We start from the raw sequence: 57,671 nt of genomic DNA, 5'->3' as shown, positions 1-57,671 counted from the left end.
CACCGCCAGCTCGGCAAATGGTTGCAACCCGGCGGACACGTCGAAGCGGCGGACGACTCGGTGCTGGACGCCGCCTACCGCGAGATTGCCGAAGAGACGGGCATCCGCAGCGAACAACTGACGCCGCTGACGTTTCCGGGCGAAACGGCGCTGCCGCTGGACATGGACTCGCACTACATCCCCGCTTGCGCTGCGAAAAACGAAGCGGAACACACGCACCACGACATGCGGTTCGTCTTCCTGTTCGACGGCGACGACGACCGGGTGATGATCGACCGGAACGAATCCGACGCTTTCCGCTGGGTCTCTCTCGACGAACTGGCCGCCATTCCCGACTTCCGCGACCTGGCGCCGCGAATCGAAACGCTGCTCGGCGAAGCGGATGCAAAATAACCGGCGACGGCCGAGAGAAAGACGATTTCATAACAAAAACGAAAGGAGGCGGTTCGCAAACCGCCTCCTTTCGTCTGATATCCGCACTACTCCGCTTCCCGTCGTTTCAAGAAAGGCATCTTCACGACCCGGGCCCGAACGGGCTTATTGCGGATCACCACGTCGATATCCGTACCCGGAGCGGCAAAAGCGCTCTGCACGTACCCCATGCCGATCCCTTTTTTCAGCGTCGGCGACATCGTTCCGGAAGTCACCGCCCCGATCGTCCGCCCGTCCGGAGCCGCAAGCGCGTAACCGTGCCGGGGAATCCCCCGTTCGGTCAGTTCGAAACCGACCAGACGCCGTTCCGTCCCCTCCTTTTTCTGGACTTCGAACAGCGGCCGGTCGATGAAGTCGTTGCCGTCGACCGGCTTCGTAATCCAGCCGAGACCGGCCTCGACCGGCGAAGTCGTATCGTCGATGTCGTTCCCGTAAAGGCAGAAACCCATCTCCAGGCGCAGCGTATCGCGGGCACCGAGACCGATATTCTGCAAACCGTACTCCGCGCCCGCACGCCACAAAGCATCCCACAACCGGGGAGCGTCCTTCGCCGCCACATAAATTTCACACCCTCCGGCGCCGGTATAGCCCGTCGCGGAAAGAATCGCATTCCCGATGCCGGCCACCTCGGTCTTTACGAACGTATAATATTCGAGATTCTCGACCCGTTCCGGACACAACCGCTGCACGATCCGCATCGCCAGCGGCCCCTGCACGGCAAGCTGCGCGATCTCGTCCGAAGCGTCGTAAAGCTCCCTCCCGGGCCGCATTTCGAATTTTTCGCCCTGTGCGACCAGGTGCGACCAGTCTTTGCCGACGTTCGACGCGTTGACCACCAACAGAAATGTCCCGGCGTCGATCCGGTAAATCAGAATGTCGTCCACGATTCCCCCGCGACCGTTCGGCAGACAGGAATACTGTACCTTCCCGTCACGCAGCGCGCGGATGTCGTTCGTCGTAACGTATTGCAGGAATTCCGCGGCGCGGGGCCCTTTGACCCAGATCTCCCCCATATGGCTCACATCGAAAACGCCCGCCCGTTCGCGGACGGCGCAGTGTTCGTCGTTGATCCCGGTAAATTCGATCGGCATGTGGTAGCCGGCGAATTCGGCCATCCGGGCGCCATTCTCAACATGATAGCGGGTAAAAGGAGTGGTTTTCATAGATCGGTTGCATTTTTTTTGCGAAAATACGCCAATTTATCCTAATTTTATACCGGATTTCTAAATTCGACGGAAAACGTATGCTGCTGAAAGTCGCGATCATCGTTCTGATCATCTACATCATCGTCGTGACCCGCTCGCGGATCCGGCTGCCGAACCCCGCGTTGCAGGCGACGGTCGACGTGTTGCAGGCCGCCACGCTGAAAGACGAGCACGTGATGCAGATGGCCCGCAAATACATCGACTACGCCGACGCGCAAAATGCGTTGCTGCCGGTAGACGATCCCTACGCCGAACGCCTCGATCGGCTGACGTCGCGCTACGTAGCCGTCAACGGCGTTCCGCTGAATTTCCGCGTCTACAAAACCGCGCAGATCAACGCCTTCGCAACGGCCGACGGCAGTATCCGCATTTTTTCCGGACTGATGGATCTGATGAACGACGACGAACTGATGGCGATCGTCGGCCACGAAATGGGACATATCCGCAACAGCGACACGCTGAGCGCGATGCGCAAGGCCTACCTGACTTCGGCGGCCCGGAATGCGCTGGGCGCTACGGGCGGCGTGATCGGTTCGCTGAGCGGTTCGCAGTGGGGATCGCTGGCCGAGAAGCTGGCCGGATCGCAATTCTCGCAGGGACAAGAGTACGCGGCCGACGATTTCAGTTTCGGTTTTTTGCAGCGCAACGGCTACGACCCGTATGCGATGGCCAGCGCCCTCGAAAAAATCCACCGCACCTCGCAGCGGAAAGACGGACAGGCCGACGCGATCCTGCAATTATTTTCGACGCACCCCGACAGCTTCAGCCGCGCCGCCCGGATGCGGGCAAAAGCCGATGCGGCAAAAGCCCTGCCTGCCGCCTGAGAATCGCCCCGAGCGAAAAAACATTTCATTAATTGGCTTTTTTATCGTACCTTTGCGGCGCAAAAAGAGGCCGGACAGCCTTATGCCGAACCCTTTCATTCCGAACGGTTTGCCGATTACAGACTACCGCCGCGAACGGGCGACCCCGGACGATCCGGCCAATTTCGACGATTGTTTTTAATTTTTTTTAATATAAATCGCTATGGCTTATAGAATGATTCTCAACGAGACCTCCTATTTCGGAGCAGGCTCGAGAAAAGTAATCGCAGAAGAGGTCGCAAAACGCGGCTACAAAAAAGCGTTGGTCGTAACCGACAAAGACCTGGTGAAATTCGGCGTGGCCGCACAGGTGACCGACGTACTGAAAGCCGCCGGCATTCCGTTCGAAATGTTCGACGAAGTGAAACCGAACCCGACCGTAAAGAACGTGAAAAACGGGATCGCGGCATTCAAAGCCGCCGGCGCCGACTTTATCGTAGCTATCGGGGGCGGTTCGTCGATGGACACTTCGAAAGCGGTCGGAATCATCATCAACAACCCGGAATTCGCGGACGTGACTTCGCTGGAAGGCGTCGCCAATACGAAAAAGAAATCGGTTCCGGTAATCGCGCTGCCCACCACCGCAGGCACCGCCGCCGAAGTGACGATCAACTACGTCATCACCGACGAAGAAAACGTGAAGAAAATGGTCTGCGTAGACCCGAACGACATCCCGACGCTGGCGATCATCGACCCCGAACTGATGCTGTCGATGCCGCGCGGACTGACCGCCGCGACCGGTATGGACGCGCTGACCCATGCGATCGAGGGACTGATCACGCTCGGCGCCTGGGAAATGAGCGACATGTTCGAGATCAAAGCGATCGAAATGATCGCCAAATGGCTGCCCAAAGCCGTCGAGAATCCGTCCGACATCGAAGCCCGCGACGGCATGGCTACCGCGCAGTACATCGCCGGCATGGCCTTCTCGAACGTCGGCCTCGGCCTGGTGCACGGCATGGCGCACCCGCTGGGAGCTTACTACGACATTCCGCACGGCGTGGCCAACGCGCTGCTGCTGCCGTTCGTGATGGAGTACAACAAGGAAGCCGCCAAAGCCAAATACCGCACGATCGCCGAAGCGATGGGCGTCGACACCTCCGCCATGGATGACGACCAGGCCGCACAAGCTGCCGTAGACGCAGTGAAAGCGCTGGCCGTCAAAGTACGCATCCCGCAGCACCTCAGCGAACTGGGCGTACCCGAAAGCGGTCTTCCGACGCTGGCTCAGGCTGCTTTCAACGACGTCTGCACGCCGGGCAACCCGCGCAAGGCCGTAGTCGAAGAGATCCTCGAAGTGTACAAAAAAGCGTTTTAGCTTTTTCACGGCATAATTAAACCCGAAAGCGCTCCGTTTCGTAAGAGACGGGGCGCTTTCATCTTGTTGCCGGCAAGCGCTATCCCGCCGGAAATTGTTATATTTGCAACGTGCAACGCAAACATGGAAAAGAAACCGATGGAACCGCAGCGTAAAGCCCTCGAAAAAGGCCCGGAAACGGGCCGCAAAGCGAAAAAAAACGTACCGCGCCGATTGATCAAACTGTTCGCCGTACTGACCGGTTCGCTGTTGCTGCTCATCGCGCTGTTGCTCGGAGCCGTAGCGCTGATCCTGACCCCGTCGCGGTTAACGCCGCTGGTGAACGAATACAGCAGTCGCTATCTGGACGCGCAGGTACGGTTCGACACCGTCACGCTGTCCGTATTCGAGAACTTCCCGAACGTCAGCGTCAAACTTTCCGGCGGCGAGATCATTTCGCACGCTTTCGCCGGATTGCCCGACTCGCTGAGAACCCGGATTCCGGCGGCGGCCGACACGCTGCTGAAATTCGACGAATTTTCGGTTTCGCTGAACCTGCCGCAACTGCTGGCCTCGCGCATTTCGATCCGCCGGATCGCCCTGACGCGGCCGAGAGTCTATGCCTACGTTTCCCCGTGGGGCAAAGCCAACTGGGAAATCTTCGCGGCGGACACGACGGCCGGCGACTCCACGGAGCAGGGCGGCGACCTATACCTGAACATCGCCGGCCTGGACATTCGCAACAGCGGACGAATCGTGTACGACAGCAAGCCCGACAAGCTGTACGCTACGGTCGACCTGGAGCACCTGCGGCTTAAAAACACGTTCCGCCACGACTACAAAATCGACCTGAGCTCCGTGAACAGCGTCCGGCTCGATACGCTGGACGCCTGCGGCAGCCTGCCGGTCGCCCTGAAAGGCGGTTTCACGTTCAATCCGAAACATCCCGAAACGATCGCGCTCGATAAACTGAACCTGCAACTGGGAGACATCCCGATAGGATTCGACGGCCGCATGTCGATCGCCCGGGACAGCATCGTTTCCGAACTGCAGTGCACGATCCGACCGCTGGCGCTCGAACGGGCGATCACCCTCGTTCCGCCGCAACTGATGCCGACGCTCCGGGCATTCGACACCAACCTCGCCTTCGACCTGCATACCCGGATCGACGGCAGCTACCGGTTCAGCGACGGACGCCTGCCACGGATCGACCTCGACGTCACGACCAACGACGGATACCTCTCCTACAAAAACGCGAAGGCGCGGATCGACCGGTTCGGGATCGACGCTTCGCTGCGCTACGATCCGCAACGGCCGGACTCGACCGGCGCGGTATTCCGCAAACTGGACATCGCCGGATCGGGCATCCGGCTGCACGGCAGCGGCTCGGTGTGGAACGCGATGCGCGATCCGGCCGTGCGGATGAAACTGACCGGAGCCGTCTACCTGGACACGCTGTCGATCCTGTTCCCGTCGAAACAGGACATCGCCGTACGCGGACGGCTCGGACTGAATACCGACGCTTCGTTCCGGATCAGTCAGCTTCAGATCGGAAAGATCGGCAAAACACGGGTAGAGGGCACCATTACGCTCGACAGCCTACTGGTCGATATCCCCCGCGATACGATTTTCATGATGGTCGGCGGCGGGATGATCCATTTCGGATCGGACCGCAACCGGCAAGACTCGCTGATCGGGAAAGATGCCGAGATGCTGCACACGACCGTCAAAGCCGACACGTTAAACCTCCGCATGAAACGGCAGTGGGTGCTGCTCGGATCGGCCGTATCGGCGTCGGCCCACAGCGCAGCATCGACGCTGAGCGGCGACACGACCGTCGTACATCCGCTGAACGGCCGCGTCGAGGCGCGTATGCTCGCGATGGCGGCATTCGACTCCACCTGGATTCGTCTGGACGGTATGCAAAGCAATTTCAGCATTGTTCCTTCTGAAAAAAATCCGGCGGTGCCGCTGCTTCAATTGGGATTCGACGCACGGGCGATGCAGGCGAAAAGCGCCGTCAACCGCTACGATCTGCAAAACGGGCATGTCGATTTCCGAGCGACGCTGGTTCCGAACCGAATGGACTCGACCCGGCGGCGGCAACTGCTCGATTCGCTGCAACAGGCCTATCCGTCCGTCGCGCGCGATTCGCTGTTCGCGTACCACCGTTCCCGAACGCAGATGCGAAGCCGTTCGCGCAAAGACGACTTTTCGGGCTCCGACCTCGATCTGTCGCTCGACAAAAGCGCGGCGGAGATGTTGCGCCGATGGGACGCCAGCGGATCGGTAAAAGCCGCTTCGGGACGGCTGCTGACCCCCTACTTTCCGCTGACCAACACGCTGCAAAACGTCGATATTGCCTTTACGACCGATGCCGTCAAATTGAAAAACACACAGATTCAATCCGGACAGTCGTCGCTCGAACTGACCGGCGAAATCTCGAACCTGCGCCGCGTACTACTCGGACGGGGACAGTTGAAGATCAAAATGAACATCGAATCGGATACGCTGAACTTCAACGAACTGATCCATGCCGCGACCGTCGGCGCACAATACGAAAACGCTTCGGAAACCTACCAGAGATCGGTCGCCGAAGCCGAGAACAGCGAACAATTGCAACAGGTGATCGCCGAACAAAGCGGCGTGGACGACACCACCGCAGCGAGTCCGCTGATCGTGATCCCGTCGAATGTCGATGCGCAGATCGACCTGTGCACGCACTACGGCATCTATACGAATCTGCGCCTGAACTCGCTGGCAGCCGAACTGATCGCCCGCGACCGCTGCCTCCAGATCAAAGACATGAAAGCCGAAACCGACGCCGGCAGCATGAACCTGACGGCACTGTACGCGACCCGCAGCCGGGACGACATCATCACCGGGTTCGACTTGGAACTGACCCGGATGAAAGTCGACCGGCTGATCAGCTTGATTCCGGAAGTCGACTCGATGCTGCCGATGCTGCGGTCGTTCGAAGGCGTCGTGGACTGCCAGATCGCGGCGACCGCGGCCGTCGACACGATGATGAACATCGACCTGTCGACGCTGAACGCCGCATGCAGCATCCACGGCGAGAACATGGTGCTGCTCGACGGCGAGACCTTTACCGAGATCGCCAAAATGATGCATTTCAAGAACAAGCAACGCAACTTGATCGACCGCATTTCGGTCAATATGTTGGTGCGCAACAACCAGATCGAGCTGTTCCCGTTCATCATCGAGATGGACCGCTACAAAGCCGCCGTCAGCGGCGTGCAGAAACTCGACATGAGTTTCAACTACCATATATCGGTGCTCAAATCACCGATCCCGTTCCGCCTCGGCATCAATATTTTCGGCACGCTCGACAAATTCAAATTCCGGCTGGGCCGGGCGCGCTACCGCAGCGAGAATATCCCGTCGTACGTCGGACTGATCGACACGACGCGCGTCAACCTGCGGCATACGATCACCGACATCTTCCACAAGGGGATCGAAGCCGCATCGCTCAGCGGGATGAAGATCACGCCGGCCGCCGATTCGCTGACCGTAAATACCGACAGCGAAGCGCTGTCGAAGGCGGACAGTCTCGAATTGCAACGCCAGGGCATCCTACCGGGAATCGACTCCTCGGAAAACGGAACCGACAGCACGGCTGTTCGACAAAAACCGGACACGGCCGTTTCGGAAACGACACCGCCGACGATAACTCCCGCCGAAACGAAAACGTCCGGACGGAAAGAACAGCGCGCCCTACTGAGACAACAAAAGCGGGAACGCAAAAAAGCGAAAACGAACAATTAAAAAAACAACGATATGGCAAAAATTTTCTGCTTACTCGCCTTGTGCTGCCTGGCAGGAGCGTGCGGCTCCGGAAACGAAAAAAAACAGACTACGGCATCCAAAAATTTCCAAATGATCGAAGTTCCCAGTATCCTGGACAACCCGGACGACCGGGCCGCATACATCGGCAAAAATTACTGGCGGAATTTCGATTTCACGGATACCTCGCTGATCGGCAAACCGGAAACAACGGAACAGGCTTTTGCCGATTACGTCCACATCATCGAACACATGAACGCCGAAACCGCCGCCGCATCAATCAAAACCACGCTGTCGAAAGCGGAAGCGGATACGGCAATGTACGCCCATTTTTTAGACCTATTCGAGAAATACCTCTATGATCCGAACTCCCCGATGCGCAACGAAACGCTCTATATCACCGTTCTACGGGTTGCTATCGGCTCTCCGAAAACGTCCGAAGCGGAAAAGACACGCATGCGTTACCGCCTCGACCTGGCTCAGCGGAACCGTCCGGAAATGCCTGCGACGGATTTCGCCTACACGCTGGCTTCAGGAAAGACCGGCACGCTGTACGACATCGACGCCGAATACCTGATCCTGTTCTTCAATAATCCCGGCTGCCATGCGTGCCAAGAGACGATCGACCAGATCAACGATTCGGAAACGGTTCGTAAAATGATCGGGGACAAACGGCTGAAAGTGCTGTCGATGTATCCGGATGAAGACATGAAAGCATGGAAAGAATACCTTCCGACGCTTCCGACGCATTGGCTGAACGGCTACGACGCTTCGCAGCAGATCAAGAACGAAGAACTGTACGACCTGCGCGCCATCCCGACCCTTTACCTGATCGACCGGAAAAAGTTCGTAATCCTGAAAGACGCTCCATTCGGAGAAATCGAACATTACCTGACACAAAAAGCCGAAAAGTAGTTACACTTTCCGGCTCCGGATATTTTTCTTCTTCAAACCATGCCGAAAACCGGCGGTCAGGACACGCACAGAATCAATAACTGGGCCGTCAGGATGCGCAGGAACATAGTCAGCGGGTAAACGGTCGCATACCCCACCGACGGCATATCGTTGCCGGCCACGCCGTTCGAGTAGGCCAACGCAGGAGGATCGGTCATCGCCCCGGCAGACACGCCCATCAGCGTATAATAATTGACCTTAAGCACCTTCCGGGCAATGATCCCGACGATCAGCAACGGCAGTACCGTGATGATGAAGCCGTAACCGATCCAATGATAGCCCTCCTCGTACAGCACCGTGTGGACGAATCCTTCGCCGGCCCCCAGGCCGACGCAGGCGAGAAACAGCGCAATCCCGATCTCGCGCAGCATCAGGTTGGCGCTCATCGTCGTATAGGTCACCAGCTTATAGTGCGGCCCGAAACGGCTGATCAGAATCGAAACGACCAGCGGACCTCCTGCCAGCCCCAATTTGACCGGCTGCGGAATGCCGGGAAACATGATCGGCACGCTGCCGAGCACGACCCCGAGGAAAATCCCGACGAAAATCGGAATCAGATTCGGTTCGTTCAGCCGCCGCATCGAGTTGCCGAGTATTTTCGAAACGGCATTGATCGCCGACTCGCTGCCCACGACGGTCAGCCGGTCGCCCATCTGAAGCTGCAAATTATGGTTCGGGATCAGATCGACGCCGGCCCGGTTTACCCGCGTCACATTGACGCCGTAACCGCTGCGCAGCCGCAGGGCGCCGATATACTGCCCGTTGAGTTTCGATTTCGTAATCATGATGCGCCGCGAAATCAACTGGTTGTCGAGACGTTCCCACTCGTCTTTGTCCATATCGAGTTTCTCGCCGACGAAATCGGTAATCAATCCCATATCGTCGGTCGTGGTCACGATCAGCGCCTTATCGCCGACCGACAGCGGAGTCTGCGAACCCGCGATGTCGATACGTCCGTCCGGATGCAGTACGCGGGAAATAACGAACTGTCTGTTTATTAGTCGCTTGATCTGCAAAACGGTCTTTCCGTCCAGAAACGGATTCTTCACTTCGACCGAAATACGCACGGCTTCGTGCGCACCGCCCTGTTTGACCGTATAAGCCTTGTCTTCCTCTTCGAAACGGATCCTGAAAATCCAGCGGATGAAGATCATCGACAGGATGATCCCGAGCACGCCGAGCGGATAAGCCACAGCATACCCCATCGCGATATCCGGGGAGTCGATCCCGGTCATGTCGCTGTATGCCTGCTGAGCGGCTCCCAGACCGGGCGTATTGGTCACGGCGCCGGAAAGAATCCCGACCATCGTCGTAATCGGCAGACCGGTAATCAAATAAATCACGTAGGTAATTACGACTCCCAGCAGCACGATCCCGGTAGCCATCAGGTTCAACTGGACGCCTCCCTTCTTAAACGAGGAAAAGAAACTAGGCCCCACCTGCAGCCCGATCGAATAGACGAACAGGATCAATCCGAATTCTTTCAGGAAGTGTAACAGGTGCTCGTTGAGCTGCATCCCGAAATGGCTGAACGTGATCCCGACGAACAGAATCCACGTAACGCCGAGCCGCACCCCGGCAATCTTGATCTTACCCAACGCAACGCCGAGCGAAATCACCACGGCGAGAATCAACACCGAATGAGCGACCCCGCCTCCCCAGAACGCATCGTTCCCGAAAAACAAATTGCGAAAAAATTCCTCCATACCGTCTGTCTGCTACGACCCGAGCATCCCTCCGCAAATTTCGAAAACGCGCCCGGAATCTGAATTTCATTTCGGGTGCGAAGTTAATTAAAATATCCGGCATTTCCCGATGCGAAAAAACAGGAAAAAACCTTTTTTTTTTAAAATTATTAAGAAACTTTTTCGCACCCGCCCCATCCGTACCGCCCGAAAATGCGAAGCCGCCAGATCGTCCCGCGCCTGTAAAAACACCGATAAAAATCCGGAATCCATTTCTGCGGTTGTAAAAAACATTCCGCAATGCGGAAAAATAAGACGGTTTTATCTTCCTAAAATCAATTAATTTAGTTTATTTTGTAAAAAATTAGGAAAGTTTTCTTCGGAATCGCACCCCAAAATTCAATAACTCAAATGAAAATGAAAAAATCGATTTTACCCGTATTGCTCGCTGTCGCACTTGCAACGGCTGCCTGTACGTCCAACACGAAACGACAGACGGCTACCCTGAGCGACGATTCGCTGTACACGACTTTCCGGGATCCCGGCCACGAATGGCGGGGCAAACCGTTCTGGTCGTGGAACGGACGGCTCGAAAAAGACGAACTGATCCGCCAGCTTCATATTTTCAAAGAGATGGGTATGGGAGGCGCCTTTTTGCACTCCCGCGTCGGACTGAAGACCGAATACCTCGGGCAAGAGTGGTTCGACCTGACCAACGCCGTGGCCGACGAAGCTGAAAAAATCGGCATGGAAGCGTTTCTGTACGACGAAGACCGCTGGCCTTCGGGCAGCGCCGGCGGCATGGTCACCGAGAATCCGGCCTACCGGATGAATTTCGTGACGCTCTACACGATGCCCGCCGAGGAATTCAAGTGGGACAACGATTCGATCGTCTCGGCATTCGTATGCAAGCTCGACGGGATCGACTACTCGGAACTGGAACGGCTGACCCCCGAATCCGACATGACCCGATACGCCGGGAAAACCGTCCTGAAATTCCAGCACGAAACGGAAAAATGCTCCGACGGCTACAACGGGACCACTTACCTCGACCCGATGAACCGAGAAGCCACCGACCGCTATATCTACCTGACGCACGATCAGTATGAAAAACACTGCGGCGCCCGGCTCGGCGGCAACATCCAGGGGATCTTCACCGACGAACCGCACCGCGGCGGATTGTTCACCTCGCACGAAAGCAAAACCGACGGAGTGACCAGCGGCATCCACCACATTCCGTGGACGCCGAAACTGCCGAAAGAGTACAAAAAGGCATACGGAGAAGACCTGACCGCCGAACTGCCGAAAATTTTCCTGCGCGAAAACGGCGAACGGGTCAACGACGCCAAATGGCAATACTGCGACCTGGTACAAACGCTGTTCTTGAAAAACTTCGCCCAACCGCAATACGATTGGTGCACGAAACACAACATGATCTATACCGGCCATGTGCTGCACGAAAACAGTTTCTCGAACCAGGTGACCATGCAGGGTTCGCTGATGCGTTTCTACGAATACCAGCACAACCCGGGCGTCGACATGCTGACCGAGCACGACAACTCCTACTGGGTGGTCAAACAGCTCTCTTCCGCCGCCCGTCAATTGGACAAAAAATGGCTGCTGTCGGAACTGTACGGCTGCACCGGCTGGCAGTTCAACTTTGCGAACCACAAGGCTGTCGGCGACTGGCAGGCGCTGTTCGGCATCAACGTGCGCTGTCACCACCTGTCGTGGTACACGATGGAAGGCGAGGCCAAACGGGACTACCCGGCCAGCATCTTCTACCAATCCCCCTGGTGGAAAGAATATAAGTACGTCGAAGACTACTTCTCGCGGCTGGGCGTGATGCTGAACCAGGGCGCTCCGGTATGCGATCTGCTGATCGTCAACCCGATCGAAAGCGTAATGAGCCAAGTGAGCGTCAAATCGTTCAACGGCTTGGGCGCATCGGCCCCCGAAATCGTCTCGATGGAGCAGAAATACGCAGACCTGTTCCACTGGCTCGCCGGCGAACGCATCGACTTCGACTACGGCGACGAGGAGATGATGGGACGCCTCAGCAGCGTGGGTAAGGACGCCGAAGGCAATCCCGTTTTCAACGTGGGACACGCCTCCTACCGCACCGTATTGGTAGGAAACATGGAAACGATGCGCGAAACGACCCTGAAAGCGCTCCAGAAATTCGAGGAGGCCGGCGGCAAAGTGATTTTCGCCGGCGAAGCGCCTAAATTCGTCAATGCCGTAGCGTCGGAAGCCCCGGCGCAATTGGCCGCGCAGAGCATCCGGATCGATTATGCGCAAAAACCGATCGTAGAGACCGTGAAAAGCCTGATCCGCCCCGTAGTACAGGTGACCGATGCGTCGGGTAACGACATGAAAAACGTCTTCGGTCAGGTGCGTCAGGACGGCGACCGCTATTACGTCGTACTGATGAGCATGGACCGCGGCCGGAAGTTCGATTCGGTAACCGTAACGTTGCCGTTCGCCGGCGAAGTGACGCTGTGGGATTGCAAAACGGGCGACGTATGGAAACAGCCGACCGTAAGCTCCGGAGCCGAAGGATCAAAAATACTCACTTCGTTCGAACCCAACGAGGAGAAAGTTTACACGATCTCGGCCGCATCGCCGGCATTCGCCCGGCAGATGCCGGTAATTACCGAAAAATCGCGGATATCCCTGCCCGACACGTACGATTACACGCTGAACGAACCGAATATCTGCGTACTGGACGTAGCCACTTGGCAGATCGACGAACAGCCGGCGCAACCGCTGACCGAAATCATGAAAATCGATCAAGCGGTACGCAAGCATTTCGACTTGCGTCCCCGTGGCGGAGAGATGGTACAGCCCTGGTATGCGGAAAAAACGGACGGAGTCAACTACCAAAAACCGCTCGGCGTACTGAAAATGCAGTTCCCGTTCGACGTAGCGGTCATGCCTTCCGACACCCTCTTCCTGTGTCTGGAAACGCCCGACCGCTTTACCGCCGTAATCAACGGCCGGAAGCTTTCGATGGAACAATCCGCGGGCTGGTTCATCGACAACAGCATCCGTAAATTCGCCGTCCCGACAAACTACCTCCAGCAGGGCCGGAATACGGTCGAACTAATCGCTAATTTCAGCCGCAACCTCGACCTCGAAGCGCTGTACCTGATCGGCGATTTCGGCGTCGAATTGAAAGGCATTCAGCGGACGCTGACCAAACTACCGGCCAAATTGAAAGTGGGCGATATCGCGACGCAGGGACTTCCGTTCTACTCGGGAGCCGTTTGCTACCAGATCGGCAACCTGCCGAAACCCGCCGCCGGCGAACGCATCATGCTGCAAATGCCGGGCTTCGACGGCGGTTGCATCGAACTGAACAACGACTATGCGCACCAGATCTGCGGATGGGCTCCATACCAAATGGACGTAACCCAGGTGGCCGAAAAAGGCGATGTAGCGCAGTTGAACGTGGTGCTTACGCGCCGCAACACATTCGGCCCGCTGCACGCGCTGCCGGCACGTGCAGGAGCTTACGGCCCGTGGAACTGGCGTACCGAAGGCGGTTCGTTCACAATGGATCAGTACACCCTGCTGCCGGCCGGCCTGACGCAACAGCCGACGCTCGTCATCGACGACGTGAAATAGGCGAACCGGATCGAAAATACGGCAAAGGGGCGGGAGCATTCCTGCCCCTCTGCTTTCGAAAAACGAACCATCAAAAACCACGGTAATGAAACGAATAATCGGAATCATCGCATGGACGGCAACGGCTGTGCTGCTGCTCACGGCGCACGGAGCATCCGCACAGAAAAAACGGCTGCATACCGTCCCATGCAGAAACTACGCCCAGGTCGAAGCGTACTTCCGCTATACGCCCGGATGCGGCACGATCGTCAGCGGACACCGCGGCGGCATGGCGCCGGGATACCCGGAAAACTGCATCGAAACGTTCGAAAATACGCTGAGCCATATGCCGTCGTTCTTCGAGATCGACCCGCAGATGACCCGAGACAGCGTGATCGTGCTGATGCACGACCCGACGATCGACCGCACGACGACCGGCAAAGGAAAAGTATCGGACTATACCTACGAAGAACTGCAACGGTTCAACCTCGTAGACCGCCAGGGCACGGTGACCCCGTATAAAATACCGCGCGTCAGCGACGTGATCCGTTGGAGCCGCGGTAAAACGATCCTGAACTTCGATAAAAAAGAGGTTCCCCGCGACGTGCTGATCCGGCTCGTCAACGAACTGAAAGCCAAAAACGTCATTTACACGGTACACTCGGCCGACGACGCGCGCACCTGCTACGGACTCGATCCGGACGCGCACTTCTCGGCCTGGATCGGCGACATGCGGCAATTCCGCGAATACGAAGCCACCGGGATTCCTTGGTCGCGGTTCATCGCCTACGTGGTCAGCGGTACGATGAAACCCGAACAGCGGGAACTGTACGACGCGCTGCACGCAAAGGGCGTCCGGTGCATGATCTCGGTAGCCCCGACGGTCGACCGGCTGCCGGAAGCGGAAAAACGGAAAGAGGGATACCGGACGGAGATCGCCAAAAATCCGGATATCATCGAAACCGATTATCCGCTCGAACTGATCGGACTGTACTGATCCGGAGACGCCTCGGACAAACGTCGTCCCGCTACCGAAAATAAAAACCGCCCGGATTCGCGCGAATCCGGGCGGTTTTTATTGAATACGACGGCGCGTTATTTCGCTTCGTCCTTGATGCAACGCACAGCCTGTCCGCCGAATATCGGACCGTACATTACCTGTGCACGTTGGTAAGTCGCATTATTGGTCAGCAACATGCTATACGATTGGGCCGTCGTCGCACCGGTCTTATCGTTCAGCTTGAACTGATAACCGGTCGAACCCATAAAGTACCCGAGCGAATTGTAATCGAGATCCTTAGCATTGCTGGCATATTTTCCTTCGGCCTGATCGGTCGTCTTGTTGATCGCGCCGGACAGTACGACGTCGAAACCCGCACCGTTCAGATCGGCCAGCGGGGCTCCTTTCTGCTCAGCCACATAATACTTACCGGGAGCGATTCCTTCCGCTTCGTTGCCGGCTCCCGCAAGGGCGTCCAGCTCCGCTTTGGTCGGAATATGCCACCCTTCCGGGCAAATACCCTGCTTGCCTTCCTGCTGATTCCAGTTCGAGGCGGTTATCTCGCTTACGCCGAACGCCGTAGCATAGTCGTACAGGTAACCCATTTTTTCAACGGACGCAGCGTCGGTAGCCGGTTCTCCGAGGAATCCCGGATACCAAACCCCGTTGCCGTCGGCGGGATCGGACGAAGGAGTCTTTCCGGCAGGCAGGTAACGCAGATTTTCGGCCATCCACCAGCGGTCGTCGGCCAGCTTAACGATCTTGTAGGTAACGCCGCCGTATTCGAGCGACGGCACTCCCTGCGTAATCGTGTACGTAGCCTCCATCGCCTCCATCAACGGCGAGAATTTCGTCGATACGGTAAGCTCGTAAACGAGGGTTTCCTCGGATTCGTTCGCTCCGATCTTCAGCGTAAAGGTATGATCGCCCTTGCCGCTATCGCCCAGGTCGGCGCCTTCGAACGAACCCGCTACTCCGGTAACTTCCCATTCGGTATTACAAACCAGCTTGGCCTTGAACTCGCCGCCGTCCATCGAAGCGGTCGTATCGGCCGGAACGAATGCGATCGAAATCTTATCCTGTTTTACCGTCAGCACGGCCGTAAGCGCGCTCGAAGCGGCTTTGACCGTAATATTTCCGGTTACGTCGTCGCCGGTTTTCGGGGAAACGAAAAACGACAGCGTGGCATTGCCTTTGCCCGACTCCATGTTCAGCGAACTGATATTCGAACTTTTGGAGGTCACCGTCCATGCGACGTTGGATTCCAACTCGGCCATATAAGTACCCCCGGCGGGATCGGCAATCACTTCCGCCTCCTTGAACTTGAGCACGGGATCGACCGGATCGTCGTTCTTGTCGTCGCTACAGGCGACGAACAGCAAAGGCAGCGCAAGGGCGGCCCATAAATAGATCATTTTTTTCATAACGCATTTTTTTAGTAAAACATTCATACAATCTCTTCTACTTCTTCTATCGTTCCTTCCGCTCAGAACTGGCAGCCGATCGCCAGCGCGAAAACGCTGCGGTTCCGGCCGGCTACCCAATCCAACTTACCGGCATGAACGCCGCTCCATCCCAGATCTCCGTACACGGGCAGGGCGATCCGGCCCACCGGGCGCGTATAGCGCACTCCGAGCGACAGTTCCCCCCGGGTCGCTGCAAGGTATTCGTATTCGTAATTTCGGTACTCCTCGTTGCCCGCCGCATAAGCCCCGGGGTCCATACCCGGCACAGAAGAGGCCGTCCGACCCTCCCCGAGCCGGCTGCCGCCGCCCGTATGGCATGCCAGCTCAACGCTGCACTTCAGCCACCCGCGTCCGACCCTGAAATTGCGGTCGGCACCGATATGCACCCGTACATTCTCGACATACTGCGAACGGGTGTACGGAAAAACCAGCGAGCCGATCCCGCTGCGATTGTAGTAGTCCGCACCGGCACGCAGGCTCATCACCGGATTGTAACGGTCGGCCTTCCAGTCGAACTCGTACTCCAGACCGGCATTGACCGCACGCTGGCGGTAAATCTGTCGACTGCCGTAGATAACGGTCTGCACCACCCCGCCGATATTTTCGCTGCGCAGGACATTTTCATTGTTCTTCAGGTTGACGTATCGGAAGTTTCCCCGGATCAGATGGACGTTCCGACGATGCGCGACACTCATTACGCCGCGGTATTCCAGTACATCCGATCCGCTGTGCGTCCAGATCGTCCCCTTCTCCCCCGTCTCGCCCTTACGGTACCGGTAGGTGAACTCGTTGAAAAAACGGAATCCCCTGCTCCGGAAAGCGATCTGTAGCGCAGCGCCCTGCTCGGAATCCTTCATCGGCAGACCCGAGATCCCCGGTTCGTTCAGATGCATACCGTTGCCCGTCCACAGACCCTTCTCGCCGAACCACACGCCTTTGTTGAAAAACATATCGTAATTCTCGCCGGTCGTCCCGATTTGCTCGCACAGCACCCGCTCGGTATTTTTGCGGTACAGGTAATTGGCCCCCAGTTCCACCGCAGCGAAACGATACACAAATCCTGCCGAAAGATTCAGATCCATCATCGTATTGCTGTGGCGCAAATCCTTGCGTTTGGCGTAGTTGTCGGCTTCATAATCGATTCTCAAGCCGCCGGTCAGCTTCTTGGTCAGCAAAAAGCCTACCCCGCCGGACAGGATATACAGCTCCCGCGTCTTTGTCCCGGGCGTAAACTCCACCAGATCGAACGGCCGGTCGCCGGGATTCAGCAGAATCGACCCGGACATATGCTGGCCCCGAAAATAGCGGTACTGCATTTTCCCGTAGAATGAAACTTTCTCGAAACGCCTGAACGACTCGGTCTTAAGCCCGAAATCATAGCTGTCGTCGGATTCCCAGTAATTGATAAAACGACCGTTCTGTTTACCGAAATAAGCCTCGGCATAAGAGACACCCGGAACCGGAACCGCGCCGTGAAGCCCCGCCGCATTGTACGATGCGAGCCACCCGTCGCTGCGCGCGATGTAATCGAAATCGTACAACGGTTTCTCCTTCCTTTCCGCCTGAACGGACGGCCTGAATTTCGGCGATTTTTCACGGCATTTCCGGGCGTCGGACACCGGACATTCCGCTCCACGCCCCCGATGCCTTTTTTGGGCGGATGCCGTAAAACCCACCGCCGTCACCGCCAGCGTCACCGATAAAACCGCTATGTATCTTCGTATCCGTATCATAACTTTCATTTTTTCAAGGCACTCCGTCACCGGACGCCCGTATGGAGCGACTGGACGCTGCGCTCGTGGAAATCCTGCGTCGAATTATTGGTATCCTGATAAACGACCCTACCGCCCGCCTTCAGCGTAGCCTCGGCATCGATCCCGCTCGGATCGTTCCCGTAGGCGTACCCGTACACCACCGGATTGCCCTCGATCGCGAGCGTGGCCTCGGCATCGACGTTGCGGTACAGGGTCCGCCCGAGGAAATTCTCAGTCAGCGTTACGTAACCGGCGTCGATCGCAGGCGCCAGCCGTTTCGCATTTCCGGTCGAGCTGCCCGAAAAGACCTCCATGCCGTCCATGATCCATTCGTTCGGCACTTTGATGCAGCGGGTTCCCGGATAACCGGGCTTCAACACCTCGTTGGCCGCGTCGTTCATATACTCTCTGGCGGTGCCGGCTTCTGCGGGCACCTTGAAAAACAGCGTCGTCGGCGAATCGACCGAAATCGTATAAGCCTTCGCCGTTCCGGTCTTCCGAAGCACCTGCATGTAACGGTCAGTGCGCACTTTATCCCCCGGAGTGGGATGGTAAGTCGTGTTGGTATAGTACGTATTGTCGTAGCAGACGAAACAATCCGCACGGTTCAGATCGACCGACAGCGGATACTGCAACGTATGGTCTATCGCCCCGTTGATGCACATTACGGCCTGGCCGCCGGGTTCGAGCGGATAATCCGTACCGCCGCCCGGAAAACCCCACACGCACTCCACCAGCGGCACGTAATCCCGGAACGATTTCTCCCCGGTCTCGGGATCGGCAATCAGCCAGACGTTCGTTCCGTACGCATTGTAAGGATCGACCGTTCCGAAACAGATATTGTCGAGGTAGGCGACCTTTTCGGAATTGTTGTACAGGATCACGTACTTATCGCTCTGATAAGTACCTTCCAGCGGATCTTTCTTACAGCCGCCGCAGTAGACCTCCTTGATGACGATTTGACTGGTTTTGGAAGCCACCAGCGGGATATTCACCGGCTGCGAAAGGTCGCTGGCCGCAGAGACGATCATCTGATCGCGCGCGCCGTTGAAATAGATGACCGCATCCTGCTCCGACACCCGGTCGCGCGCGCTGACCCGGTAAATTCCGAAAGCCACTTCGAACCGGGCCATATCGTCGTTGCCGGCCGAAGCCGTATAGACCGTGCCCCTGTCCACGTCCTCCAGAGTCACCCGCGCGCTCCCGCCCTCCCGGTCGGGATGACCTTCGGGGTACACCAGCCGCACGGTGAGCTCCCGAGTCGTCCCCTCGTACGGATTATCCTTCCCGTCGAGCAAGTCGTTGCACGAACACAACACGACAGCGACCATGCCCAATACGATTCCCGCGATATATTTATACTTTTTCATACTCCTTTTCCGCTAAAATTTTAACCGCAAGGTCAGTCCGTAATAAAAATCGGGAGTCAGGATCACCTTCACCCCGCTCGCATACGAAGCCAGGTACTTGCGGGCATTGGTAAAGTTGTTGGCGTAGAACGAAACCGACGCCACGTTACCGATCTCCTTGGTAATGCTCAGATTGGCCGAAAAATAAGGATCGTACCCGTCCTGTTTCAACTGGAATGAGTTCCCGTTGATTATCAACCCCTTGAGCACGGGATCGTTTGCGGCGGCATCGTCGTAATTGTAGACGTTTCCTTCCAGATCCATATAGTAAAGCGGCCTCAGCGCCGTATAGCTCTCGCCCTCCTGCTCCACCTGGTAGGCCAGTTGTTTACCGTGATAGGACGAGATGTTCCGCGAGCGCGAAACCAGCGACGCCTCCAGGCGCAACGAGATGACCATCCGGATCGACGGAATGTGCGTAATGGCGGTCAGGTTCGCATCGAGACGCTTCGTCTGCCGGCCGTTGTAGGTGGCGGTCGTCGAACCGCCGTTGTCGGCATAAATCCCCACGTACTCGAACGAACGACCCGGAATCGACGAATGCGACTGGTTTTCCTTGTAAATGTAGGAAAACCCTTCGTTGACGTACTTCACGTTCGTATAAGCGGCATCGAAACGGAACTGTGTCCGGATCGACGGAATCTGCGGGAAATCGACCGTCACTTCCAAACCTTTCCGGTCGACCGGCGAACTGTTGTCCTGATAGATGTTCTTCACGAAAGTCTTGTCCATCACCTTGGTATCCATCGGCGTGTAACCGGCCGACGGATCGTCCTTGTCGCCCACGAGGATCTGACCGGTGCGGTTATCCACGACGATGTCGGGATTGGCCGGCATTTTATAACCGCCCGGCACTTGACTGATGCGGTATTCGAACGGCGAATAGGTCGTATTGAGGCGATAAGGATACTTGGTTTTATTGAAATAACCGGCCACCGATATCCGGGTGCCGTCGAGGGTCAGATCCACCCCGACCTCGATATTCCGGTTACGCATCCACCGCAGGTTGTCGTTGTAGGCGATCGAATAGGGCGTCGTATGGTAGACATACACGCTGCGGTTGTCGGCGTACGAAGCCCCGAACACCTGGATATCGCGGTACAGCGGATCGGGGTAAAGGATATTGAACGACGGCAGTTTCTCGGTGATTCCCCATCCGCCCCGCACGTTCAACTGGTTCAGAAAATATTTCCGTTCGCGATTGATCAGCGTATATTTCACATTGAATCGCGGCGACAGGCTCTGCGCCTTGTCGTACTGCATGTTCTTGATCAGGGTCTTCTCGCCGCGGACGCCGGCCATCACCCCGAGCGAAGTCTGACCGAGCTGCAGCGTCAGGTTGTCTTCGAGGTAGACCGCCAGGTTATGCATATACGGAATGTCCGTATACGGCCGGGGACGGAAACCGTTCGGCTGCAACTGCGGATTTTCGTAATACTCTCCCTGACCGACATTGCCGTTCGCGCTCCAGGTGACGCCGGCTTTCACCCGGTTCAGCAGCCGGTCGAAACGGCGCGACCAGTTCGCCTTCAGCGAGACCCCGTAATCCAGCTCTTTCGAGTCGATGAACTGTGTGTTCACGTAATTGACAGGCAGTTGATTGGCGACGAAATAACCTTCGGTCGTCGCATTCACGGCCGGCTGTTCCGACGCGGTATGTACCGGCAAGTGGTATTTCGACAGCATGTCGGCATAATTCACCGAGGCCGTTACCGCCACGTTCGTAATCCAGGATTTGTTCAGCAGCCAGTCGAGCGAAGTATTGAACCGCAACGCATTGTCGTGCGCCTTTTTCCACTCGCCGGTCTGCGCGTCCGGGTCGTCCTTGGTATTCATGCCGCCGAGATTGCCCGTCAGGCCGACCGAAAAGTTCAGCGGCGTGCTTCCCCGCCTGAAAACGCGCGCATAATTCAGCGCGATTCCGTTCCGCTGGTAAGTCGTGTACGGCGAAACCGGGTTGTCGATCGCGCGCGTATGCTCCAGCGCGACATTCAGCGAACCGAGATCCCTCCCCAGGTCGAAACCTTTGCTCAGCGAAAACTGCTTGGTTTTGGGGTTCGTCGTAAAAGTCGCCGTATAAGGCGTTTTGCCCTTGCGCGTCTTTACCTTGACGACGCCGCTCGTCAGGTCGCCGTATTCGACCGACGGAATACCCGTAATTACTTCGATGGATTCCACGTTGCTCGATGCGATATTCCGCGTGCTCGCTCCGGACAAGTCGCCGAACGAAGCGTTCGTCGACAACCGTACGCCGTCGACCTCGACCGCCGTACCGAACGAAGCGTTCCCCTGCGAGACGCCGCCGTCGCGGATCGAAAACACGTTGTCTTTCATCAGGTTCGGGTTCACGGTTTTGCCGCCCGGCAGCAGGCTCGACACGTCCGAAACGTTGACCATCTGCAAATGGTCCAGCGCCGCCTTGTCGATCACGCGCGAAGTGCTCATGCTGTTGCGGTTCTCGCGCGCGGTAACCACCACTTCGGAGAGTTTCAGGTCGGCGCAGCACAACCGGAAAACCAGATCGTCCCTATCGCCGGTCACGTTCAACTCGCTGTCCAGAGCGACGTACCCCAGGCACGAAACATTGACCGGATGCTTGCCGGCCTGCACGTTCCTGATCGAAAAATGTCCGTTGTCGTCGGTAATCGCCCACAGGTTCGCGTCAACCACCGTCACGACGGCCATCGGAACCCCTTTCGACGACTTGCCGATCTGCACTCTTCCGGATATCGTATATTTTTGTGCGGAAACGCCCAGGACACTAACGCTCAGCAACAAAGCAAGTAGAAATTTTCTCATCCAGCAACCCTAATTTAATCAAGCCTCCAATCCGGACCAACTTTTGCAAAGATGAAAAATTTTGTTACAAAAGACAAAAATAAGCACCTTTTTCACACAAAAAGCGATGCAGCATTCCGCAAAATGCCACATCGCAAACCATTCGTAAAACCGGATAATCCTCTATTTCGACAAGGCCTGTTCGATATCGGCGATGATATCCTCCGCATCCTCGATGCCGACCGAAAAACGGATCAAGTCGGGCGCTACGCCGGCTTCGATCAGTTGTTCGTCGGTTAGTTGGCGGTGGGTATGGCTCGCCGGGTGCAGCACCGAAGTGCGGGCGTCGGCCACATGCGTGACGATAGCGGCCAGTTTCAGGTTGTCCATAAAACGGATCGACACGTCGCGTCCGCCTTTCAGTCCGAACGACAGCACGCCGCAGGAACCGTTCGGCAGGTATTTTTGCCCCAAATCGTAGTATTTGTCCCCTTTCAGGCCGCAGTAATTCACCCATGCCACCTGCCCGTTGCCTTTCAGGTATTCGGCTACTTTCTGCGCATTGGCACAGTGGCGCGGCATCCGCAGGTGCAGCGTTTCGAGTCCGAGGTTCAGCAAGAAAGCGTTTTGAGGCGACTGGATCGAGCCTAGGTCGCGCATCAACTGCGCGGTCGCCTTGGTGATATAGGCCAACTTGCCGAAATTTTTCGTATAGGTCAGTCCGTGATACGAAGCGTCGGGACGGGTCAGTCCGGGGTATTTGTCCGCATGGGCTTCCCAATCGAAATTGCCGCTGTCGACGATCGCGCCGCCAACGCTGGTCGCATGGCCGTCCATATATTTGGTCGTCGAGTGCGTCACGATGTCGGCCCCCCACTCGATCGGGCGGCAGTTGATCGGCGTGGCGAACGTATTGTCCACGATCAGCGGCACGCCGTGACCGTGCGCGATCCGCGCGAATTTCTCGATATCCAGCACGGCTACGCCGGGATTGGATATCGTTTCGCCGAACAGCGCTTTGGTATTCGGACGGAACGCCCGGGCGATCTCCTCCTCGGAAGCGTCCTGATCGACGAACGTCACCTCGATGCCCAGTTTCGGCAACGTCACGCCGAACAAGTTATAGGTTCCGCCGTAGATCGTCGACGCGCTGACGACGTGGTCGCCGGCCGAACAGATGTTGAACACGGAATAGAACGAAGCGGCCTGGCCCGAAGAGGTCAACATGCCGGCTACGCCGCCTTCGAGCGCAGCGATCTTCGCCGCTACCGCATCGTTGGTCGGGTTCTGCAGCCGGGTATAGAAGTAGCCGCTCTCTTCCAGATCGAACAGCCGGGCCATCTGTTCGCTCGTCTCGTATTTGAACGTGGTGCTCTGATAAATCGGCAGCACGCGGGGCTCGCCTTTTTTGGGAGTCCATCCCGCCTGAACGCAAAGGGTCCCCCGATGTAGTTTTTTCTCCATTTAGCTGAATTTTAGATTTGCAAATGTAATCATTTCCGCGAAAAATCGTACGCTTCCGGCCGGATCGGAACTACAAAACCCGCCGTCCGACCGGGTACCCGAAAACGACTCGTACCGCCGGACGAACGCTTCCCGGAAAACGATACCGCATTCGGGTACATTTATGGAATTTCCGGCGGAGAAAGGCGGAAAATTACGATAAATTCCATACCTTCGATTTCCGAACCGTCCCGTCGGGAACGATTGAGCATCGGTTCGCACGCGATCGGTTTCGACCGGAACGCAAAAACAGCGGACGAACCGGCAATTCCCGAAAAGGCCGTCCCGTCGTCCGTAAAACACTGCATATCAAATCGCAAAGGCCATGAATCATTCCGGAATCCGATATTGTTTTCAGCTTTGGAAAGCGAAAGAAAGCATTGTTTTTTTTGTCCTTCTTTCGTATCTTTCGATCCCCGGCGCCCTGTACGCGGCAACCGGGGCAAATGCGCGATCAACCGTTAATCCTAATGATATGAATTTAAACACGCCCCCTGCGATCGCAGGAAACATACCGCAGGACGTAACCGAAAGAGCGGGCGAGAACGCCGTCTTTATCGTGTACGGACTCAAAGAAACGCCCCGGACGGCAGACCGGATAAAAGATTTGTGCGCCAACTTCTCGGCCATGATCCGCAGCATACGCAACCGATTCCCCGACATGCAGTTCAGTTGTACGATGGGATTCGGGGCCGACGCATGGAGCCATCTTTTCCCGGAACGGCCGAAACCGCGGGAACTCGAAACGTTCCAAGAGATCAAAGGCGCCAGGCATACGGCGGTTTCCACGCCCGGAGACCTGTTTTTCCACATCCGGGGCAGGCAGATGGGCGTTTGTTTCGAATTCGCTTCCATCATCGACGAAAAGCTGAAAGGAACCGTAGACCCCATTGACGAAGTTCACGGCTTCAGGTATCAGGACGGCAAGGCGATCATCGGATTCGTAGACGGCACCGAAAACCCGGCCGTGGACGAAAATCCGTACGAGTTCGCCGTAATCGGGGATGAAGATTCCGGATTTGCGGGAGGCAGCTACATTTTCGTGCAGAAATACCTGCACGACATGAACGCATGGAACGCCCTGCCGGTCGAGGAACAGGAAAAAACGATCGGCCGGAAAAAATTCAACGACGTGGAACTCTCCGACGAGGAGAAACCCGCCAACGCTCACAATGCCGTGACCAACATCCAGGACAGCGCAGGCAACGACCTGAAGATCGTACGGGCGAACATGCCTTTCGCCAACACCTCCAAAGGAGAATACGGCACCTATTTCATCGGTTATGCGGGAACGTTCTCCACCACGCGGCGGATGCTGGAAAACATGTTCGTCGGCGATCCGGCAGGCAATACCGACCGCCTGCTCGATTTCAGCACCGCCGTAACCGGCACGCTGTTTTTCGCACCCTCCTACGACCTGCTCGAAACGCTCGGCGAATAAATGCTACCGGCTCCGAACGGGGACGAACATCCGGAAGACGCGCACGATGCGACGCGTCTTTCGTTTTATAAACGACTCCCCTCACCCGAACAGCAAACGATCCGGCCGAATTTCAGGCGAGAAAACGCACTGTTATAAAACGACGAAGCGATCCCGCCGTCGGCGGGATCGCTTTAAAAACGAAACAGTCCGAAACGGATTATTTGTTTCTTTCCGGACGCAGGCTGCGGACAGTCGCACCGGCCTGCCACATTTCGCTTTCGCGCAACTCTTTGAGCTCCTGGTTCAGCTTTTCGCGGTAATCCGGCTTGCTGTTCGAGTCGATCGAACGCTGCGCTTCGTTACCGGCAGCCACTTCGGCGTACAGTTTCTTGAACACCGGCAGGGTCGCGTCGCGGAACGGCTTCCACCAGTCCAGGGCGCCGCGCTGTGCGGTCGTCGAGCAGTTGGCGTACATCCAGTCCATTCCGTTTTCGCCTACCAACGGCATCAGGCTCTGGGTCAATTCCTCAACGGTTTCGTTGAAGGCTTCCGACGGCGTGTGGCCGTTTTCGCGCAACACCTGGTACTGCGCGGCGAAAATACCTTGGATAGCGCCCATCAGCGTACCGCGTTCGCCGGTCAGGTCGGAATAAACCTCGCGTTTGAAAGTCGTTTCGAACAGGTAGCCCGAACCCACGCCGATACCCAGCGCGATCACGCGTTCCATAGCGCGGCCGGTAGCATCCTGCAAAACGGCATAGCTTGAGTTCAAACCGCGACCTTCGAGGAACAAACGGCGCAGCGAAGTACCCGAACCTTTCGGAGCGATCATGATCACGTCCACGTCTTTCGGAGGAACGATACCGGTGCGATCCGAATAGGTAGCGCCGAAACCGTGCGAGAAATAGAGCGCCTTGCCGGCCGTCAGGTGCTTTTTCACGGAAGGCCATACGGCGATCTGAGCGGCGTCCGACAGCAAGTACTGAATAATGGTCGCCTTTTCGCAGGCTTCTTCGATTTCGAACAGCGTCTTTCCCGGAACCCAGCCGTCGGCAACGGCTTTGTCCCACGTCTTCGAATTTTTACGCTGGCCGACGATCACGTTGAATCCGTTATCTTTCAGATTCAGAGACTGTCCGGGGCCCTGAACGCCGTATCCGATCACTGCGATGGTTTCGTTCTTCAGCACTTCGAGCGCTTTGCTCAGGGGGAACTCTTCACGTGTGGTCACGTTCTCCACAACTCCCCCGAAATTCATTTTTGCCATGATTTTCTGTTTTTAAAAATCGATTTATAAGTTTGTTATAGTTCGTTCAATCCGTTTCCGTTCGGCTCGCGGTGCAGCACCACGCTGCCCGAACGCGTAAACTCGATCAGGATTCCCCGGCTTTCGAGCTCCGTGCGCATGTTCTCGATCTCCTCGCGCGTGCCGGTCTTCTCGACCACTACGTACGCCGGGTTCATCTCGATGATACGGGCGCTCCACTCGCGGACGATCATGTCCACCGTGCCGCTCTCCTTGAAAATCTTCGACGAAAGTTTATAGAGCGCGATCTCCTGCGTAATCAACTCGTCATTCGAATAGTATTCCACCTGGATCACCTCGACGATGTTACGCAGTTGCTTGGCCAGTTTGTCGATAACCTCCTGCGTCGTAAAAGCCGAGATCACGAACATACTGATTCCCTTGATCGACGATTCCGATACTTTCAGACTTTCGATGTTGATCTTACGCCGCAGGTAGAGAGCCGTAATCCGGTTCAACACCCCGATCTGGTTCTCCGTAAATGCGATAACGATATATTCCTTAATCATAACTGTCAACTCCGTTAGGTTCTACTTTTTGTCAGGTTCCTTGGCGATCAGATCCGACAGCGATGCGCCGGCCGGCACCATCGGAAAAACGTTCTCCTCGGACAGCACGTCCACTTCGAGGAAATAGGCTTCCGGAGCCTTCACCAGTTCGTCGATCGCCCCTTTCAGTTCCGACAACTGCGTCACGCGACGGTTCGGAATCCCGTACGCCTCGGCAATCATCGTGAACTTCGGGTTTTCGAGGCTCGTGTACGAATAACGCTTTTCGAAGAACAACTGCTGCCATTGGCGCACCATACCGAGGTAATGGTTGTTCAGCACGATCATCTTGACGCCGATCTTGTTCTGCATGATCGTCCCAAGCTCCTGCATCGTCATCTGAAACCCGCCGTCGCCCATCATCACGACCACTTCGCGGTCGGGCACGCCGAGTTTCGCCCCCATCGCGGCGGGCAGCCCGAATCCCATCGTGCCGAGCCCTCCGGACGTAATGAAACTGCGCGTACGATTGAACTTCGAATAGCGGGCGCTGAACATCTGGTGCTGTCCCACGTCGGTTACGATCACCGCATCGGCCTTTTCGGCCTCGGCCAGCGTGCTGACCACGTCGTACATCGAAATACGGACGCCCTGCGGATCGGTGCTCGGCTTCACGACGACTTCGTATTCGCGTCGATGGTAGTCTTCCGCCATCGCAATCCATTCGGCGCGCTCCTTATACCGGATGCCCACTTTCAGCGCGTCGAACGCGTCGCCGGCGTCGGCATGGATCGGCAGTTCGACGGCCACGTTCTTGCCCAGTTCGGCCGGATCGATATCGACGTGGATGATCTTCGCATTCGGCGCATACTGCTTCACGTTACCGGTCACCCGGTCGCTGAAACGCATACCGACGGCCACGATCAGATCGCTCTGCTGCGTCATCCGGTTACCGGCGATATTGCCGTGCATCCCGAGCATACCGATGAACAGCGGATGGCTGTTCGGCACGGTCGAAATACCCATTAGCGTCTGCGCCATCGGGATTCCGGCCGCTTCGGCGAACTCCAGCAACTTGGTCTCCGCGCCGGCGAGCTTTACGCCCTGTCCAACGATCAGCAGCGGACGTTCGGCCGCATTGATCATTTCGACGGCCCGCTGGATCGCTTTCGGATCAACCTCCGGATGCGGCTTGTAGCTGCGCAAATAAATGCACGGTTTATAACTGTAATCGAACTCCTCGACCTGAGCGTTTTTCGAAATATCGATCACCACCGGCCCGGGACGTCCCGTGCGGGCGATGTAATAAGCCTTGGCGATCGCACCCGGAATTTCGGACGCTTTGGTCACTTGGAAATTCCATTTCGAAATCGGCATCGTCATGCTGATCGTATCGGCCTCCTGGAAGGCGTCCGTTCCGAGCAGAGTCGAAGGCACCTGCCCGGTAATGCAGATGATCGGCGTCGAGTCGAGCATCGCGTCGGCGATCCCGGTCACCAGGTTCGTAGCGCCCGGGCCGGACGTAGCCAGGCAAACGCCCACCTTGCCGGTGGCGCGCGCATAACCCTGCGCGGCATGTACGGCGCCCTGTTCGTGGCGCGTGAGAATGTGATTCAACCGATCGGTATGATGGTACAGATGATCGTAAATCGGGATTACCTGACCGCCCGGGTAACCGAATATCGTATCGGTTCCTTCGGCTATAAGCGACAGTAAGAGAGCCTCGGCCCCTTTTATTTTTTGTTTGTTGGACATAATGAACGTATTAAAATTCAACCATCGGAAAACAACCGCAACCGCCCGGAACGTATTCCGAAAACGATTCTGCTATTACAAGGCTGTTTCCCCGAACAACGTGTTGCTAAATGTTTTCGCGTACTCCGCCCTTGTCGGCCGATGTTACCATCGATGCGTAGGCCTTAAGGGCCCGACTGACGACTCGGTTGCGCTCCACGGGTTCGAAGCGGACAATCGCCTGCCTGCGCATATCGAGCTCCTCCGAAGTAAGTTCTACATTGATCGTTCGGTTCGGTATATCGATAAGGATCGTATCGTCGTCCTTTACCAGCGCGATGTCGCCGCCCGCTGCGGCCTCGGGTGAAACGTGCCCGATCGACAGTCCCGACGTACCGCCGGAAAAACGACCGTCCGTAATCAGCGCGCACGCCTTGCCGAGATTCACCGACTTCAGGTACGAAGTCGGGTACAGCATCTCCTGCATACCGGGGCCCCCTTTCGGCCCTTCGTAACGGATCACCACCACGTCGCCGGCTTTCACCTTACCGCCCAGAATACCGTCGCAGGCCTCTTCCTGCGATTCGAATACGCGGGCTTTGCCCTCGAAACGCAGGATCGACTCGTCGACGCCCGCCGTCTTGACGATGCAACCGTTGCGGGCGATGTTGCCGAACAGTACGGCCAGTCCGCCGTCCTTCAGGTACGGATGCTCCAGGTCGCGGATACATCCCTTCTCGCGGTCGGTATCGGCCGCCGGGTATCTCGTATCCTGCGAACCCAGTTTCAGGTTGAAACGTTCGCCGGGAGCGGCCAGCGCACGCGTCTTCGCCTCGTCGGCAACGTCCGGACTGCGCAGGTCGTTCAGGCGGATCGCCTCGCCGAGCGTCATTCCGTCGATGCGGACGACAGCCGTATCGAGCAGCTTCCCTCGGTTCAATTCGCCGAGAATGCTCAGGATTCCGCCGGCGCGGTTGACGTCCTGAATATGGTACAGCGGCGTGTTCGGCGCAACTTTGCAGATCACCGGCACGCGGCGCGACAGCATGTCGATGTCGCTCATCGTGAAATCCACGCCGGCCTCTTGAGCAACCGCCAGCAGGTGCAGCACGGTATTCGACGACCCCCCCATCGCGATATCCATCGACATCGCGTTCAGGAAGGCCGCGCGCGTAGCGACCGACCGCGGCAATACGGCTTCGTTATCGTCGAAATAATATTCCCTGGCATTCTTGACGATCAATTTGGCCGCCTTGCGGAACAACTCCGTCCGCAGTTTATGCGTGGCTAACACCGTTCCGTTACCGGGCAGCGAGAGTCCCAGCGCCTCGGTCAGACAGTTCATCGAGTTGGCGGTAAACATACCGGAGCACGAACCGCAGGTCGGACAAGCGGCGCGTTCGAGTTTCGACAAATCGTCGTCCGAAAAATCCTTGTCGGCTCCCTTGACCATCACGTCGATCAGGTCGTAAGCGCGGTCGCCGAGCCGTCCGGCCTCCATCGGCCCCCCCGACACGAAAACGGCCGGAATGTTCAGCCGCATCGCGGCCATCAGCATCCCCGGGGTGATCTTGTCGCAGTTCGAAATGCAGATCATCGCGTCCACCTTGTGCGCGTTGCACATATATTCGACGCTATCGGCGATCAGGTCGCGCGACGGCAGCGAATAGAGCATCCCGTCGTGTCCCATCGCAATCCCGTCGTCGATGGCGATCGTATTGAACTCGGCGGCGAAACAGCCCTCTTCGGCGATCCACTCTTTGATTTGCTGTCCGATTTCATGCAGATGCACGTGCCCGGGGACGAACTGAGTGAACGAGTTGACGACGGCGATCACCGGCTGTCCGAACTGTTCTTCCTTCATTCCGTTTGCTCTCCAGAGACTTCTGGCTCCCGCCATTTTCCGTCCCGTGGTACAGACACTGCTTCTGAGATTTTTCATAACTTTCGTTTTCTTGTTTCTTCCCTAATGTACTGCGGCAAAATAAGCGAAAGAATCCTGTTTCCGGTCTTCGTTCCGCGCGCCGCCTATGATGCTCAAACCGGCATAACGCCGATCATATCGTTATCATCCAACCGGTTAACAGACATCCGGGCACTATAACAAACCGGTTACGAAATGCCTGGGCGTCCGTTGATCGAGCAAAGGTAGAACTTTTTAAAAAACAATAAAAATTATTAACCGCTTTTTTACGGGTGAGTCCCGATTCCTTCGGCCTCGAAAATTCACGGAATCCGGAAAATACGGCGGATCGGCCCATACAAAGCGAACCGGACGGACGGCGGCCGATAAAAACAGCGGCATACGTATTTTTTTTTACCTTTGCTGCGTTATAAACTTATAATCGAAAAGAACATGAAGGAAGAATATATCCCGTTCGTCAACGACCTGATCGAACTGGCCATCCGCGAGGACATCGGCGACGGCGACCATTCGTCGCTCGCGTGCATCCCGCACGACGAACGCGGCCGGATGAAGCTGCTCGTCAAGCAGGAAGGCGTCCTGGCCGGCGTCGAAGTCGCCGAAACCGTGCTGCGCCGGCTCGATCCGGAAGCGAAATTCGAAAAACGGCTCGACGACGGCGCGCGCGTCCAACCGGGCGACATCGCCTTTTACGTCGAAGGACGGCTGATCTCATTGTTGCAGGCCGAACGCATCCTGCTGAACATCATGCAGCGAATGAGCGGCGTGGCGACACAGACGGCCGTTTACGTCCAAGAACTGGACGGGCTCAAAACTCAGGTGATCGACACGCGCAAAACCACGCCGGGCATGCGCGTGCTGGACAAGATGGCCGTCCGCATCGGCGGCGGCGGCAACCACCGCATCGGACTGTTCGACATGGTGATCCTCAAGGACAACCACATCGACTTCGCCGGCGGCATCACGCCGGCGATCCGCAAGACGCAGGCCTACCTGAAAGAGAAAGGCAAAAATATCCCGATCGAAGTCGAGGTGCGATCGCTGGACGACATCCGCGAAGTGCTCTCGGTAGGCGGTGTCGACCGGATCATGCTCGACAACTTCTCGCCGGAGACGACCCGCGAGGCGGTCGCGTTGATCGGCGGACGGTACGAAACCGAATCGTCGGGCGGCATCACGCTGAAAAACCTGCGCGAATATGCCGAATGCGGCGTAGACTTCATCTCGGTCGGCGCGCTGACGCACCAAATCAAGAGCCTCGACTTGAGCCTGAAAGCGTGTAAGGCCGGCGAATAATCTCTCTTGCCGATGAATTTCGAAACGCGGTATGACCTGTCCCGGCGCGGACGATACGCCGGACGTTTACTTTTCCTGATTACGATGGCTGCGCTTATCCTGAATCCCGGTGCGGCGGCCCAGGGCCGCTTCGACTACGCCGACCTGCGCGGCGGTTTGTTCACGCCGAAAACCGTCGGCGGCGTCCGCAGTATGCGCGACGGCGAACATTATACGGCGGTCGACAGCGGCCGCATCGTCCGATACAGCTACCGGACGGGCGAACGGCTGGCCGTGATTTTCGACCGCGCGACAGCCACCCCGTCGATAGACTTTACGGATTACCGGTTCAGCGCCGACGAAACCCGCATCTTGCTGTCGACCGACGTAAAACCGGTGTACCGCCGTTCGTTCACGGCCGAATACTGGATATTCGATACGAAAGACGGATCGCTCAGGCGGCTTTCGACGGGCGGGCCGCAGCAACAGGCCGCCTTCTCGCCGGACGGCCGCCGCGTGGCCTTCGTTCGCGACAACGACCTTTTCGTGGCCGACCTCGCGGACGGCGCCGAACGCCGCATTACCTCCGACGGACGGAAGAACCACATCATCAACGGTATCCCCGACTGGGTATACGAAGAGGAATTCGCCTTCGCGCGGGCGTTCGAATGGTCGCCCGACGGACGGCGGATCGCCTGGCTGCGGTTCGACGAAAGCCGCGTCAGGGAGTACAATATGAACCGTTTCGACGGGAAGCTGTATCCGGAAAACTACACGTTCAAGTACCCGAAGGCCGGCGAGGAAAACTCGATCGTCGAACTCTACTGCCACGATCTGGAAACCGGCGAAACCGTCCGGATCGATACCGGCGGCGAAACCGACCGATACATTCCGCGCCTGCTGTGGACGCCGTCCGGAGAGCTGGCTTTCTACCGGCTGAACAGGCTGCAAAATCACTTCGAAGTGTTATTGAGCGACCGCAACGGCGCGACGCGCGTCGTTTACGACGAACGCGACGAACGCTACGTCGAACACGCCGACCGGTCGACCGTCACGTTCCTGCCCGACGGCGACCGTTTCGTCGTCCGCAGCGAACGGAACGGCTACATGCACCTGTACTTGCACAGCATCCGCAAAGGCTTTCTGAAACAACTGACCGACGGACAGTGGGAAGTCACGGCGATGCTGGGCGTCTCCGACGACCGGGTTTACTACTTGTCCACCGAAACCTCGCCGCTCAGACGCGACCTGTATGCGGTCCGACTGGACGGCAAGGATAAGAAACGGCTGACCGGGGGCGACGGCACTTACAACATCCTGCCGTCCGAAGGGTTTCGCTACTACATCAGTTACTTTTCGAACGTCGAGACGCCGGAGCGGATCACGCTGCACGCCGCCGACGGCCGGCTGATCCGCACGCTCGAAGACAACGCCGCGCTACGGGATACGCTGGCGGAGCGGGGCGTACCGGTCAAAGAATTTTTCACGTTCCGGAATTCGGAAGGCATCGAACTGAACGGCTATCTGCTGCGGCCCGGCGATTTCGACCCGGCGAAAAAATACCCGGTGCTGATGACCCAGTACAGCGGTCCCGGATCGCAGCAGGTCGCCGACCGCTGGACGATGGAATGGACGGACGTGCTGGCGCAGCAAGGCTATATCGTCGCCTGCGTCGACGGCCGGGGAACCGGGTTCCGCGGCGAATCGTTCCGCAAATGCACGTACCGGCAACTGGGACGCTACGAAACCGAAGACCAGATCGAAGCGGCCCGCTACCTGGGGTCGCTGCCTTACGTGGACGGGTCGCGGATCGGCATTTACGGCTGGAGTTACGGCGGGTTCATGGCGTTGAACTGCATTCTGAAAGGCAACGACGTGTTCCGCATAGCGATCGCCGTAGCGCCGGTCACCTCATGGCGTTTCTACGACACGGTTTACACCGAAATTTATAACGGCATGCCGCAGGACAACCCGTCCGGCTACGACGACAACTCGCCGGTACGTTTCGCCGACCGGCTCGAAGGAAAACTGCTGATCGCGCACGGCACGGCCGATGACAACGTACACATTCAGAACACCTACGAAATGGCCGCCCAACTGACGGCGCACGGCAAACCGTTCGAAATGCGGATCTATCCGGACAAAAACCACAGCATGGGCAATGCGCGGCACCACCTGCTGGAACGGTGCATCGAATTCGTAAAAGAAAATCTGTAAAAAAACGCCCCGGCCGTTTGGCGATGCGGCAAAAACTCGTTACCTTGCAGGAAGATAACCTAACCCCTGCAAAGCATGAAAACAAATGCAGCCGTTGCCGGATTGATCGCTCTGGGTTGCCTGTGCTTGTCGTTCAGCCCGCGAATCACGGATTCTCCCGCAGCCGGAGAGACGGCATCTTCATCCGTTTCCGCAAAAACGGATTCTCTGCAAAGGGAAGTCCGCCGTTTCGAAGACACGGTGCGTCAGATGGAAAAAGAACTGGGCTGGGCCGTGTTCGAAGAAGCCACCGAAATCGCTTACCGCAAGGGGATCATCGCCCCAGTCTATTCGCTGGCCGACTATCGTTTCGACATCGCATCCTACAACCTGAAAATCGACTCCTGCAAGGCCTATCGCCGGGCTTTCGACGATGCGGAGGAACAACTGCGCCAAGTGCTGATGCAGGACTCGGCTTACCTGTCGCTGATGCGGCACCTTCCGGAAAAGGACGGGAAACCGGACTACGAACGCCTGAAGGCCGGACAGGAACTGATATTCACCCGCCTGTCGCACACCTCCGAGGAATACCGCTGGAAGCGGGAGATCCGCGAACGCAGGCTGCTCGAATCGAACACCGCGCTGCTGCGCACCGTCGCTGCGGTCTGCCGCAGGCAAAACCGGGAGGTTCCGCCGTTTCCGGTTCCTCACTTACAGAACAAAATACAGAAAGACGCGGAAGCCATCGGATCGGATCTCGCCACAGACCTGTCTCCCGACAAAGAGATGGAAATGAAATACAGCGACGAACTGCGGCAGGCCATCGCCTCGCTGGAAGAAGCTCGCGAAGCCCTGTGGCTGACCCGGCAGGATCTGTACCGCCTGCAGGACGAGCGAAAATAATAATCCGCCGCAGCCATGAAAATCCCGATTTGCCTGATCTTCCCGTTCGTATTGCTGTTCCCGCACGCCCGAGCCGAAAATCCGGACGATTTTTCGCCGGAACGCAAGGCATGCATTCTGCACCTGAGATCGGTCAGGGACTCACTCCAAAAAGACATAGACAGCAAAAGGCTGCGGATCAACGCGATCCTGTTCACCGAGGGGATCGCGGAGCTCACGGTTGCCGACCAGCCTTACATCCGGCTTCCGTTCCCGTGCCTCGGATACGACGATCTGGACGATTACGTCCGGGCCGTCGATTCGTTGCAGACGTTCGACCGGAGCTATTATCCGGCCGCCCAGCGACGCAGGGACAGTCTCCTTTCCCTCTCCTGCCGTTACCGGGCCGTTCCGGACGAAACGGACTCGCTGGAACTCGTATTCAAAAAAGCCGTGCTCCGGACGTTGTATGCAGATTTTCGGGCGCACGGGCGGCCGATAAACACGGAATACATCCTGGGGCCGGAGAACACGAACCGGGTCGTGGAAAAAAGCCACGAACGTCGGAGACTCGCGCTGGAACTGGGCGCCCTGTGTCGGCTGCTGGATAAAAAACAGATCGCAGCGGCCGCGCTCTGGACTCCGCAATGGAGTCGCTACGTGCAGCCGATCCCGACGGCGAACGATTCGCTGCTCGCACGGATACGGCTCCGATCGGTCGATTCGCTCTGCCGCGCGACGGAGCGCAAAAAACTGCAGATCAACAAAAGGGTATACGATTTGATTATCCGCGAGGTAATCCGTACCGGGCGGCCTTTCCCGATGGAGTCGCTCGAAAGATGCGGTTCCATCCCCGTAGCCCGCTATCGGGCGCAGCTTTGCAGGAAGGGAAAAACGGTTCCGGAACAGATCGGATCGTTCGAATTCCAGCTCCGGCTGCTGAAAACGATAGCGACCGACTTCCGGCGGCAGCGGAAACTGTTGCCGGAAGGGGAAGTCACCCAGCTTGCCCGGTACCTCGACATCAACGCGGACGCAAAAATCATGCTGCTACGCGAAGAACTCGACGTCTTGGAACAAAAAACGGAACAGGCGATCGAAACTTACGTAGAACAAAAATACTTGTAAAACAAAACAATATGGAATTTTTAACGGAATATCATTTGCTGGGACTGGTCATCGGGATCGCCACCTTTTTGATTATCGGACTGTTTCACCCGGTAGTCGTCAAAGCCGAATATTACTGGGGAACCGGATGCTGGTGGATTTTCCTCATGCTCGGAATCGGCGGGATCGCCTGGTCGCTGCTGACCGACAACGTACTGATCGCCGCGCTGGCCGGCGTGTTCGCGTTCTCGTCGTTCTGGACGATCAAGGAACTGTTCGAACAGCAAGAGCGCGTCCGCAAAGGCTGGTTCCCGGCCAACCCGAAACGCCGAACGAAACAGGTATGCCGGACGGAAGAAAAAAAACGGTAAAAATGTAAAAAGTCCCCCGGTTGTTTTAGTTTAAACCGGGGGCTTTTATTACTTTCGCCGGAACCGGCACGGTCGCCGGAAAACGGCAATCCCGCCCGAAACGATCACTGCTTTTCGAGTTCCAGCAACTTGCTTTTACAAAGCGCGGGACCGGAACGGCTCCATCGATTGTTATCGACCACCCGTCCCTGCTTATCGACCACAACGCAGTGCGGAATCCCGTAAATGTCGAATTTAGTACAAAGCAAGTTCCACTGATCGTCGGACAGCCTCAGGCGCTCGCCCTGAATCCGGCGTTCGGAAAGGAACCGATCGTAAGCCGCAAGCGGGGATATTCCTTCGGACGTGATATATAGGAACTTGATTTTCGAATCTTTCAGCTCTTCGACCGTTTGGCGGGCCTCAACCATCCCCTGCCTGCACGGAGCGCATCCGGTGCCCCAGAAATCGATGTATAGCACGTATCCCCTGTACGGAGCGATCAGCTCGTCGAAATAGTCGTCGGCTTTGGTTCGCGGCTCGTCTTTTTCGACCGGCCGGATTACGACCGACGAGGCTTCTTCGTACGCCCGCACGATCCGGCCGGTCAGGTACGGCGTCCCGACATACGGCAGCAACCGGGTCATTTCCGCGAAAAGATCCAACCGAAAATTCTCGTTTTGCTGTTGCTGCGACACGAGGCTGTAAAAATAACCGGTCAATGCGTAATCGTAAGCCAGGCAACGGTCCAATCCGTAACGGCGCAGCGTATCGAACGCATTCGCATACATGTATTTTTCGCGCAGCGTATCCAGCCGCGCCTGCTCTTTCGCCCGCTGCGCGTTGAACTCTTTGAGACAAGCCCCGAAGCGACGACTGATCATCGTATCCCGGATCGAGACGGACTCTCCCCGGCTCTTGAACGGCAGGCTGTCCAACTCGGCCCGCTGCCCGGGAGTCAGGTCGGGACATCCTTCCCGCACCTTTCCGGCGATATGCGCGATCAGCCCCGGCCCGAACAGACCGCTGAATGCGGAAAATGCGTCTGCGATACGGCCTATATTCATCACCGGACTGCAGACGACAAGCCGGCTGATTACCGAATTCGCATCGGACGTAGTAGTCATCAGCGGATCGTCGACCCGCTCCATCGTAACGAAATCGTAAAAGGACGCCGGAAGCGGCCGGTAATCGGGATTCCTCTCGGCCTCGTAAACGCCGTCGTCGCGCAACCGACCGTTTATGATTTTCGAATTTTGATTCGCCGACGCATAGTCCAACAAATTACAAAATGCCCGCTGACTATGCTCCGCGTAGAGCAGATCCCGCGTCCGGCCGCTTATTTCGTAACGGGCCGCCAGAGCCGACAACGAATCTTCCGTCCGGCGAAAACGTTCGGCGATCCACGCCTTGTATTCGTCGGCAGCCCCTCTTCCGACGCACTCCTGAGTCCGGCCGTAAACGCTGTCTTGCGCCGGCACGATTCGGTCGGCGATCATCCGGTACATATTGTATTCGGCCGCGCGGCCCATAAACCGCGACCGGCTCCAGTCTTTCATTCCCGATCTGCACTGAGGATTCTGCAGATCCGACATCACGAAACGGCACATCAGCGTATCGCCCGGCTCGACGTACAAATTCCTGATCGTTCCGGGCCCCAGGCTCATCACCAAGGTCTTCGGATGTTCCGTTTCGATTTCGGCGGAAAAACGGCCGTCCGGAAGCACCTCGATCAGCGCCGCGCAATCCCGGCCCGTTATCGGATCGTACGACATCAGGGTTCCCGACGTAAAGCCGAACTGCGGCGTATACCCTTCCAGAATACCCCGGATCACGGCCGTGCCCGGACGATACAGCTCGTTCCGGTACTTCTCCGGATCGTATTTCCACTCCGCCGCCGGCGTAGTGCGGCGCACCAGGTCGCGGCCCAGCGTCGCGAACGTACGGCCGTCGGAGCCGAGCAGCAGCGCGCCGTCGCGCCCTTCCTTCAAGCAGAGCGTCGTATCGCGATCGCCATTCTTAAGCTGCACCCACAGCGTTTTTCCTTTGCGGGTCACCGTTCCGTAATCCCAGAAATCGTTCCGCCACACCGCCGTCTGCGGCAGAAAACCGCAGACCCACCGGTTCGAACCGTCGGAAGTCATCCAATGGCCCGCAGCCCACGCCGGAAGCGGCGACGGCGCATCTTTCAGCCAAATGCCGTACGTATTTTCGAGCGGTTTCTGTCTGCCGAGAAAATCGACGCAACGCACATCCGCATCCAGCGGTTCGAAAACGAACCGCGCTTTCGACACGCCGGGAGCGGGTAGAAAAACCTCCTTGCCCAGTTCGAACCCTTCGGCCGCCAGCAGCCTGTACCGCCGGTCGCCGCCGCGTTCCCGCAGATAACATCCCGTATCGTAACGGATCCACGAAGCGGGATCGTTGCGTAACGTCACCTCGGCCACCGTCCGCTCTTTTGTGGTTTCGATCCGGTCGAAGCGCACGACGTAAACATAATCGTTCCGCACCGGATCGACCGTACGTTTCTGTCCCCAAGCCGCACAGCATAGCAACAAAAACAATCCCGACAACAAACTCTTTTTCATATCGCATCGTTTTAGATTTGCAGGTTTCCGTCCGGAATCCGGACGCTAAACAAATTTAATAAAAACATCCTGAAAAAGCTATTTCATAACACAAAAAGACAACCCTTTCGGATTGTCTTTTAAAACATTTCTCTTTCTGCACAACAAATACAGCGAACAACCGGGCCGCTATCGATGCCGCGGGACGTCGGTTTCTACTGCTACGCCGCTCCCCCGCCACCCGATCCGGATCGTCGTCAAGGCTCTTTCTCCAGCTTCAGCAATTTACTTTTACAGTGTTTCGGCCCTATCCTGCACCACCCGTTATTATCGACGATGCGCCCCTGTTTATCGACTACGGCGTAATGCGGGATTCCGCCGATGTCGAATTTCGCTTTCAGCAGGTTCCACTGATCGCGGGTAACCCGGATATGCTCTCCCCCGATCCCGTTCTCCGTCAAAAAACGGTCGTAAACCTCGACCGGCGACTGCGATTCGTCGGTAATATAAAGGAACTTGATTTTCAAATCTTTCAACTCTTCGACGACCGGTTTCGCCGCGATCATGCCGCTGCGACACGGCCCGCAACCCGTCGACCAGAAATCGAGGAATAGTACGTTTTCCTTGTAGGGCGCGATCAGTTCGTCGAAATATTCGTCGGCCTTCGTCCGCGGCTTCTGCCGCTCCTGCGTCCGGCGGGTTTCGCAACCCGAAGCATACGACTGCACGATCTTACCGGTCACGTACGGGGTTTTGACATAGGGCAGCAGCCGGGCTACCTCCTCCAGTCGGGCGCTGTCATTCTCCAGTCTGTCACCTTGACCGGCATACCAGCGTGCGAGCGTATAATCGTAAGCCACGCAGCGATCCAATCCGTAACTGCGCAAAGTGTCGAAAGCGGCCCGGTAAAGCGACCGTTCTTGTTCCGACCTGATCCGAGCGATCTCCCGTTTCAAAAAATCCTGCTCCAAAGCCCGGAAACGGCGGATGACGATAGTATCGAGCCCGGCCAATCCGGCGGAATCCCTTTTCCCGGCGATCAACGAATCCAGCGTAGCCATCTGATGCGGGGTCGGCTCCGGCATCGACGCTTTCATCCGCTTGCCGACATCGGCGACCGCTTTCATCCCGAGGGAGTCGTATCGTTTATTAAACCCGTTGTATGCGGCGCCTACGAACATGGCCGGGCCGTATTCGAGCCGGTTGATCACCTCGGCAAAGCAGGTTGTCGCGATCATCAGCGGATCGTCGACGAAATCCATCGTCATAAAATCACAGAACGACTTCGGCAGCGGCCGGTAATCGGGATTCGGCGTCGCCTTATAGGTTCCGTCGGGCCGTTGCGAGTAGGTATACCGGCGATCGGAATGCCGCATCTGGTAATTGAGCAGGTTCCGGTATTCGGCCGTCCGGAAATTCGCGTACAGCAGATCCCGCGTCCGGGCGGAAAATTCATAGCGGGCGGACAGCGCCGCCAACGAATCGTCCACCTGACGGAGCCGCCCGTCGATCCACACCCTGAATTCGTCCGAGGCGTCCTTCTCGATGCATTTGCTCATCCGGTCGTAAACGCCCCACGGATTGGGCATCATCCGTTGGGCGATTAAATAAAACTGGTTATGCGGCGCCGAACCTCCCATGAACCGGGAACAATCCCATATCTGTTCATATCCATGTCGCCGGGGATTCTGCAAATCGGTTATACTGTAATAACACATCAGCGTATCGCCCGGCGCCACGAATACATAACCGGAGACGTCTTCTCCGATCTGCATATACAATGCCTGCGGAGCTTCCACCTCCACTTCCACGTCGAACCGTCCGTCGGGCCGGATTTCGATCAGAGAATAAGAATCCCGGCGCAGGACATGGTCGGTCACGCCCAACGAACCGGTCGTATAGCCCAGCTTCGGGGTATAGCCGTCGATCACGCCGCGGATCACCGCTTTCTTTTTACCGTACAGGACGTCCCTGTATTTTTCCGGGTCGTATTTCCACTCCGCCGCCGGCGCAGTGCGGCGCACCAAGTCGCGGCCCAGCGTCGCGAACGTACGGCCGTCGGAGCCGAGCAACAGCGCGCCGTCGCGCCCTTCCTTCAGGCAGAGCGTCGTATCGCGATCGCCGTTCTTAAGCTGCACCCACAGCGTTTTTCCTTTACGGGTCACCGTTCCGTAATCCCAGAAATCGTTCCACCACACCGCCGTCTGCGGCAGAAAACCGCAGACCCACCGGTTCGAACCGTCCGTCGTCAACCAGTTTCCCGACGCCCAATCCGGCAGTACCGAAGGTTTCTCCGATTTCTCTAGAAAAATTCCGTACGTATTATGCGATTTTTTCCAGCTCGGATCGATGAAATCGACGCAACGCACATCGGCATCGACCGGATCGAAAATGAAACGGGCTTTCATCTCGCCCGATTCGGGCATGTACACTTCCTTATTGAGTTCGAAGCCTTCCGCGGCCAACAACCGGTACCGCCGGTCGCTGCCGCAATCTTGCAGATACGTCGTCAGCGAATCGTACCGGATCCAGTAATTCGGGAGGTAGCGCAGCGTCACTTCGGCCACCGTCCGTTTACCGGTGATTTCGACGCGGTCGAATTTCGCCACATAGGAGAAATCGCTCCGGACGGGATCGACGATCCGTTTCTGTCCGTAAACGCTACAAGCCCACAGCAACAGGAGACCTGCCAGCAGATTCTTTTTCATGACAGAGCAGTTTTAGGTTCGGGCACCGGCACATGCCGACGTATCACAAATATAGCAAAATACACCAAAAAAACCGCTTTGCGACACAAAAAGACACTCCGCCGCGAATTATTTGAAATATTTACGCTGGAACAGCAACAAGTAAATGACGCCGACGGTGATGTAACTGTCGGCGAAGTTGAAGATCGGGCTGAAAAACAGGAACGGCTCCCCTCCCACCCCGGGAATCCACGACGGGAAAACGCCCTCCACGATCGGGAAAAACAGCATATCCACGACTTTGCCGTGCAGAAATCCGGCATAACCGCCGCCTTCGGGCAGGAAAGTGGCGACGCTCGTAAAGGTCGATTCGGAAAACAACAGCCCGTAGAACGCGCTGTCGAGCACGTTGCCGAGCGCTCCGGCAAAGATTAGCGAGAAACCCGCCAGAACGCCGGCCGGCGCCTTTTTCCGGTATAAATAAAAAATATAATACCCCAAAGCACCGATCGCCAGCAGACGGAAAACACTGAGTATCAACTTCCCGTAATTACCCCCCAACTCGAATCCGAACGCGGCTCCCGGATTTTCGATAAACCGGATGAAAAACCAATTCGGAAAAACCGTCACACTCTGATCCAACATGAAATGCGTCTTGATCCAAATCTTAACGATCTGGTCGAATACCAGCAAAGCGACGATCAACAGGATAATCTTCTTTTTACTCATCGTGAAGGGGCTCATTTAAGATCTGCAAAGATTGTCTATTTTTTTGGAAAAGACAAACCCGCAAACAAAAAGCAGACAGCCCGTTTCCGCAAACCGCCCGCTTTCGTTCCGACCTCCCCGTTATTTCAGCATATCGCTCAATTCTGCACCGGCTCTGAATTTGACCACATTCCGCGGGGCGATCCGGATAGCCGCCCCCGTTCGGGGATTGCGTCCCGTACGTTCCGGCTTTTTAGCCACCGAGAACGATCCGAAACCGACCAGTACGATCTTGTCGCCCGACCGCAACGTTTCGCCGGTCACTTCAATGAACGCGTCGAGCGCTTTTTTGGCATCGACTTTCGTAATTTTTGCATTTCGCGCAATGGCGTCAACGAGTTGAGATTTATTCATGACTCTTAAGTTTAGGTAAACACGCTGAATTTCAGCACGTTTACAAATATAGTCATTTATCTCGTAAAAACGAAAAACTTAAAATGGAAAATTCGCCAACCGTCCGAAACGCAAAACAAACGTCCCGCCGCCGGAAAACAAACGGGAGAAAGCGCACTACAAGTTGGAAAAGTAAAATTTCCGTTATATTTTTGTCCCCCGGAGAGATGGCAGAGTGGTCGATCGCGGCGGTCTTGAAAACCGTTGAGCTGCGAGGCTCCGGGGGTTCGAATCCCTCTCTCTCCGCAACAAACGCTGAAAATCAGCAGATTGCAAAACAAACACCCAGTTTTGCACCCAAGAATGTAAAGTCGGGTGTTTTTGTTTTATTTAAGATAATACAACCACTACATAATAAAAGAGTAGCGATATTAAAAGAATCCGATGAGAAAAGACTAATATTTATCTATCCATTCACTTTGATTTTTCAGGACTTTACATCGTCCTGAAAGTATTTGTTATTGTATTCCAACGTCAGGAGTGGATTATAATACAAGTTTTTTGTGTGGATAGAATTTCGTTTTGCTTAATGTACGAAAGTACTTATCTATAAACGCATGAAATATTAGCACAATGAATCATTGGAAATCAACTTTGGCCGTGATAGGAATAGGCCAACTCATATCTATTTTAACAAGTACGATTGTTGGCTTCTCCATTATTTTTTGGATTAGCAACGAATTTAAATCCCCGACAGCTTTATCTCTGGCTATTTTAGCTGGATTTTTACCACAATTTGTATTAGGCTTGTTTGCCGGGGTCTATGTTGACAGATGGAATCGAAAGAAAACGATGTTTTATTCGGACTTGTTCATCGCGTTCTGTACCCTATGTCTTTTTATTGTGATAACCAAGGGTTATAAAGACCTTTCTTTTTTTTATCTATTGACTGCTTGTCGTTCAATAGGCAGTACGTTTCATGCACCTGCTTTACAGGCAAGCATCCCTCTACTGGTTCCCAAGCACCATCTTGTCAGGGTATCAGGTTTGTACCATTCCATTCAATCCTTCAGTGAGGTGATAGCCCCCGTTGTAGGGGCAAGCCTCGTTGTTTGGCTTCCCATACAGTATATTCTGCTCATAGATGTGATCGGAGCTGTTGCTGCTTGTCTGACCTTACTTTGTGTCCAGATTCCTTCTCTTCAAAAAACGAAAGTTCTTCCAGATTTCAAAAAAGAACTGACGGAATGTTGGCATACCTTGCGGCGTACAATGGGCATTTTGCCTTTATTCGTATGCTTTACGCTGGTGACTTTTGTCCTTATGCCTGTTTTTACGTTATTTCCTTTTATGACGCTTCTGCATTTCAACGGAAACATTTTGCAAATGGGAGTTGTGGAAATGGGTTGGGGCTCAGGGGCATTGTTGGGCGGTTTAGTACTTGCCTGTAAGGCTTTGAAAAGCAAGCAAACATTAGTGATGCATACGGCTTATGTGATATTGGGATTGTATCTGATTAGCGCCAGTTATTTACCATCAAGCGCATTTATAGGTTTTGTTTGCCTAACATTTACAGGAGGCATAGCCTATTCCATTTACCATGCGCTTTTCATCGCTATTATTCAGCAGAACTTGGCTTCGGACATGCTTGGACGGACTTTTTCTCTCATCTTTAGTTTGAGTACCTTTCCATCAATGCTGGGTATCGTAGCTTCAGGATATTGGGTGGAAGCATGGGGTATCACATCCGTCTTTATGATCAGCGGATGGGTTATCTTTCTGATTGGAGTGGGTGCAAATTTTATTTCTTCAATCAAGCAGTTGGATAATTACGCATAGTATTATTTATTAAAGAATTATTATATGACAAAGAAAGAACACACTACGATTACAGAGTTATTTCAAGTTTTGGACTTGTTGGAAAGCCTGGACATGCAGTTTTGGTTGGATGGAGGCTGGGGAGTGGATGTCTTGTACGGACAGCAAACCCGCTTGCATAGAGATATTGACATTGATTTTGATGCCAATTATACAGACCAACTCCTTGATCTTTTGCAGGAGAGAGGATATCAAATTGAAACAAATTGGTTGCCCACCCGTGTGGAACTGTATAGCAAAGAATTAGGCTATATTGATATCCATCCTTTTGTCTTGAATGCGGACGGCACTTCCAAACAAGCCGACTTGGATGGAGGCTGGTATGAATTTCAACCGGACTATTTTGGAACAGCAGTCTTTGAAGGCAGAAGCATCCCTTGCATTTCTGCAAAAGGGCAACAAGTATTCCATTCGGGCTACGATTTAAGAGAGAAGGATATTCACGATTTATCTATAATTAAACAATGTATAACAACAATGAGCCTAACAATTAGATAAGAACAAGAAAATGACAGAAAAACAAATTGTCTGGTATATCTTACTTACAGAAGTAAAGATAGATAGTGACACCCAGTCTGTCACATCCCTGAGTGTAGCTCCATTGGCAGTCTTGCCGGAATTCCAGCGTAAGGGAATTGGGGGGGGATGTTGATTCAGTAAGCCCATCAGAGGGCAGCACTTTTGGGTTACGGCACAGCAGTCGTATTGGGGCATAAAGAGTATTATCCTCGATTTGGCTATCGCAAGGCTATCGATTTAGGAATTGAATTTCCTTTCGAAGTCTCTCATGAATATTGCATGGTGGCTGAATTAATACCTGGAGCTACTGAGAATGTGAAAGGTATGGTTTGTTATCCAACTGACTTTAAATAGTTTAACAAGTAAAATTCATTATATAACTCGGACTGGGTATTTCAATTTCCCAGTCCGTATTCTGATAGTACTTATTCAATTGGAAGATTGTGTTGCTTCAAGAATGAAAGTTTATCCCAATACCCTCTTTGAAAGACGATTTTGTTATCTTTTACATGAAAAAATCCGCATCCACGAAGTCCAAGAGAGTCTTTCCATTCCATGATAGCCCATTCGCCATCTTCAAAAATATTTTCCACCATACAAACCATTTTAGCAGTGGCAAATTCATTCACAAACATTTTGTAGATTGATTCTTTACCAATTATTGGTTCGTTTGCGACTTGATGATTTACTGCATTAGTAGCATACAGCTCTGCTATATGATAAGCATCTGCTTTGTTAAAGCAATCTATCCATTTTTCCAAAACTTCTTTAGGCTTCATTTTTTATAAATTCTTAGGATTTTGATTCTGTAATAAAAACAATCTGTTTGGATGCATAGATACTTGATTTTATTAATAATAGGCTATTCTATATTCTAAATCCTCTGGATTTTTGCTCTCTCTGCACCGAGTTACGTAGATTCTGCTGTAACTTTTCCCATTGTTCCTTAAACCATTGTACTATGGGTTGTCGGTTTATGGTCAGCATAAGCTTACCACTATCCATCGGATGTTTCTCAACCCTAAAAATATCATTCTTGATGTCAAATTTCCACCTGTGTTCTTCGGAATAAATTTTGCCACTACATTGTATGGATTCTTTCTTTGTCAAGAGGTTTTCTATCATGTCTTTGGTAAACCCGATAACAGCGCATAATTTTTCCATTCTCAACATCTCTTTGAACATGGGAAACCATTTGTGGGCTTTTTCAAGCAAGGTGCTCAATCGTGATATTTCCTTGTCTTTGGCTTCAAGTTCTTGATTATGTATTCTTTGAAGATTACGAATTTGTCTGCTATGCTGTTCCTGTATTTGTTGTATCTGAATTTTTAATTCATCAGTAGCTTTGTCCCGTTTGGTAATTTCCTGATGTAGCTGCTCGATGTGATGTTCCAGTTCTTTCAGCTTACCGCTTCCGAAAAGAGAACCTACACCGCTTGCTATGGCGGTAGCAGCATTGGTGGCTGTTTTCTTTAGTTTGTCCGTGCGTATCTCTGCTTTTACCTGTTTGAGTTCCTGTTCGGCAAGGCTTACTTGTTGTTCCTTGTGTCGCTTGGTTTCCTCTATACGTTGCAGTTCGGCTTTCTGCTTCTCAATGATGAAATCATTTCGTTCCAGATGCTCTTTACCTGTGACAGCTTTTGCCTGTCCACGTTCCATCAGGAGAATATCGGAAGCAAGGGTCTGCATGGTTGCCATATCCTCGTCATTGAGCTTTCGGCTCTTTCCAGTTTCATGGTTCATCCAGTCGAATACGACATGAGCATGATAATTTGGTTTGAACCATCTGTTACCGACTTGGAAGCTCTCCTTGTCTTCTGCTTCCGGCTGACCGTTCAGCCAATGCCCTTCGTCTTTATGCAGGAAAATCTGTAGCGGAGTGATGCCCCAGCGTCTTTGGCACTCTTCACCGAATTTGCGTACATCAGCCAGTGTGGTGTCCGGTCTGATAAGCAATACTCCTTCACGGATGGGTGAGCATCCCGCCACCTTGATAATCTTTCCATTCTTTCCCTTGCGTTCCCTTTCCTTTTCCTGCATGGCACGTCCGGTCTTTTCCTTGACCATTTGCTTGATATTGTCATAATGAGTTCGCAGTTCGGGAGTGCCGAAGTCGGGATTTATCCACTGTTCGTTATCGGTGGAAAGTTCGGGAACGACATAGATTCTGGACTCCCCGATATTACGCATATACTCGGCAGTCCTTCGGTTGTGTGCCTCGCTCGATGCGATGTTGCAAGGCTTGATATGTATGCTTGATTTTGTTGCCATAGCTTCTTTCCTTTGTTTACAATTGATTTACTTTGCTCGCTTTCGCAGAGGGGTTCTTAGGGGTAACCCATAAGCGGAGATTGCAAAGAGAGGGTCACTCTTTGCTCGGGGTTCTCAGGGGTGAAACGCCCTGAGTGGGTCATTAGGGCAAAGCCCTAATCCCCTCGGGAGAGCCCACAACTACGAAAGCGAAGCGTGTAGTTATAGTGGGCTATAACCGGAAGCCTTTCGGTTTCTTGGATAGTGTATCATTCCTCTTTTTGACAGATTGCGCTTGCTCTTTCCTATCGGCTATTCGTTTCTGTAAATATTCGTTCAGATCTTTACATCCACTGTAGATTTGCGAGGCGTCACGTATATACCGGGTAGCATCATACTCCTTTCTGATTTGCTGTATTGCTTCCATTCCTGCACGGTCATTGTCAAAGAAACAGTGGATGCGCTCATAGCTTCCCAACGGATAGAGTGCCTTGGGAACATTGGCTACGGAATTAAGAACTATGTAATCCTGTCTGTCGAAGTCGGGTGATTGCGGACAGCTTTCCAGTCTTAAGGTCAGAAAGGAAAGGTAATCCATAAATCCCTCAAAAACGTAACATGCACTCCTTGGCTTTCCTGACTGTCTGATATGGGATATTTCTTTTGGTGCGATACATCCCTTGAAATATCGGTTGCGGATTTCATATCCACCCGATATGTTCGGAAAAGCAATGGCGAAATAACGTTTGCCGTTGTGGGTGAAACGGGCTTCCTTACATTCTCTTTTCGCCAGTGCCGTGTTTATCCCTCTTTCCTGTAGATAGGCAAGCAGGGCAGGAGAAGTCAGCTGTACAATGTCCAACTCCTGAAAACTCGGTTCGGAAAATGACTGCTTGCCAAAAGAGAAAGATACGGGACGGATGTGCGGAGTCTGTTCCTCGATTTTCTGTAGAAGATAAGGTACATAGTCGGAATAGTAGAGTTCCTGTGCCAGTGCAATGATATTTCCACCTTTACCAATTGCAAAATCATACCATTGGTTGCGTTCGGTATTTATTTTGAACGAGGGCTCTGTCTCTTCCCGTAACGGGGATTTATACCACAGGTTGATACCTTGCTGCTTGACGGGAGAATGTCCCAAACTGTACAGAAAATCCGCTATCCTGATTTGTTTTGCTGTTTGTATATCCATAATAAGATGAGTGTTTGAATAATGGTTGGAATATTTATTTCTCTTTTCGCCCGTACCTTTTTATGAAGTACGGTCTGTATAATCACTTCACTTTATTTTCGTATATATAGGATACGGTAATAAAGTGAAGCGGTTTTACATTCTCTGCAATCGCTTCGCTTTATCCTTAATATATAGACCTGCCGAATAAAGTGAAGTGATTACAGGTTAGACGGTCTAATAGTGAAAGTCTGGCTTGAACGTGTATTTCCTGCCGTTCTCCTGTACTATCATCCGTTTGTTCCGGAGCATGGTGATAAGTGATACCGCCTTTTGATGGTTCAGTTTTACACCTACTGACATATAAGACTTGATTAAGGCGGTTTCCAGATCCTTGTAGCCGTATTCCTCTTTCAGTCCGAAAGCCGCTTCTAGTGCTATGCGGTGCTGTTGTTCGGTAATATGCCTGTAAGGGTCGAACTTTTCCTCTTCCGGTCTTCCAGGTTTCTTCGCTTCGGGTCTGTACCCCTCTATGAGTTCAGGCAATGCATTGTCGTTGATACGGAAAGCGAAAGGCTCGAAATCCATTGCACGTATGTGCATGGCCGAAACATTGCTTATATCCCCGTTGCTCTTGTCCTTTTCCACGAGAAGAACGGTTTCCGCCTTGTTGTTCAGCTCCGTACCGATATGCCCTCTTGCGTTTTCATCGCCTTTGTTCTGGTGGAGTATCGTATGGATGTGTATTTGCCTGTCATCCGTCCACTGCATCAACTTGGATATGATGCGTGTCGATTCTCCCGGACTGTTGATGTCATATACCATATCACGGATGCCGTCTATGATTACAAGCCCTATGTCCGGTGTATTATAGATAGCCTGTTCGACAATCCTGATGCGCTGTTCGGGCGTGTATTTCCTCAAAGCGAGAAACTCCAGATGTTCATTGTCCCTGTCATCAGGAAGACCGGCCAGCCGTAAAATACGTTTCATGACTTTCAGGCAGTGATAATGGCTTTGTTCCGTGTCCACATAAAGGACTTTCCTTTTGTTCTCCGGAAGTTCTGCCACATACCGTAGTACCGTACCGTTTTTCAATGAGGCGGCTACAATAGCCGACACATTGAAAGTCTTTTTACTTTTGGCTTTGCCTATGGATGCACTGAAATTGCCCAGTGTGCCAATGACCGAACCTTGCACTTTTAAAATCTCAGGTGCTTTCTCATAGATTTTCGATAGGCTCAGACGTGAGGCTTGCCAAAGGATTATCGCCTGTTCTGCAGATATTTCCTTTATTTCTCTCATATAGTCCATAAGCATACCTCCCATTATTTCCGTCCTCCTGTTTTCTTTCCGGCAAGTTCAAGAGCCAGTTCTGCATCAACTATAATCTTGCGCCCTATCTGGGTAATCGCCTTGTCTATCTTACCGCTTTTCTTTATGCGGTTGGCAGTGGGCAGACTGCACCCGAACAGTTTGGCTATACCGAGTATTCCGTACACATACTTCTTTTCCGTGTCTGTAACGGGTTGCGGCAATGCTTCGGCCTGACCTGAAGCGTGCTTACTCAGGAATATGAATTCTTCGCCTGTCATTTGCCAGACGGGTTTTGATAATAATTCTTGGATATTTGTCATCGTCCAATCTATTTAGTCGTTAAACAATCAGCCCTGCGCACTGGCTGTTATTTCTGTTCTCGAACGATGCAAAATTAGGTAGGGTTATGAGTGGTAAGGATGGGGACGGTACAAACTGAATATCATTGTATCTTATTGAATATCAGAAAACAAAAATACCACTCAAAAATTATTTTGAGTGGTAAAAGTGGAACTTTCGTAAAGTATCAGGATATATCACGGATTATCTGAATATATGTTCCATTTCCTTGGCGAAATTTTGGTTGCTGTCACTGGGGAAATCTGAAACAGGCTCCTTGTACTTGGATTTGTAGTAGCTGTCGTCAATATCCAGCAGTTTCAGTATTCTGTCTTTCCATTTGTCCCTGTCCTGTTTGGAGAGTTTCTCGCTCATCAGGAATATCAGATAGCATACACGTATTTTCTCTCTCGGTTTTATTTTCAGCTTACAGTTGCAGGGGTGAAGATTCATATTGGCATAGAAATCTGGTGCGGAAATTTCTTCGAACTGTTCTCCTTTGCACACCTCATGAATGAGCGAAAGTAATTTCATGCTGAAATATTCCTGTTGTTCTTCTGTCGTTTCCTGCTGACTGATTGGCTCGCTTGATTTATTCTCTTGCTTTCCGTCAGGAATGTATTTCTTCAATATATCCAGAAAAAGGCAGCTTTGACGGTATATGTCCGCACAACAGTTCTTCATATATTGGAATGCCTCTGTTCTTGTAGCCTTTTGCTGGTCATAGAGTTTGTTCAGTTTGGCTTTTTCCCTGTCATATTCAGCCTTGCAGCGTTCATATTCTTTCTCTGCCTGTTTTTCCTCTTCGGCTGTATGCTCCCTGTAACCAATGGAATCATACCTGTTGTTGGCTTCATTCAGCGGCTTGCTCAGACTTCTTGTAACATCCAGCTGGGCTTCAATTTCCTGAGAATACCTTTCCATGTGCTGATAGCAAGCACGTTCTATGGCTCTGTCACTTAACGGGCGTATCTCATAAGCCTGTATGCTCTTTTCTATTTCAGTTTTCAGACTGTTGAGTATCAAGGTGTATTGCTCTTTTTGCTTGTCAAGCACCAGTTCAAGGATAGCGGCTTCAAAGGATTTCATGTCATTATACTCCTGATAGAAATCCGATATGAATTTCTGCCTGTCAAAAGAAAAAGCGTAATTATCTATATAGTCTCTGTATATTCTGTTAAGTTCTCCATATTGGGGAATCATCGTCTGTATCTTTCCTGCCATATACTTTATATTATGGGTTCTTGTCCTTGTCAAGGAATAAGGTCAGTTCTTCTTCCACTTCTTCTATACTCGGTAGGGCAGATTTCAGATTTTCGGGTACTGCCTTGCTCAATTGATAGTCGCTGATACCTATCGGCTGGTCATATCCAGCCAAGGCATATTGTGCCACGACCTCATCCTTACCCCTGCACAGCAAAAGACCGATGGTCTTGTTATCATTTTCTCCCCTCAGTTTATCATCTACAACATTGATATAGAAATTTAACTGCCCTGCATATTCCGGTTTGAATGGCGTTGCTTTCAATTCCACGACGACATAGGCGTGGAGCTTGATATTATATAGAATCAGGTCGGCGAAAAAGTCACTGTCCCCAATCTGGAAATGTTTTTGTCTGGCAACAAAAGCAAAGCCGTTACCCATTTCCAGCAAGTAATGGGTTACATGCTTTACCAACTGTTCTTCTATATCCCTTTCGTCAGCCTTTTCCTTTGCTCCTGCCAAGTCAAAGATATACGGGTCTTTTAACAGATAATTGGCAAGATCGCTTTGAGGTGCCGGAAGTGTGGCAGTGAAGTTGTTTACCTTGTTACTCTTGATTTGTCTGTCATACAGATTACTTTCAATCTGCATTTTCAGCACATTACTGCTCCAACCCATTTCTACAGATTGTTTCATATACCAATACCTTACACCTAATGGTAGCGGATTATTGAGTATGACCATATGGCTTGCCCAATTTATTCTTGCAATCGGTGACGCCAAGAATAAATCTTCTATATCCTCTATTTTTATTTTATAGATGGTTGCTACTGTTTTTTCTACATTCTGAAATTGCGCAGGAACCTCCTGCGTAATTTCTAAAGATTGATTATCAGCTGATTGTATTTGCGCAGTAAGCTCCTGCGTAAATTGCCCGCTGTTGAGTTTAAGGACTTCATTAGTAATGTTTTGAATATTAGGGACTGACAGTATTGAATCTGTTTCAATAAAACTACGAAGTACATTTAACGGATATAAACGGGCAAACTGGCACATATAAGTAAGATTACGCTCCGAATATCCCTTCTTTTCAGGATAATTGAATCTGATTGCCTGTGCCAACTTCTTGATAATTTTACCACCCCAGCCATGCAGGTTTTGGTGGTACAGTATATAATTGCCCATTTTCCAGTAATGGAACAACATCTGGGCATTGGCTGCGGTAATGAGCCGGACTTGTGCCTGTTCTATTTCCGAACCGACAGCATGGACAAAGGCATCAAAATGACCTTTCTTTATATTATGTTCGTTGTTATTTTCCATATTACTAACTATTACTTAACAAAGATAACTCTAATAATGGATAATCTGTGAAACAGACTGATACTTTTATAGTTGGTTAAACTTGTTCATTGCATTAGCCTTAATATCATCGGCTATGTCAATGTAGGGCTTCATGGCTTTATAATCACTGTGTCCTGTCCATTTCATTACAACCTGTGCCGGAATACCTAGAGCCAGCGCATTACAGATGAATGTTCTTCTTCCTGCATGAGTACTGAGCAATGCGTATTTCGGGGTAACTTCATCTATGCGCTCATTCCCTTTATAGTAGGTTTCACGTATAGGTTCGTTAATTTCTGCCAGTTCTCCCAGTTCTTTCAGATAATCATTCATTTTCTGATTGCTGATAACAGGCAATACCATGTGGTTTTCAAAATGGATGTCCTTGTATTTTTCAAGTATGGCTTTACTGTACTTGTTCAGTTCAATACTCAGACTATCTGCCGTTTTAACGGTGGTGACTTCTATATGGTCGGACTTGACATCACTTCTCTTTAGGTTGCGAACATCTGAATAACGCAGACTGGTAAAGCAACAGAACAGGAAAACATCCCGGACACGTTCCAGATACTGTTTGTCTTTGGGTATCTGATAGTCTTTAAGTCTGTTCAGTTCTTCCCATGTCAGGAAGATTACCTTCTTGGGGGTGGTTTTCAATTTCGGTTTGAACGTATCGTATGCTATATTCTGGTGATAGTCTTTCTTGAAGCTCCACCGCAGGAACCATTTGAGGAATCCCATTTGTTTACCGATGGTACTGTTCCTCATATCCTTTTTGTCGCGCAGGAAATTGACATATTCGTTCAGTCCGAATTCATTGAAATATTCAAAGGTTAAATCTTCCTTGAACTCCTTGAGGTGATTTTTAACGGCTGCAAACTTTTCGTATGTGGATTCAGTCCAGTTATTCTGGTTGCCGCATTCTTTTACAAATTCATCGAATACCTCCCAAAAACTTATCTTTACGTCTTCCTGGTCTTCACTTGTATCTTTCATCCGCAGGTTGAATGCGTCCTTTAGCTGTTGGGTAGTGGGCATGGCTTCCCGTACCTCAAATTCCTTGAACACGTTTTGAATTTCGGTATAGTATTTCAGCAGATCGGCATTGATTTCAGATGCACTTTGCTTTAGTTTGTTGGTACACCCGTTCTTCACTCGCTGCTTGTCAGCATCCCACTTGGCTACATCAATGCGGTAACCCGTTGTAAACTCAATGCGCTGACTTGCGTATATGACACGCATACGGATAGGCACGTTCTCCACGATTGGCACACCGTTCTTCTTCCGGCTTTCCAATGCAAAAATGATGTTTCGTTTGATATTCATAATTGGGTGTGTTTGAAATTCTACACCCAAATATACACCCAATATTTGGAATAGCAAAAGATATTCAGAAAGATTTAGATTTACTATGTACTCCAAATAGTGCTTGATTATTAATGATTTGCAATTTTATGATATTTCTTGAATATGTAGGTTCGAGAGCCTAACTCTCCGCAATGGTAATGTATCAGATTAGGGCATAGGATTGCAACTAGCTGAAAATCATTATCATGACTTAAAGAAAAACATAAAAAGAAGACGACTTTCGGGTCGTCTTTTGTATTTTTGCGCCCGCAAATCGGCTGAAAACCGGCCGAGGGTTCCGGATAGGAACCTTCATGTATCAGATTAGGGCACGAAAAAAATGACTTGCAAATTTTGCGGAGGAACTTGTATCAAAAAGGCTATCAAGAGAATGGGAAACAACGCTATAAATGCAAACACTGCCACAGGAAACAACAGGCGGATTATTCTTACCAAGCCTATATCCCGGAATTAAACCGGACGATCTCGGAATATACCAAAGAGGGCGTCAGGATCAGAGGCATCGCAAGGTTACTGGAAATATCGACGACTACTCTCATTAGAAGAATCATCTCCATCTCCAAAAATATAACAGCTCCGCATGTAACAGCCAATATAGAATATGAAGTCGATGAAATCAAAACCTTTGTCGGCCGTAAAAAAGATCATATCTGGGTAGCCTATGCTCTGAACTGCGCTGACAAATCCGTCGTCTGTTTCTCTGTTGTACCTCGTACCAATGAAACGCTGAGTAAGGTTACCGATAAACTGACCAATGCCAGATTGATCTATACGGATAAACTCCGGCAATATAAAACACTCATCTCACCGGAAATCCACAGGACTGCTCACCGCGGCACCAACCACATCGAACGTCATAACCTGACCATCCGTACACATATCAAGCGTCTGACCCGCCGCACGATCTGCTTCAGCCGGAAAGCGATAATGCTTTATGCGGTGTTAAAGATTTATTTCTGAGGATAAGATTATCTACGACATGCAAAAACAATCAAGTTTTATTGAGTTAGGCGCAAATTGCAATATAGGAAAACAACGGATATTCCATCTGTATTAATGCGGAATAGTGGCAAACCCAGCCAATAAATTGATTGTAAATATTTAATATACAAATAATTGCATCCAGAAGTGACGTAGCAATTTTGACAATTGAAATATTCTTACCTGCCAAAATCTTAATTGAAAAACGTCAGTACAATGACTGTTTTTGTGTCAAATTTGTCAATACAATTAGAAATAATCCCAGTAATTAGAGCAGAAATATTACGGAGCCTAAAGACTATACAAGTCTAATATTCATGCCTTATTAACCTGTTTATTAGATTAATAATACCTAATTTTAAAACAACTCTTTGGGACTTATCTTCAAAAGCTCGTCGTAAGGAATTCCTCCTGTTCCAACAAGCAACACTTTGTCCGGTTGAAATTTCTCAGCAAATACACCCATCCCCTCATTGTCTGCATGAGCTCCGCTTTTCACCTCCAAACCAACAACCTTACCTCCTTTTTCAAGAACAAAATCTACTTCGAAATTACCTTCATGCCAGTAATACAGATTATATCTATCAGATATGGAGTGATTCATTAAATGTGCTCCCACAGAAGACTCAACCAGTCGTCCCCATAATTTCGGATTGACTACTGTGTCCTCAAAAGTTTCATCGCTTTGTGAAATCAGCAGTGCATTATTGTAGACCTGAAACTTAGGACTCGACGATCGCTATCGAATCACATTTCCTGCATATTTCTCCAAACCACCCAAGAGGCCGCAGTCAGACAGCAATTTAAGATAATTTGCCAACGTCGTCGTGTTACCGGCATCTTGTAGCTGGCCAATATTTTAGTGAAAGAAAGAATCTGGCCAGAATATAAACAACCGAGTTCAAACAATCTCTTTAACAATGCCGGTTTATCCACGCGAGTCAACATCAGGATATCTTTTGAAATGCTTGTTTCGATCAAAGCATCCTTCATATAGTTTTTCCAACGTTCTTCGTCGGTAATAAGCGAGGCAGCACCCGGATATCCCCCGAAATAAACATATTGCTCAATCGACCATTCGAACGCAGCTTTCATTTCAGCAAAAGACCAATGGCCGAGATAAAATGTTTCGAAACGTCCTGCCAATGACTCTGTGAGTCCTTTCTGAATCAATAATCGGGAAGATCCCAGTAAAATTACTTTAATATTGATATTTTCTCGCGTATCCTTATCCCATTGCTGCTTGACGATCTCACTCCAATTTTCAATCTTCCACGAGCAGATATTCCGACACATTTGCAGCCTTCATTCTAAGCCTAGCTGTCTCCCAAACCTGAGTCAACCATGCCGAGTTAGTCGCCGACACGGCATCCGCAGATTCATATACATTAAGGTAACGAAAGTTTCTGCAGCAATTGATTTACCATCGTGGTTTTCCCCACCTGACGAGGCCCGAGGATTACCTGTATGAACTTTCGTGGCTCTTCGATCCTTGCTTGAATCTCCTTTATATAAGGGCGTTCGTACATAATAAATAAATTACTCAACGACTTGTGTAAATTTACTCAATACTTTTGCGATTACAAAATATAGGGCAATGTTTAAATCTATATGATCGTAAAAATGGAAACAAATATTGCGGAGGCACATGCGTAAAAGACGGAACGCAGAGTAACGGCAGGCAACGCTACCAATGCAAGTCGTGTCATCGAAAACAACAGACACTATATAGTTACGACGCCTACCAGAAAAGAGGGAGCGGCATACGAAGTACAGCACGAATACTGAATATCTCTCCCACAACACTACTTAGCAGAATTGTACAGATTGTTCATACAATCTCGCGTCCGACAGTCATTACTCAAAGCACCTATAAAGTAGATGAAATAAAGAGCTTTATACGAAGAAAGTCCGAACACATCTGGATAGCATATGTCTTGGATAGAAAATCCAAACAGGTCGTCAGTTACAATATCGGCCCACGGACAAACGCCACCCTTAACGTTGTCCTCAAAACACTCCATCTATCCGATACAAAACGGGGTCATACCGATAGATTAAAAAACTATCGCTCTCTAATTGTGACAAAAATCCATCGGACGTCATTGTACGGAACTAATCATATCGAACAACATAACTTAACGATTCGGACACATCTGAAGCGCCTGGCTCGAAAAACCATCTATTTCAGCAGGAATGCTGTTATTCTATCTGCAATCTTGAAGATTTATTTCTGGAGATAGTATAATCATCTAACAGTGGCGAATGTGATTATTGAATATCGAATAAAAAATAACCCAGCAAAACAAAATAATCCGATACTGCTCTTTCTTATACTTTAAAAATCGTAAAAACCCGAATTAATCGCTATAAGTTGTAACAACTTAGGTGTAATATACACACTTTTAAAACTGTTATGAATCGGGAAAAACAGATAGAAGAAAGTTTTATTCGGAAACTGACGGAGCAACTAAAATATGTCTATCGTGATGACATTCACG

The 57,671-nt window shown here is 52.8% G+C and carries 42 protein-coding genes and 1 tRNA gene (1 of these 43 running past the window's edge); 18 read left to right on the top strand and 25 right to left on the bottom strand.

The window, feature by feature from the left end:
* On the top strand, positions 1-393 hold the 3' portion of the coding sequence (locus tag C1A08_RS07450) for an NUDIX hydrolase (protein WP_101572490.1). It extends 204 nt beyond the left edge of the window; only the last 393 of its 597 coding nucleotides appear in the window; its start codon lies beyond the left edge, outside the window; the stop codon is at positions 391-393.
* 86 nt (positions 394-479) lie between these two features.
* Here C1A08_RS07450 and gcvT read toward each other — a convergent pair whose 3' ends face one another.
* The gene (gene gcvT / locus C1A08_RS07445; protein WP_101572487.1) at positions 480-1,595 is read right to left on the bottom strand and encodes a glycine cleavage system aminomethyltransferase GcvT; all 1,116 of its coding nucleotides are present in this window, start codon (positions 1,593-1,595) and stop codon (positions 480-482) included.
* 80 nt (positions 1,596-1,675) lie between these two features.
* Here gcvT and C1A08_RS07440 point away from each other — a divergent pair, with 80 nt between their 5' ends.
* From C1A08_RS07440 to C1A08_RS07425, 4 genes are all read left to right on the top strand, one after another.
* Positions 1,676-2,461, top strand: coding sequence for a M48 family metallopeptidase (locus C1A08_RS07440; RefSeq protein WP_101572485.1), 786 nt, complete (start codon positions 1,676-1,678; stop codon positions 2,459-2,461).
* Between the two features lie 202 nt (positions 2,462-2,663).
* Positions 2,664-3,818: a lactaldehyde reductase gene (fucO, locus tag C1A08_RS07435; RefSeq protein ID WP_055204652.1), complete on the top strand. Its 1,155-nt coding sequence runs from the start codon at positions 2,664-2,666 to the stop codon at positions 3,816-3,818.
* A gap of 123 nt (positions 3,819-3,941) precedes the next feature.
* Positions 3,942-7,583, top strand: coding sequence for an AsmA-like C-terminal region-containing protein (locus tag C1A08_RS07430; RefSeq protein WP_101572483.1), 3,642 nt, complete (start codon positions 3,942-3,944; stop codon positions 7,581-7,583).
* 12 nt (positions 7,584-7,595) lie between these two features.
* Positions 7,596-8,516: a DUF5106 domain-containing protein gene (locus C1A08_RS07425; RefSeq protein WP_101572482.1), complete on the top strand. Its 921-nt coding sequence runs from the start codon at positions 7,596-7,598 to the stop codon at positions 8,514-8,516.
* A gap of 56 nt (positions 8,517-8,572) precedes the next feature.
* Here C1A08_RS07425 and C1A08_RS07420 read toward each other — a convergent pair whose 3' ends face one another.
* Positions 8,573-10,261, bottom strand: a complete 1,689-nt coding sequence (locus tag C1A08_RS07420; RefSeq protein WP_101572480.1) for a putative transporter — start codon at positions 10,259-10,261, stop codon at positions 8,573-8,575.
* Positions 10,262-10,657: 396 nt separating this feature from the next.
* Between C1A08_RS07420 and C1A08_RS07415 the strand changes: the two genes are divergently transcribed.
* The gene (locus C1A08_RS07415) at positions 10,658-13,870 is read left to right on the top strand and encodes a glycosyl hydrolase (RefSeq protein WP_180951542.1); all 3,213 of its coding nucleotides are present in this window, start codon (positions 10,658-10,660) and stop codon (positions 13,868-13,870) included.
* Between the two features lie 85 nt (positions 13,871-13,955).
* Positions 13,956-14,846, top strand: coding sequence for a glycerophosphodiester phosphodiesterase family protein (locus C1A08_RS07410; protein WP_101572476.1), 891 nt, complete (start codon positions 13,956-13,958; stop codon positions 14,844-14,846).
* Between the two features lie 98 nt (positions 14,847-14,944).
* On the opposite strand, the gene C1A08_RS07405 is transcribed toward C1A08_RS07410, so the two are convergent.
* The 5 genes from C1A08_RS07405 to C1A08_RS07385 form a co-directional block, all read right to left on the bottom strand.
* On the bottom strand, positions 14,945-16,273 hold the full coding sequence (locus C1A08_RS07405) for an FISUMP domain-containing protein (RefSeq protein WP_180951541.1): 1,329 nt from the start codon (positions 16,271-16,273) through the stop codon (positions 14,945-14,947).
* 62 nt (positions 16,274-16,335) lie between these two features.
* A complete protein-coding gene (locus tag C1A08_RS13230) occupies positions 16,336-18,048 on the bottom strand; it encodes a DUF6850 family outer membrane beta-barrel protein (RefSeq protein ID WP_180951540.1) in 1,713 nt (570 codons plus the stop codon).
* A gap of 26 nt (positions 18,049-18,074) precedes the next feature.
* Entirely contained in the window at positions 18,075-19,439 is a 1,365-nt protein-coding gene (locus C1A08_RS07395; RefSeq protein WP_101572470.1) for a DUF4876 domain-containing protein, read from the bottom strand.
* Between the two features lie 12 nt (positions 19,440-19,451).
* Positions 19,452-22,277: a TonB-dependent receptor gene (locus tag C1A08_RS07390; protein ID WP_101572468.1), complete on the bottom strand. Its 2,826-nt coding sequence runs from the start codon at positions 22,275-22,277 to the stop codon at positions 19,452-19,454.
* A 162-nt stretch (positions 22,278-22,439) separates the two neighbouring features.
* Entirely contained in the window at positions 22,440-23,720 is a 1,281-nt protein-coding gene (locus tag C1A08_RS07385) for an O-acetylhomoserine aminocarboxypropyltransferase/cysteine synthase family protein (protein WP_101572466.1), read from the bottom strand.
* A 514-nt stretch (positions 23,721-24,234) separates the two neighbouring features.
* Here C1A08_RS07385 and C1A08_RS07375 point away from each other — a divergent pair.
* Positions 24,235-25,200, top strand: a complete 966-nt coding sequence (locus C1A08_RS07375; protein ID WP_101572462.1) for a Dyp-type peroxidase — start codon at positions 24,235-24,237, stop codon at positions 25,198-25,200.
* A 199-nt stretch (positions 25,201-25,399) separates the two neighbouring features.
* Here C1A08_RS07375 and ilvC read toward each other — a convergent pair whose 3' ends face one another.
* From ilvC to ilvD, 4 genes are all read right to left on the bottom strand, one after another.
* The gene (gene ilvC, locus C1A08_RS07370) at positions 25,400-26,449 is read right to left on the bottom strand and encodes a ketol-acid reductoisomerase (protein ID WP_055204626.1); all 1,050 of its coding nucleotides are present in this window, start codon (positions 26,447-26,449) and stop codon (positions 25,400-25,402) included.
* A 35-nt stretch (positions 26,450-26,484) separates the two neighbouring features.
* A complete protein-coding gene (gene ilvN, locus C1A08_RS07365) occupies positions 26,485-26,997 on the bottom strand; it encodes an acetolactate synthase small subunit (RefSeq protein WP_055204624.1) in 513 nt (170 codons plus the stop codon).
* Between the two features lie 21 nt (positions 26,998-27,018).
* Entirely contained in the window at positions 27,019-28,731 is a 1,713-nt protein-coding gene (gene ilvB / locus C1A08_RS07360) for a biosynthetic-type acetolactate synthase large subunit (protein WP_101572735.1), read from the bottom strand.
* A 106-nt stretch (positions 28,732-28,837) separates the two neighbouring features.
* Entirely contained in the window at positions 28,838-30,652 is a 1,815-nt protein-coding gene (ilvD, locus tag C1A08_RS07355) for a dihydroxy-acid dehydratase (RefSeq protein WP_101572460.1), read from the bottom strand.
* Between the two features lie 414 nt (positions 30,653-31,066).
* On the opposite strand from ilvD, the gene nadC reads away from it, so the two are divergent.
* From nadC to C1A08_RS07330, 5 genes are all read left to right on the top strand, one after another.
* The gene (nadC, locus tag C1A08_RS07350) at positions 31,067-31,930 is read left to right on the top strand and encodes a carboxylating nicotinate-nucleotide diphosphorylase (RefSeq protein ID WP_055205131.1); all 864 of its coding nucleotides are present in this window, start codon (positions 31,067-31,069) and stop codon (positions 31,928-31,930) included.
* Positions 31,931-31,942: 12 nt separating this feature from the next.
* Complete coding sequence (locus C1A08_RS07345) at positions 31,943-34,126, top strand: S9 family peptidase (protein WP_257937067.1); 2,184 nt, start codon at positions 31,943-31,945, stop codon at positions 34,124-34,126.
* 75 nt (positions 34,127-34,201) lie between these two features.
* Positions 34,202-35,008, top strand: coding sequence for a hypothetical protein (locus C1A08_RS07340; RefSeq protein ID WP_145996535.1), 807 nt, complete (start codon positions 34,202-34,204; stop codon positions 35,006-35,008).
* Between the two features lie 15 nt (positions 35,009-35,023).
* Positions 35,024-36,115, top strand: coding sequence for a hypothetical protein (locus tag C1A08_RS07335; RefSeq protein ID WP_101572456.1), 1,092 nt, complete (start codon positions 35,024-35,026; stop codon positions 36,113-36,115).
* Between the two features lie 11 nt (positions 36,116-36,126).
* A complete protein-coding gene (locus C1A08_RS07330; protein ID WP_101572454.1) occupies positions 36,127-36,465 on the top strand; it encodes a DUF4491 family protein in 339 nt (112 codons plus the stop codon).
* A gap of 104 nt (positions 36,466-36,569) precedes the next feature.
* On the opposite strand, the gene C1A08_RS07325 is transcribed toward C1A08_RS07330, so the two are convergent.
* The 4 genes from C1A08_RS07325 to C1A08_RS07310 form a co-directional block, all read right to left on the bottom strand.
* A complete protein-coding gene (locus tag C1A08_RS07325) occupies positions 36,570-39,032 on the bottom strand; it encodes a TlpA family protein disulfide reductase (protein ID WP_101572452.1) in 2,463 nt (820 codons plus the stop codon).
* A 236-nt stretch (positions 39,033-39,268) separates the two neighbouring features.
* The gene (locus C1A08_RS07320) at positions 39,269-41,719 is read right to left on the bottom strand and encodes a TlpA family protein disulfide reductase (RefSeq protein WP_101572450.1); all 2,451 of its coding nucleotides are present in this window, start codon (positions 41,717-41,719) and stop codon (positions 39,269-39,271) included.
* Between the two features lie 108 nt (positions 41,720-41,827).
* The gene (locus C1A08_RS07315; RefSeq protein ID WP_055205129.1) at positions 41,828-42,427 is read right to left on the bottom strand and encodes a lipoprotein signal peptidase; all 600 of its coding nucleotides are present in this window, start codon (positions 42,425-42,427) and stop codon (positions 41,828-41,830) included.
* Positions 42,428-42,547: 120 nt separating this feature from the next.
* Positions 42,548-42,820 (bottom strand): HU family DNA-binding protein, encoded by a 273-nt coding sequence (locus C1A08_RS07310; RefSeq protein ID WP_101572448.1) that lies wholly within the window; start codon positions 42,818-42,820, stop codon positions 42,548-42,550.
* A gap of 200 nt (positions 42,821-43,020) precedes the next feature.
* On the opposite strand from C1A08_RS07310, the gene C1A08_RS07305 reads away from it, so the two are divergent.
* From C1A08_RS07305 to lnu(AN2), 3 genes are all read left to right on the top strand, one after another.
* Positions 43,021-43,105, top strand: a tRNA-Ser gene (locus C1A08_RS07305).
* 327 nt (positions 43,106-43,432) lie between these two features.
* Positions 43,433-44,638, top strand: coding sequence for a macrolide efflux MFS transporter Mef(En2) (gene mef(En2), locus C1A08_RS07300; protein ID WP_005786079.1), 1,206 nt, complete (start codon positions 43,433-43,435; stop codon positions 44,636-44,638).
* A gap of 24 nt (positions 44,639-44,662) precedes the next feature.
* Positions 44,663-45,175, top strand: a complete 513-nt coding sequence (gene lnu(AN2), locus C1A08_RS07295) for a lincosamide nucleotidyltransferase Lnu(AN2) (protein WP_004308783.1) — start codon at positions 44,663-44,665, stop codon at positions 45,173-45,175.
* Between the two features lie 446 nt (positions 45,176-45,621).
* On the opposite strand, the gene C1A08_RS07290 is transcribed toward lnu(AN2), so the two are convergent.
* The 8 genes from C1A08_RS07290 to C1A08_RS07255 form a co-directional block, all read right to left on the bottom strand.
* Positions 45,622-45,975: a nuclear transport factor 2 family protein gene (locus C1A08_RS07290; protein ID WP_004308780.1), complete on the bottom strand. Its 354-nt coding sequence runs from the start codon at positions 45,973-45,975 to the stop codon at positions 45,622-45,624.
* A gap of 88 nt (positions 45,976-46,063) precedes the next feature.
* On the bottom strand, positions 46,064-47,467 hold the full coding sequence (locus C1A08_RS07285) for a hypothetical protein (protein WP_004308779.1): 1,404 nt from the start codon (positions 47,465-47,467) through the stop codon (positions 46,064-46,066).
* A 211-nt stretch (positions 47,468-47,678) separates the two neighbouring features.
* Positions 47,679-48,638, bottom strand: a complete 960-nt coding sequence (locus C1A08_RS07280; RefSeq protein WP_005795604.1) for a toprim domain-containing protein — start codon at positions 48,636-48,638, stop codon at positions 47,679-47,681.
* Between the two features lie 216 nt (positions 48,639-48,854).
* The gene (locus tag C1A08_RS07275) at positions 48,855-49,931 is read right to left on the bottom strand and encodes an AAA family ATPase (RefSeq protein WP_009319341.1); all 1,077 of its coding nucleotides are present in this window, start codon (positions 49,929-49,931) and stop codon (positions 48,855-48,857) included.
* 14 nt (positions 49,932-49,945) lie between these two features.
* On the bottom strand, positions 49,946-50,254 hold the full coding sequence (locus tag C1A08_RS07270) for a DUF3853 family protein (RefSeq protein ID WP_007842330.1): 309 nt from the start codon (positions 50,252-50,254) through the stop codon (positions 49,946-49,948).
* Positions 50,255-50,477: 223 nt separating this feature from the next.
* Positions 50,478-51,497: a hypothetical protein gene (locus C1A08_RS07265; protein WP_005795598.1), complete on the bottom strand. Its 1,020-nt coding sequence runs from the start codon at positions 51,495-51,497 to the stop codon at positions 50,478-50,480.
* 10 nt (positions 51,498-51,507) lie between these two features.
* Positions 51,508-52,800: a PDDEXK nuclease domain-containing protein gene (locus C1A08_RS07260; RefSeq protein ID WP_005795596.1), complete on the bottom strand. Its 1,293-nt coding sequence runs from the start codon at positions 52,798-52,800 to the stop codon at positions 51,508-51,510.
* Positions 52,801-52,866: 66 nt separating this feature from the next.
* Positions 52,867-54,147, bottom strand: a complete 1,281-nt coding sequence (locus C1A08_RS07255) for a site-specific integrase (RefSeq protein WP_101572731.1) — start codon at positions 54,145-54,147, stop codon at positions 52,867-52,869.
* A 361-nt stretch (positions 54,148-54,508) separates the two neighbouring features.
* Here C1A08_RS07255 and C1A08_RS07250 point away from each other — a divergent pair.
* Positions 54,509-55,149, top strand: a protein-coding gene (locus C1A08_RS07250; RefSeq protein WP_436231438.1) for an IS1 family transposase whose coding sequence is annotated in 2 segments (ribosomal slippage) — positions 54,509-54,545 and positions 54,545-55,149 — 642 coding nt in all. Because the reading frame shifts where the segments join, the coding sequence is not laid out codon by codon here.
* Positions 55,150-55,528: 379 nt separating this feature from the next.
* Here C1A08_RS07250 and C1A08_RS13480 read toward each other — a convergent pair.
* Together C1A08_RS13480 and C1A08_RS13475 are read right to left on the bottom strand one after the other, a co-directional pair.
* Positions 55,529-55,864 (bottom strand): DUF4143 domain-containing protein, encoded by a 336-nt coding sequence (locus C1A08_RS13480; RefSeq protein ID WP_306345978.1) that lies wholly within the window; start codon positions 55,862-55,864, stop codon positions 55,529-55,531.
* A gap of 53 nt (positions 55,865-55,917) precedes the next feature.
* A complete protein-coding gene (locus C1A08_RS13475) occupies positions 55,918-56,466 on the bottom strand; it encodes an AAA family ATPase (protein WP_306345975.1) in 549 nt (182 codons plus the stop codon).
* A 278-nt stretch (positions 56,467-56,744) separates the two neighbouring features.
* On the opposite strand from C1A08_RS13475, the gene C1A08_RS07240 reads away from it, so the two are divergent.
* Entirely contained in the window at positions 56,745-57,413 is a 669-nt protein-coding gene (locus tag C1A08_RS07240) for an IS1 family transposase (protein WP_153498143.1), read from the top strand.
* Positions 57,414-57,671 lie beyond the last annotated feature (258 nt).

This window comes from Alistipes sp. cv1, from assembly GCF_900240235.1.
Lineage (GTDB): Bacteria > Bacteroidota > Bacteroidia > Bacteroidales > Rikenellaceae > Alistipes_A > Alistipes_A hominis.
Note: the sequence above shows the minus strand (reverse complement) of the source record. Positions and strands in the feature narration are given on the sequence as shown.

Bases quoted from the DNA above. Each gene is read 5' to 3' on its own strand.
- fucO (WP_055204652.1), top strand. From the start codon at position 2,664: ATGGCTTATAGAATGATTCTCAACGAGACCTCCTATTTCGGAGCAGGC.
- C1A08_RS07440 (WP_101572485.1), top strand. From the start codon at position 1,676: ATGCTGCTGAAAGTCGCGATCATCGTTCTGATCATCTACATCATCGTC.
- ilvD (WP_101572460.1), bottom strand. From the start codon at position 30,652: ATGAAAAATCTCAGAAGCAGTGTCTGTACCACGGGACGGAAAATGGCG.
- C1A08_RS07310 (WP_101572448.1), bottom strand. From the start codon at position 42,820: ATGAATAAATCTCAACTCGTTGACGCCATTGCGCGAAATGCAAAAATT.
- C1A08_RS07270 (WP_007842330.1), bottom strand. From the start codon at position 50,254: ATGACAAATATCCAAGAATTATTATCAAAACCCGTCTGGCAAATGACA.
- C1A08_RS07415 (WP_180951542.1), top strand. From the start codon at position 10,658: ATGAAAAAATCGATTTTACCCGTATTGCTCGCTGTCGCACTTGCAACG.
- C1A08_RS07345 (WP_257937067.1), top strand. From the start codon at position 31,943: ATGAATTTCGAAACGCGGTATGACCTGTCCCGGCGCGGACGATACGCC.
- C1A08_RS07280 (WP_005795604.1), bottom strand. From the start codon at position 48,638: ATGGATATACAAACAGCAAAACAAATCAGGATAGCGGATTTTCTGTAC.
- C1A08_RS07420 (WP_101572480.1), bottom strand. From the start codon at position 10,261: ATGGAGGAATTTTTTCGCAATTTGTTTTTCGGGAACGATGCGTTCTGG.
- C1A08_RS13230 (WP_180951540.1), bottom strand. From the start codon at position 18,048: ATGATACGGATACGAAGATACATAGCGGTTTTATCGGTGACGCTGGCG.
- ilvB (WP_101572735.1), bottom strand. From the start codon at position 28,731: ATGTCCAACAAACAAAAAATAAAAGGGGCCGAGGCTCTCTTACTGTCG.
- C1A08_RS07325 (WP_101572452.1), bottom strand. From the start codon at position 39,032: ATGAAAAAGAGTTTGTTGTCGGGATTGTTTTTGTTGCTATGCTGTGCG.
- C1A08_RS07410 (WP_101572476.1), top strand. From the start codon at position 13,956: ATGAAACGAATAATCGGAATCATCGCATGGACGGCAACGGCTGTGCTG.
- C1A08_RS07335 (WP_101572456.1), top strand. From the start codon at position 35,024: ATGAAAATCCCGATTTGCCTGATCTTCCCGTTCGTATTGCTGTTCCCG.
- C1A08_RS07330 (WP_101572454.1), top strand. From the start codon at position 36,127: ATGGAATTTTTAACGGAATATCATTTGCTGGGACTGGTCATCGGGATC.
- C1A08_RS07375 (WP_101572462.1), top strand. From the start codon at position 24,235: ATGAATTTAAACACGCCCCCTGCGATCGCAGGAAACATACCGCAGGAC.
- C1A08_RS07265 (WP_005795598.1), bottom strand. From the start codon at position 51,497: ATGGCAGGAAAGATACAGACGATGATTCCCCAATATGGAGAACTTAAC.
- C1A08_RS07405 (WP_180951541.1), bottom strand. From the start codon at position 16,273: ATGAAAAAAATGATCTATTTATGGGCCGCCCTTGCGCTGCCTTTGCTG.
- C1A08_RS07290 (WP_004308780.1), bottom strand. From the start codon at position 45,975: ATGAAGCCTAAAGAAGTTTTGGAAAAATGGATAGATTGCTTTAACAAA.
- C1A08_RS13475 (WP_306345975.1), bottom strand. From the start codon at position 56,466: ATGTGTCGGAATATCTGCTCGTGGAAGATTGAAAATTGGAGTGAGATC.
- nadC (WP_055205131.1), top strand. From the start codon at position 31,067: ATGAAGGAAGAATATATCCCGTTCGTCAACGACCTGATCGAACTGGCC.
- C1A08_RS07390 (WP_101572468.1), bottom strand. From the start codon at position 22,277: ATGAGAAAATTTCTACTTGCTTTGTTGCTGAGCGTTAGTGTCCTGGGC.
- C1A08_RS07255 (WP_101572731.1), bottom strand. From the start codon at position 54,147: ATGAATATCAAACGAAACATCATTTTTGCATTGGAAAGCCGGAAGAAG.
- ilvC (WP_055204626.1), bottom strand. From the start codon at position 26,449: ATGGCAAAAATGAATTTCGGGGGAGTTGTGGAGAACGTGACCACACGT.
- C1A08_RS07275 (WP_009319341.1), bottom strand. From the start codon at position 49,931: ATGGACTATATGAGAGAAATAAAGGAAATATCTGCAGAACAGGCGATA.
- C1A08_RS07320 (WP_101572450.1), bottom strand. From the start codon at position 41,719: ATGAAAAAGAATCTGCTGGCAGGTCTCCTGTTGCTGTGGGCTTGTAGC.
- C1A08_RS07395 (WP_101572470.1), bottom strand. From the start codon at position 19,439: ATGAAAAAGTATAAATATATCGCGGGAATCGTATTGGGCATGGTCGCT.
- gcvT (WP_101572487.1), bottom strand. From the start codon at position 1,595: ATGAAAACCACTCCTTTTACCCGCTATCATGTTGAGAATGGCGCCCGG.
- C1A08_RS07340 (WP_145996535.1), top strand. From the start codon at position 34,202: ATGAAAACAAATGCAGCCGTTGCCGGATTGATCGCTCTGGGTTGCCTG.
- C1A08_RS07425 (WP_101572482.1), top strand. From the start codon at position 7,596: ATGGCAAAAATTTTCTGCTTACTCGCCTTGTGCTGCCTGGCAGGAGCG.
- C1A08_RS07385 (WP_101572466.1), bottom strand. From the start codon at position 23,720: ATGGAGAAAAAACTACATCGGGGGACCCTTTGCGTTCAGGCGGGATGG.
- C1A08_RS07260 (WP_005795596.1), bottom strand. From the start codon at position 52,800: ATGGAAAATAACAACGAACATAATATAAAGAAAGGTCATTTTGATGCC.
- ilvN (WP_055204624.1), bottom strand. From the start codon at position 26,997: ATGATTAAGGAATATATCGTTATCGCATTTACGGAGAACCAGATCGGG.
- C1A08_RS07285 (WP_004308779.1), bottom strand. From the start codon at position 47,467: ATGGCAACAAAATCAAGCATACATATCAAGCCTTGCAACATCGCATCG.
- C1A08_RS07315 (WP_055205129.1), bottom strand. From the start codon at position 42,427: ATGAGTAAAAAGAAGATTATCCTGTTGATCGTCGCTTTGCTGGTATTC.
- C1A08_RS07430 (WP_101572483.1), top strand. From the start codon at position 3,942: ATGGAAAAGAAACCGATGGAACCGCAGCGTAAAGCCCTCGAAAAAGGC.